Origin of the sequence: Variovorax fucosicus (assembly GCF_030316825.1) — a bacterium.
In the GTDB taxonomy this organism is placed as follows: domain Bacteria; phylum Pseudomonadota; class Gammaproteobacteria; order Burkholderiales; family Burkholderiaceae_C; genus Variovorax; species Variovorax fucosicus.
The window spans coordinates 55161-109312 of sequence record NZ_JASZYU010000005.1 but is presented as its reverse complement, the minus strand read 5'-3'; the positions used below and the strand labels follow the sequence as shown (position 1 = coordinate 109312).

General features: G+C 67.9%; 58 protein-coding genes (1 of these 58 only partly in view). 31 read left to right on the top strand and 27 right to left on the bottom strand.

All coding sequences use genetic code 11. The features are described from left to right. Positions 1-256: the 3' portion of an ATP-binding cassette domain-containing protein gene (locus QTI05_RS25585; protein WP_286621244.1), read on the top strand. The gene continues 1646 nt to the left of window position 1, outside the view; only the last 256 of its 1902 coding nucleotides appear in the window; the start codon falls outside the window, past its left edge; its stop codon occupies positions 254-256. 70 nt (positions 257-326) lie between these two features. Then, the gene (locus QTI05_RS25580; protein WP_444812966.1) at positions 327-2030 is read left to right on the top strand and encodes a phospholipase D family protein; all 1704 of its coding nucleotides are present in this window, start codon (positions 327-329) and stop codon (positions 2028-2030) included. A 46-nt stretch (positions 2031-2076) separates the two neighbouring features. Here the strand turns inward: QTI05_RS25580 and QTI05_RS25575 are convergent, their stop codons facing one another. Genes QTI05_RS25575 through QTI05_RS25565 form a run of 3 tightly spaced genes read right to left on the bottom strand, consistent with a single transcriptional unit; the run spans position 2077 to position 4830 of the window. Next, positions 2077-3045 carry a Bug family tripartite tricarboxylate transporter substrate binding protein gene (locus QTI05_RS25575; protein ID WP_286621242.1) on the bottom strand — a complete coding sequence of 323 codons (969 nt, stop codon included), beginning with the start codon at positions 3043-3045 and terminating at the stop codon, positions 2077-2079. 43 nt (positions 3046-3088) lie between these two features. Then, a complete protein-coding gene (locus QTI05_RS25570) occupies positions 3089-3451 on the bottom strand; it encodes an AtuA-related protein (RefSeq protein WP_286621240.1) in 363 nt (120 codons plus the stop codon). Further along, positions 3448-4830, bottom strand: coding sequence for an acyclic terpene utilization AtuA family protein (locus QTI05_RS25565; protein ID WP_286621238.1), 1383 nt, complete (start codon positions 4828-4830; stop codon positions 3448-3450). The genes QTI05_RS25570 and QTI05_RS25565 overlap by 4 nt, the downstream gene beginning before the upstream one ends. 103 nt (positions 4831-4933) lie before the next feature. Between QTI05_RS25565 and QTI05_RS25560 the strand changes: the two genes are divergently transcribed. Beyond that, positions 4934-5848 (top strand): LysR family transcriptional regulator, encoded by a 915-nt coding sequence (locus QTI05_RS25560; RefSeq protein WP_286621236.1) that lies wholly within the window; start codon positions 4934-4936, stop codon positions 5846-5848. 89 nt (positions 5849-5937) lie between these two features. Here the strand turns inward: QTI05_RS25560 and QTI05_RS25555 are convergent, their stop codons facing one another. Next, positions 5938-7338 carry an aminotransferase-like domain-containing protein gene (locus QTI05_RS25555; RefSeq protein ID WP_286539628.1) on the bottom strand — a complete coding sequence of 467 codons (1401 nt, stop codon included), beginning with the start codon at positions 7336-7338 and terminating at the stop codon, positions 5938-5940. A gap of 98 nt (positions 7339-7436) precedes the next feature. Between QTI05_RS25555 and QTI05_RS25550 the strand changes: the two genes are divergently transcribed. Genes QTI05_RS25550 through QTI05_RS25510 form a run of 9 tightly spaced genes read left to right on the top strand, consistent with a single transcriptional unit; the run spans position 7437 to position 14431 of the window. Further along, positions 7437-8036 carry a LysE family translocator gene (locus QTI05_RS25550; RefSeq protein WP_286539630.1) on the top strand — a complete coding sequence of 200 codons (600 nt, stop codon included), beginning with the start codon at positions 7437-7439 and terminating at the stop codon, positions 8034-8036. Next, complete coding sequence (locus tag QTI05_RS25545) at positions 8033-8989, top strand: DMT family transporter (RefSeq protein WP_286621234.1); 957 nt, start codon at positions 8033-8035, stop codon at positions 8987-8989. Before QTI05_RS25550 ends, QTI05_RS25545 begins: the two co-directional genes overlap by 4 nt. After that, a complete protein-coding gene (locus QTI05_RS25540; protein WP_286539633.1) occupies positions 8986-9594 on the top strand; it encodes a LysE family translocator in 609 nt (202 codons plus the stop codon). The genes QTI05_RS25545 and QTI05_RS25540 overlap by 4 nt, the downstream gene beginning before the upstream one ends. A 22-nt stretch (positions 9595-9616) precedes the next feature. Beyond that, positions 9617-10828: an aminotransferase-like domain-containing protein gene (locus QTI05_RS25535; protein WP_286621232.1), complete on the top strand. Its 1212-nt coding sequence runs from the start codon at positions 9617-9619 to the stop codon at positions 10826-10828. A 24-nt stretch (positions 10829-10852) separates the two neighbouring features. Continuing rightward, a complete protein-coding gene (locus QTI05_RS25530; RefSeq protein ID WP_286621230.1) occupies positions 10853-11479 on the top strand; it encodes a DJ-1/PfpI family protein in 627 nt (208 codons plus the stop codon). Positions 11480-11533: 54 nt separating this feature from the next. Next, positions 11534-12175: a glutathione S-transferase gene (locus QTI05_RS25525; protein WP_286539636.1), complete on the top strand. Its 642-nt coding sequence runs from the start codon at positions 11534-11536 to the stop codon at positions 12173-12175. 8 nt (positions 12176-12183) lie between these two features. Then, entirely contained in the window at positions 12184-13089 is a 906-nt protein-coding gene (locus QTI05_RS25520; RefSeq protein ID WP_286621228.1) for a PhzF family phenazine biosynthesis protein, read from the top strand. Positions 13090-13091: 2 nt separating this feature from the next. Further along, positions 13092-13796 (top strand): VOC family protein, encoded by a 705-nt coding sequence (locus QTI05_RS25515; RefSeq protein WP_286539639.1) that lies wholly within the window; start codon positions 13092-13094, stop codon positions 13794-13796. Positions 13797-13798: 2 nt separating this feature from the next. Continuing rightward, the gene (locus QTI05_RS25510; protein ID WP_286539640.1) at positions 13799-14431 is read left to right on the top strand and encodes a LysE family translocator; all 633 of its coding nucleotides are present in this window, start codon (positions 13799-13801) and stop codon (positions 14429-14431) included. Between the two features lie 3 nt (positions 14432-14434). Here the strand turns inward: QTI05_RS25510 and QTI05_RS25505 are convergent, their stop codons facing one another. Then, entirely contained in the window at positions 14435-15076 is a 642-nt protein-coding gene (locus QTI05_RS25505) for a dioxygenase family protein (RefSeq protein ID WP_444812965.1), read from the bottom strand. Positions 15077-15163: 87 nt separating this feature from the next. Between QTI05_RS25505 and QTI05_RS25500 the strand changes: the two genes are divergently transcribed. Beyond that, the gene (locus QTI05_RS25500; RefSeq protein WP_286539641.1) at positions 15164-15838 is read left to right on the top strand and encodes a histidine phosphatase family protein; all 675 of its coding nucleotides are present in this window, start codon (positions 15164-15166) and stop codon (positions 15836-15838) included. 36 nt (positions 15839-15874) lie between these two features. Here the strand turns inward: QTI05_RS25500 and QTI05_RS25495 are convergent, their stop codons facing one another. From QTI05_RS25495 to QTI05_RS25470, 6 genes are all read right to left on the bottom strand, one after another. Then, the gene (locus tag QTI05_RS25495) at positions 15875-16129 is read right to left on the bottom strand and encodes a DUF4124 domain-containing protein (RefSeq protein WP_286539642.1); all 255 of its coding nucleotides are present in this window, start codon (positions 16127-16129) and stop codon (positions 15875-15877) included. An 11-nt stretch (positions 16130-16140) separates the two neighbouring features. Continuing rightward, a complete protein-coding gene (locus tag QTI05_RS25490; protein ID WP_353505971.1) occupies positions 16141-17202 on the bottom strand; it encodes an ABC transporter substrate-binding protein in 1062 nt (353 codons plus the stop codon). Positions 17203-17424: 222 nt separating this feature from the next. Then, positions 17425-17760, bottom strand: coding sequence for a hypothetical protein (locus tag QTI05_RS25485; protein ID WP_286539644.1), 336 nt, complete (start codon positions 17758-17760; stop codon positions 17425-17427). A 19-nt stretch (positions 17761-17779) separates the two neighbouring features. Continuing rightward, positions 17780-18028, bottom strand: coding sequence for a GlsB/YeaQ/YmgE family stress response membrane protein (locus QTI05_RS25480; RefSeq protein ID WP_286539646.1), 249 nt, complete (start codon positions 18026-18028; stop codon positions 17780-17782). A gap of 49 nt (positions 18029-18077) precedes the next feature. Beyond that, positions 18078-19745, bottom strand: a complete 1668-nt coding sequence (locus QTI05_RS25475; protein ID WP_286539647.1) for an ATP-binding protein — start codon at positions 19743-19745, stop codon at positions 18078-18080. Continuing rightward, complete coding sequence (locus QTI05_RS25470) at positions 19745-21262, bottom strand: ATPase domain-containing protein (protein ID WP_286621227.1); 1518 nt, start codon at positions 21260-21262, stop codon at positions 19745-19747. Before QTI05_RS25470 ends, QTI05_RS25475 begins: the two co-directional genes overlap by 1 nt. 128 nt (positions 21263-21390) lie before the next feature. Between QTI05_RS25470 and QTI05_RS25465 the strand changes: the two genes are divergently transcribed. Further along, a complete protein-coding gene (locus QTI05_RS25465) occupies positions 21391-22020 on the top strand; it encodes a YbhB/YbcL family Raf kinase inhibitor-like protein (protein ID WP_286539651.1) in 630 nt (209 codons plus the stop codon). A 2-nt stretch (positions 22021-22022) separates the two neighbouring features. On the opposite strand, the gene QTI05_RS25460 is transcribed toward QTI05_RS25465, so the two are convergent. Next, entirely contained in the window at positions 22023-22703 is a 681-nt protein-coding gene (locus QTI05_RS25460) for a ProQ/FINO family protein (protein ID WP_286539652.1), read from the bottom strand. Positions 22704-22726: 23 nt separating this feature from the next. Continuing rightward, the gene (locus QTI05_RS25455; RefSeq protein WP_286539653.1) at positions 22727-23548 is read right to left on the bottom strand and encodes a creatininase family protein; all 822 of its coding nucleotides are present in this window, start codon (positions 23546-23548) and stop codon (positions 22727-22729) included. A gap of 68 nt (positions 23549-23616) precedes the next feature. On the opposite strand from QTI05_RS25455, the gene QTI05_RS25450 reads away from it, so the two are divergent. Beyond that, positions 23617-24009 carry a VOC family protein gene (locus QTI05_RS25450; protein WP_286621225.1) on the top strand — a complete coding sequence of 131 codons (393 nt, stop codon included), beginning with the start codon at positions 23617-23619 and terminating at the stop codon, positions 24007-24009. Positions 24010-24030: 21 nt separating this feature from the next. Here QTI05_RS25450 and QTI05_RS25445 read toward each other — a convergent pair whose 3' ends face one another. Then, a complete protein-coding gene (locus QTI05_RS25445) occupies positions 24031-24522 on the bottom strand; it encodes an SET domain-containing protein (RefSeq protein WP_286621223.1) in 492 nt (163 codons plus the stop codon). After that, on the bottom strand, positions 24519-25430 hold the full coding sequence (locus tag QTI05_RS25440; protein WP_286539658.1) for a LysR family transcriptional regulator: 912 nt from the start codon (positions 25428-25430) through the stop codon (positions 24519-24521). The genes QTI05_RS25445 and QTI05_RS25440 overlap by 4 nt, the downstream gene beginning before the upstream one ends. Positions 25431-25518: 88 nt before the next feature. Here QTI05_RS25440 and QTI05_RS25435 point away from each other — a divergent pair, with 88 nt between their 5' ends. Next, complete coding sequence (locus QTI05_RS25435) at positions 25519-26529, top strand: zinc-binding alcohol dehydrogenase family protein (RefSeq protein ID WP_286621221.1); 1011 nt, start codon at positions 25519-25521, stop codon at positions 26527-26529. A 26-nt stretch (positions 26530-26555) separates the two neighbouring features. On the opposite strand, the gene QTI05_RS25430 is transcribed toward QTI05_RS25435, so the two are convergent. Next, positions 26556-27896, bottom strand: coding sequence for a PQQ-dependent sugar dehydrogenase (locus tag QTI05_RS25430; protein WP_286621219.1), 1341 nt, complete (start codon positions 27894-27896; stop codon positions 26556-26558). Between the two features lie 114 nt (positions 27897-28010). On the opposite strand from QTI05_RS25430, the gene QTI05_RS25425 reads away from it, so the two are divergent. From QTI05_RS25425 to QTI05_RS25400, 6 genes are all read left to right on the top strand, one after another. Beyond that, a complete protein-coding gene (locus QTI05_RS25425) occupies positions 28011-28763 on the top strand; it encodes an alanyl-tRNA editing protein (protein ID WP_286539664.1) in 753 nt (250 codons plus the stop codon). 112 nt (positions 28764-28875) lie between these two features. Beyond that, positions 28876-31011, top strand: coding sequence for a protein-disulfide reductase DsbD family protein (locus QTI05_RS25420; protein ID WP_286622381.1), 2136 nt, complete (start codon positions 28876-28878; stop codon positions 31009-31011). 109 nt (positions 31012-31120) lie between these two features. Then, on the top strand, positions 31121-31816 hold the full coding sequence (locus QTI05_RS25415) for a redoxin domain-containing protein (RefSeq protein ID WP_286539666.1): 696 nt from the start codon (positions 31121-31123) through the stop codon (positions 31814-31816). Positions 31817-31933: 117 nt separating this feature from the next. Then, on the top strand, positions 31934-33244 hold the full coding sequence (locus tag QTI05_RS25410) for an MFS transporter (protein WP_286539668.1): 1311 nt from the start codon (positions 31934-31936) through the stop codon (positions 33242-33244). A gap of 59 nt (positions 33245-33303) precedes the next feature. After that, positions 33304-34410, top strand: coding sequence for a uroporphyrinogen decarboxylase (gene hemE, locus QTI05_RS25405; RefSeq protein ID WP_286621217.1), 1107 nt, complete (start codon positions 33304-33306; stop codon positions 34408-34410). Between the two features lie 473 nt (positions 34411-34883). Beyond that, positions 34884-36965 (top strand): primosomal protein N', encoded by a 2082-nt coding sequence (locus QTI05_RS25400; RefSeq protein WP_286621216.1) that lies wholly within the window; start codon positions 34884-34886, stop codon positions 36963-36965. A gap of 32 nt (positions 36966-36997) precedes the next feature. On the opposite strand, the gene QTI05_RS25395 is transcribed toward QTI05_RS25400, so the two are convergent. Next, on the bottom strand, positions 36998-37402 hold the full coding sequence (locus QTI05_RS25395) for a hypothetical protein (RefSeq protein ID WP_286657982.1): 405 nt from the start codon (positions 37400-37402) through the stop codon (positions 36998-37000). 6 nt (positions 37403-37408) lie between these two features. On the opposite strand from QTI05_RS25395, the gene QTI05_RS25390 reads away from it, so the two are divergent. Further along, the gene (locus QTI05_RS25390; protein ID WP_286621214.1) at positions 37409-38113 is read left to right on the top strand and encodes a hypothetical protein; all 705 of its coding nucleotides are present in this window, start codon (positions 37409-37411) and stop codon (positions 38111-38113) included. Here the strand turns inward: QTI05_RS25390 and QTI05_RS25385 are convergent. From QTI05_RS25385 to QTI05_RS25375, 3 genes are read right to left on the bottom strand one after another with little or no spacing between them, the layout of a single operon-like run. Continuing rightward, positions 38110-39072: an AEC family transporter gene (locus QTI05_RS25385; RefSeq protein WP_286622380.1), complete on the bottom strand. Its 963-nt coding sequence runs from the start codon at positions 39070-39072 to the stop codon at positions 38110-38112. The two genes, QTI05_RS25390 and QTI05_RS25385, sit on opposite strands and share 4 nt — an antisense overlap. A 45-nt stretch (positions 39073-39117) precedes the next feature. Next, entirely contained in the window at positions 39118-40488 is a 1371-nt protein-coding gene (locus QTI05_RS25380; protein ID WP_286621212.1) for a DUF5666 domain-containing protein, read from the bottom strand. Further along, positions 40485-41321: a DUF6502 family protein gene (locus QTI05_RS25375; RefSeq protein ID WP_286539676.1), complete on the bottom strand. Its 837-nt coding sequence runs from the start codon at positions 41319-41321 to the stop codon at positions 40485-40487. Before QTI05_RS25375 ends, QTI05_RS25380 begins: the two co-directional genes overlap by 4 nt. Before the next feature lie 202 nt (positions 41322-41523). Here QTI05_RS25375 and QTI05_RS25370 point away from each other — a divergent pair, with 202 nt between their 5' ends. The 6 genes from QTI05_RS25370 (at position 41524) to QTI05_RS25345 (ending at position 46118) form a co-directional block, all read left to right on the top strand. Continuing rightward, positions 41524-41769: a hypothetical protein gene (locus tag QTI05_RS25370; protein ID WP_286621210.1), complete on the top strand. Its 246-nt coding sequence runs from the start codon at positions 41524-41526 to the stop codon at positions 41767-41769. A 2-nt stretch (positions 41770-41771) separates the two neighbouring features. After that, complete coding sequence (locus QTI05_RS25365; protein WP_286621207.1) at positions 41772-42059, top strand: hypothetical protein; 288 nt, start codon at positions 41772-41774, stop codon at positions 42057-42059. Next, a complete protein-coding gene (locus QTI05_RS25360) occupies positions 42056-42292 on the top strand; it encodes a hypothetical protein (RefSeq protein ID WP_286621206.1) in 237 nt (78 codons plus the stop codon). The genes QTI05_RS25365 and QTI05_RS25360 overlap by 4 nt, the downstream gene beginning before the upstream one ends. Positions 42293-42397: 105 nt before the next feature. Then, on the top strand, positions 42398-44509 hold the full coding sequence (locus QTI05_RS25355) for an ATP-dependent helicase (RefSeq protein WP_286621204.1): 2112 nt from the start codon (positions 42398-42400) through the stop codon (positions 44507-44509). After that, complete coding sequence (locus tag QTI05_RS25350) at positions 44506-44973, top strand: hypothetical protein (RefSeq protein ID WP_286621202.1); 468 nt, start codon at positions 44506-44508, stop codon at positions 44971-44973. Before QTI05_RS25355 ends, QTI05_RS25350 begins: the two co-directional genes overlap by 4 nt. After that, positions 44970-46118 (top strand): phospholipase A, encoded by a 1149-nt coding sequence (locus QTI05_RS25345; protein ID WP_286621200.1) that lies wholly within the window; start codon positions 44970-44972, stop codon positions 46116-46118. Before QTI05_RS25350 ends, QTI05_RS25345 begins: the two co-directional genes overlap by 4 nt. Here QTI05_RS25345 and QTI05_RS25340 read toward each other — a convergent pair. Beyond that, positions 46115-46501, bottom strand: coding sequence for a Fur family transcriptional regulator (locus QTI05_RS25340; protein WP_286621198.1), 387 nt, complete (start codon positions 46499-46501; stop codon positions 46115-46117). The two genes, QTI05_RS25345 and QTI05_RS25340, sit on opposite strands and share 4 nt — an antisense overlap. 93 nt (positions 46502-46594) lie before the next feature. On the opposite strand from QTI05_RS25340, the gene QTI05_RS25335 reads away from it, so the two are divergent. Continuing rightward, entirely contained in the window at positions 46595-47542 is a 948-nt protein-coding gene (locus tag QTI05_RS25335; RefSeq protein ID WP_286621196.1) for a GAF domain-containing protein, read from the top strand. On the opposite strand, the gene QTI05_RS25330 is transcribed toward QTI05_RS25335, so the two are convergent. Next, complete coding sequence (locus tag QTI05_RS25330) at positions 47539-48378, bottom strand: pirin family protein (RefSeq protein ID WP_286621193.1); 840 nt, start codon at positions 48376-48378, stop codon at positions 47539-47541. The genes QTI05_RS25335 and QTI05_RS25330 overlap by 4 nt on opposite strands. A gap of 16 nt (positions 48379-48394) precedes the next feature. Beyond that, positions 48395-48772, bottom strand: coding sequence for a DoxX family protein (locus QTI05_RS25325; RefSeq protein ID WP_286621191.1), 378 nt, complete (start codon positions 48770-48772; stop codon positions 48395-48397). Between the two features lie 129 nt (positions 48773-48901). Between QTI05_RS25325 and QTI05_RS25320 the strand changes: the two genes are divergently transcribed. Further along, positions 48902-49831 (top strand): LysR family transcriptional regulator, encoded by a 930-nt coding sequence (locus tag QTI05_RS25320; RefSeq protein WP_286621189.1) that lies wholly within the window; start codon positions 48902-48904, stop codon positions 49829-49831. 267 nt (positions 49832-50098) lie between these two features. Here QTI05_RS25320 and QTI05_RS25315 read toward each other — a convergent pair whose 3' ends face one another. The 4 genes from QTI05_RS25315 to QTI05_RS25300 all read right to left on the bottom strand — a co-directional run bounded on the left by QTI05_RS25315 (position 50099) and on the right by QTI05_RS25300 (position 54075). Next, positions 50099-51085, bottom strand: a complete 987-nt coding sequence (locus tag QTI05_RS25315; RefSeq protein WP_286621188.1) for an Abi family protein — start codon at positions 51083-51085, stop codon at positions 50099-50101. Between the two features lie 123 nt (positions 51086-51208). Further along, entirely contained in the window at positions 51209-52681 is a 1473-nt protein-coding gene (locus tag QTI05_RS25310; protein ID WP_286621187.1) for a type I restriction-modification system subunit M, read from the bottom strand. Beyond that, the gene (locus tag QTI05_RS25305) at positions 52674-53261 is read right to left on the bottom strand and encodes a restriction endonuclease subunit S (RefSeq protein WP_286621185.1); all 588 of its coding nucleotides are present in this window, start codon (positions 53259-53261) and stop codon (positions 52674-52676) included. Before QTI05_RS25305 ends, QTI05_RS25310 begins: the two co-directional genes overlap by 8 nt. A gap of 91 nt (positions 53262-53352) precedes the next feature. Further along, positions 53353-54075, bottom strand: a complete 723-nt coding sequence (locus tag QTI05_RS25300) for a hypothetical protein (protein ID WP_286621184.1) — start codon at positions 54073-54075, stop codon at positions 53353-53355. Positions 54076-54152 lie beyond the last annotated feature (77 nt).

The following is a 54152-nucleotide window of genomic DNA, read 5'->3' as shown; positions in this document are numbered from 1 at the left end:
CGCAGCAGCAGTCAACGCCCCGCGCAAGAAGCTCAGCTACAAGGAACAGCGCGAGCTCGAAGCACTCCCGGCCCAGATCGCCGAGCTCGAAGACGAGCAGAAGCGCATCACCGAGTTGCTGGAGCACGATGGCGGCGCCATCTATTCCAACGAGGCTTCGCGCGCCGTCGAGCTTGGCGAGCGCCACGCGCAGATCGACGATGAACTGATGGCCGCGCTAGAGCGCTGGGAAACGTTGGGGGCGCCGGCCCGCTGAGCCCGGCGCCCCCGTCCGACGCGGCCCAACGCCACGCTCGGTTATATAGAAGAGGCTGTTTCGACTCCGAATGCCTCTGATGCTCCCTTTACCGCGCTGGATTCCCGCCCTGCTGGCCGCCACGCTGATGATGGCGGCTGGCTGCGCACAGTTGCCCACCAATGTCGAACGCCCGGTGTCGAGCGCGCTTGCGTCCGCCGCCGGCACACCCTTCGCCGCCCTGGTGCAACAGCGCCACGACGCCGACAAGGCCCGCTTCGACTCCGGCTTCGTGTTGCTCGACGGCCCGCAGGCGGCATATGGCAGCCGACTGGCGCTGGTGGAGGGCGCGCAGAAGACGCTCGACCTCCAGTACTACGCGATCCACGCCGATGCCAGCACGCGCCGTCTGATGATGGCAGTGCGTGAAGCGGCGGCGCGCGGGGTGCGTGTGCGCATCCTGATCGACGACTTGCACAGCACCGGCCGCGACGCGCTGGTGCTGCGACTCGCCTACGACAAGAACATCGAGGTGCGCCTTTTCAACCCGTTGGCCGGTGCGCGCGGCTCGTCGCTGGCCCGGCTGTTCAATTCGATCGACGACGCGTCTCGCATCCAGCAGCGCATGCACAACAAGCTGTTTCTGGCCGACAACGTCCTTGGTGTGACCGGTGGCCGCAACCTGGGCGATGCCTACTTCGGCATCGGCAAAAGCGGCAACTTCGTCGACATCGACGTGCTCGCGGCCGGTCCGGTCGTGCAGGATCTGTCGCGCAGCTTCGACAGCTACTGGAACAACGAGCGCGCCTACCCCGTGCAATCTCTGGTCACCCGCGAGGAGCTCGACGCGATCCGCGACAAGGCACGTGCCGAACGGGATCGCCAGCCCAGCGCAGAAACGTCGGCACCTGCGCCGACCAACGAAAGCCAGCGCGCGCGGGTCTGGGACGAGAAACCGCTCGATCTGCAGACCACCGCGCTGGTCTGGGCACCGGCTGTCATGCTGGTCGACAAGCCCGGCAAGATCGCCGCCCCTGCCGACGAGGCTGCCGGCGCGCCTGGCCTGGTGTTCACGCAGCCAGCCGATGCGCCGCGCGCCAACGGCAACAACCGGCGGCAGACCGCCTTCGCGGACGCGGCCGATACCGCTGCCGGCGGCGAAACGCTGGTCGAAGGCCTGCTGCAACTGATCGGCCAGGCGCAGCGCGACCTGCTCATCATCTCGCCCTATTTCGTGCCCGGCCCGGACATGAAGCAGGCCTTCGCCAGCGCGCGGGCGCGCGGCGTTCGCGTGCGGGTGCTGACCAACTCGCTGGCGTCGAACGACGCACCGATCGCGCACGTCGGCTACGCGCGGCACCGCGAGGCGCTGCTCCAGCTCGGCGTCGAGCTCTATGAGATGCGCAGCGAACAGGCCGGAATCAGCAGCGCCTTCGGCTCGTCCGGGGCGGCCGTCACCGGCGAATCGCGCGCAATGCTGCATTCCAAGGTGCTGGTGATGGATGGCCGGCTGCTGGTGGTCGGCTCGATGAACCTCGATCTGCGTTCGCAACTGCAAAACACCGAGGTCGCGCTGCTGATCGGCAGCACGGCGCTTTCGCGCACCGCCACCGGCGTGATCGAAACCACGCTCCGCGAAGGCGCATGGCATGTGGAGCTGGTGGACGGCCGGCTGATCTGGCGGGCGCCGCAGGGCAGCGACCTGAAAGACACCACGATCGAGCCCGACGCGAGCATCGGCCTCAAGCTCATGCTCAAGCTGCTCGGCCCGCTGGCGCCGGACAGCATGCTCTGAGCCGCCGGGGTCCGCCGCGTCAGGGCCATGTGGGATTGTGTTGTTCTTATTCGGCTTCGATGCCAGCCGCCTTCACGATGCGGCCCCACTTCTGCGATTCGCCGATCTGGAACTTCGCGAGCTCTTCCGGCGATGTCGTGAACACCTCGGTGCCGGTCGGCTCGTAGAACGCGGCCTTCGCAGCCTCGCTTTTCGCGGCGCGGGTCAGAAGCTCGTTGAGGCGCTTGACCACTGCGGCTGGCGTCTTCGCGGGTGCGTAGGCGGCAAACCAGTAGCCCATCTCATAGCCCTTCACGCCGGCCTCGGCAATGGTCGGCACCTCGGGTGCGAGCGGCGAGCGGCTCGCGCCCGAGACCCCGAGCGCGCGCAGCTTGCCGCCCTTGATTTGCGGCAGCCCGGTGGCCGCGTCGGTGATCATCATGTTGATCTGCCCGCCGAGCAGGTCGGTCACGGCCAGCGTGTTGCTCTTGTATGGCACGTGCAGCAGCTTGATGTCGGCCATCTGCTGCAACAGTTCGCCGGCGATGCGGCTCGACGAACTGCCGCTGCCGAAGGTGTACTTGCCCGGCTCCTTCTTCGCGAGCGCGACGAATTCGGCCACCGTCTTTGCGGGGAACGCCGGGTTCACCACCATGATCTGGCCGCCCTTGCCGAGGGCTCCGATCGGCGAGAAATCCTTGACCGGGTCGTACGGCAGCTTCTTGAACAGGTGCTCGTTGGCTGCGTGCGTGGTGTTGGTCGTGATCAGCACCGTGTAGCCGTCGGGCGCGGCCTTGGCGACTTGCTGCGAGGCGATGAAGCCGCTGGCGCCGGCCTTGTTGTCGATCACCACCGGCTGCCTGGTTTCGGCCGTGACACCGTTGCCGATGGCGCGCGCGATCTGGTCAGTGGCGGTGCCAGCCGCGAACGGCACGACGAAGGTAATGGCTTTCTCGGGGAAGGCCTGGGCTTGCGCCAGCGCCGGCGCCAATGCAAGGGTAGCGGCGGCGAGCGCGATGGAATGGAAGCGGTTCATGGTTCTTGTCTCCGGATGGTTTGTCACTAAAAAAGAAGCGAGATCAGCCTTCGGGCGGGCCGGCCAGCAGGTGTTGCAACGCGGGCGGCACCTGGATCGGCAACTCGAGCAGCAGGAACGAAAGCGACTTGCCGTGGGTGTCGAGGTTGAGCGCGTCGTTGACGCCGCCGTCGAGCACCGCATCGAGCACGAAGTTCATCGCCTGCAGCTTCGGCAGCACGAAACGCTGCACACGGCTCGGCGCACGATGACGGAACTGCGCCGCCACGGCCTCGGGCGTGACCTGCTCCACCAGCAGCGGCCACAGCGCCGGGTGCCAGGCGATCACGCTGATGTTGGAGCGGTCGCCCTTGTCGCCGGTGCGGCCGTGCGCCGCGCGGTAGAGGGGAACGGGGATCGTCGTCATGCGGCCATCATTTCGAAGCGCACGGGCACCGCGTCGCGCGGCAACAGGCACGAGATCGTGTTGAGCCGGGGCGTGAGCGTGCTGCGCACGCCGCCACCGCCGGCCGGGCCACAGGTGTAGAGCGCCATCACCTCGCGCCCCAGCCGCTCGGCCTCGGCGCGGTCGTCGTGCGTGGCTGCGACGCGCAGGCGCACGTCGCGCGCGCCGCCGTCGGGCGTGGCTGCGAGCGCGCGGCCGGCATCGTCTGCCAGGATGCTGATTGCGCCGATCAGGTCGACCCGCAGCGCGAGGCCGGCGAGCCGGCTTCGCAGCACATCGGCCGCGAGCCGCGCGCGCGCCTCGGCGCGCGGGCCGGCGTACGAGATCTCGCCCTCGGCCAGCCAGCCGCCCTCGTGGCAGACGTTGACCTTGTAGTGGGTCGGCCGCGCATGGCCGCGCACGCCCGTGAGTGCGACGCGATCCGCGCCCGCGGCCTGCACCTCGGCCTCGCCGATGTCGGCGATGACATCGGGTGTCAGGTAGGCCACCGGGTCGTGCACCTCGTAAAGCAATTGCTCCTTCACGGTCGCCTCGGTCACGAACCCGCCGGTGCCGTCGGACTTGCCGACTGTGCAGCGGCCATCGGCTTCGATCTCGGCAATCGGAAAGCCCACGTCGGCCAGGCCCGGCACATCCTTGAAGCCGGGATCGGCGAAGTACCCGCCGCAGACCTGCGCGCCGCATTCGAGCAAGTGGCCGGCCATGGTTGCGCGGCCGAGCTTTTCCCAGTCGTCTGCGCGCCAGCCGAAGTGCGACATCGCCGGCCCGACGGTGAGCGACGGGTCGGCCACGCGGCCGCACACCACGATCTGCGCGCCCGCATCGAGCGCGGCAGCGATCGGCTCGGCGCCGATGTAGGCGTTGGCGCTGACGATGCGCAGCCCGTCCAGTTGCGCGCCGAGCTCGGCACGCAGCAGGTCGCGCTGGGCTGGCGCCGACAGGTCGTCGCCCTCCACCACCGCAATGCGCGGCGCCGGCGCGCCGAGTTCGCGGGCGAGGCGCGCGATGTGCCGCGCCGCGGCGCGCGGATTCGCCGCGCCGAAGTTGCTCACGATGCGAATGCCGTGCGCCAGGCAGCGCGCCAGCACCGGCCGCAGCATCGCATCGAGCAGCGGCTCGTAGCCGGCTTCGGGGTCGGCGCGGCGCCGCAGTTGGGCCAGCGCCAATGTGCGCTCGGCCAGCGTTTCGAAGATCAGGAAGGCGCGCTGCCCGGCCGGGCCCGTGGCGAGCCGGGCGATCAGCGTGTCGACCACCGGGCCGGCGGCATCGGTGCGGTCGCCGGAGAAACCGGCCGCGCAGCCGATCAGCAGCGGCGGGGGAAGCGAGGGCTTGGCTGTCATTCTGGTTTGTCTCTTGTCGGTCTCTTTGTGGCGCCGAATGTAGGCGTATGCCTGCCATCCGTAAAATCGAAAGTTCAGATCGATTCATCCAAATTCCAGATCAATGTCCGCGCCTGATCTTTCCGCCCGCCAACTGCGAGCCTTCGCGGCACTGGCCGATCAGCGCAACTTCACGCGCGCGGCACAGTCGTGCCACCTGTCGCAGCCCGCATTCAGTGCGCTGATACGCACGCTCGAAGACGCACTGGGCGCGCGCCTGTTCGACCGCGACACGCGCAGCGTGCATCTCACGCCCGAGGGCCGGTTGTTCGAGGCCTCGGCAGCGCGCCTGCTCGACGACATGCAGCGCGCGATCGGCGACCTGGCCGACCACGTGGAGCGGCGCAAGGGCCGCGTGAGCATCGCCGCACTGCCCTCGCTCGCGGCCGGCTGGTTGCCCGCGATCCTGGCCGAGTTCATGCAGGCCTGGCCCGGCATCACGGTCGAACTGCACGACGCACTGTCGGACGCCTGCATCGCGCAGTTGCGCAGCCACCAGGCCGACTTCGCGCTCGCGGCCACCGGGGCTGGCGCTGCCGCAGCCAGCGACCTGCGAGGCCGCAAGCTCTGCAGCGACCGCTTCCACCTGGTTTGCCGCGCCGACCATCCCCTCGCCAAGGTGCCCAAGCTCACCGCCCGGCAACTCGCGCCCTGGCCCTTCATCCAGATGGCGCGCAACAGCAGCGTGCGCCAGTCGCTCGACGCGGCGCTGCATCCGCTGCGCCTGAACGCCGTGTTCGAGGTGGAGCATCTCGCAACCGTGATGGGCCTGGTCGAGGCCGGCATCGGCATCAGCGTGGTGCCGGCGCTGACGCTGTTCCACTTCCGACGCGAGACGCTGGTGACGCGGCCCCTGCCGGTGCCGGGACTGACGCGCACGATCTATCTGGTGCAGCGGCGCGAAGGCAGTTTGTCGGTGGCGGCGCAGACCCTGCACGACCTGATCGTGGAGCGGATGGGGTCGCTGCGGGTTGCTTGACTAATTGGTGCGGGGGTGCGTCGGCCGGCGCAGCAGGGTCGGCCAGCCCGTACCGCACACCGGGCGCCCCCCCACGAGGCACGTCGAAACTAACCCCGCACCCGCCCAAACACCTTCCAGAACTCCGCATCCTGCGCCGTCGCAAAGTTGATCCGCATCAACGTCGACGGCCGCCGACGCGCATGGAACAGCGAGCCCGGTGCCAGCAGGTAGCCCTCGTCCAGCATGCGCTGCGTCAGCGCATCGGTGTCGACGCCCGTATCGACCCAGCCGAACAGCCCCGCCGGCTCCGACACGAAAGTGCAGCCATGCGACAGCGCCAGCTTCACGGTGCGGGCGCGGGCGCCGTCCAGCCGGATGCGGATGCGGTCGGCGTGGCGGCGCAGTTGCCCCTGGTCGATGCACCAGGCCAGCGCGCGCTCGAACAGCGCGGGCGTGGTCAGCGTGGCGAGCAGCTTGGTTTCCAGCAACCGGCCGAACACCGCCGGGGGCGCGGCCAGGAAACCGATGCGCCAGTTAGGCGCGAGGATCTTGGCAAAGCCGCTCACATAGATGGTTCGCTGCAGTCCGTCGAGCGCGCACAGGCGCGTGGCGTGCTCGGGCGCCAGATGGCTGTAGGTGTCGTCCTCGACGATGTGAAAGTCGTGCTGGTTGGCCAGCTGCAACACGCGGTGCGCGCTGCCGGGCGTGAGGCAATAGCCGGTCGGGTTGTGGAACACGCTCACGCTCACGAACAACTTCGGCGCGTGCGCCTCGCAGTACTGCGCCATCACATCCAGATCCGGCCCGTCGGCGCGGCGCGGTACCGGCAGCACCCGCATGCCAAGCGACTCGAGCCGCGCGAACTCGATCGCCCAGCCCGGCTCCTCGACCATCACCGGATCCCCCGCGCGCAGCAGCGTCCGGCTCACGATGTCGAGCGCGTGCGTGGCGCCGATGGTGGTGATGATCTGCTCCGGCCCGGCCGGCACATTGATGCTGACCAGCTTTTGCGACAGGCTGCGGCGCAGCGCCGCATCGCCGGCCGGCTCGCCGTACTGCAGCGACAGCTCCTGCAACGCACGCGTGCCCGTCAGCCGGCGCAGCGAGGTCGGCAGGAAGGTCGACTCCATCCAGTCCGGCGGAAACACGCCCATGCCGGGCTGTGGCTTGTCGCTCTGGCGGTGGAACATGCCGCGGATCAGCGAGCTGGCATCGACGGGCAGCGGCATCGCCACCGATTTGACGGCGCCTTGCGCCCGCCCTTCCTGCACCGCCGCCGCGGAATCACGCACGTAAAACCCGCGTTGCCGCCGCGCCTCGACCAGGCCCTGCGCAAGCAACTGGTCGTACGCAGCCACCACCGTGTGCGGGCTCACGCCCTGCTGGCGCGCGCATTCGCGCACCGAGGGCAGACGGGTACCCGGCGGCAAAAGGCGGTTGCGGATGCGCTCGGCAAAGCGGGCCGCCAGTTGCTCGGTCAGCGATTGGGTCGAGGTTCGTGTCAGCATGGGCGTCTTCTGTGTCCCTGGTCGAGCCGATACAGACTAGCCCATTGTTCGACCATCTGTATTGGTACTGTAATGGTCATCAGTTTAGAGTCTGTGCCATGAACTGGCAAGAATTCACCGCGTTGCTGGTGCTGGCCACCGCGATGAGTTTCTCGCCGGGGCCCAACACCACGCTGTCGACCGCACTCGCGGCCAACGGCGGCCTGCCGCGCGCGATGCGCTTCATCCTTGCGGTGCCGGTGGGCTGGAGCCTGCTGCTCGCGTTCTGCGCAGCCGGTGTCGGTGCGCTGGTGATGGCGGAGCCCGCGCTGCGCGTGGTCATCAAGGCGCTCGGGGTGGCCTATCTGCTGTGGCTGGCCTTCAAACTGAGCGGCAGCGGCACGCTCGGCAGTGCCGAAGGCAGGCGGCTCGACGTCGGTTTCGGCCAGGGCGTGATGCTGCAGTTCCTCAACATCAAGGCCTGGCTGCTGGCGCTCACGCTGGTGGCCGGCTGGATCGCGGGGCAACCCGATCCCTGGCAGCGCTTCGCGATCGTCGCGCCGGTGATGCTGGTCTATGCCTTCACCAGCAACTTCGTCTACGCGCTGGCCGGGTCGCTGCTGCGCAACTGGCTGGTGCATGGCCGCCGGCTGCTCTGGTTCAACCGCGCGATGGCCGCCGTGCTGGTGCTGACCGCCTGGTGGATGGTGACGGTATGAGCATCAAGATCAAGGACGAAACCCTCGGTATGTGGCTTGGCGTGCTGGGCGTGGCTTTCTTCGCCGTCACGCTGCCGATGACGCGCCTGGCCACCGGCACAGCCGAGGCGCCGCAACTCTCGCCCTGGTTCGTCACGCTCGGCCGCGCCGCGCTGGCCGGCGTGCTGTCGGTGATCTTCCTGGTTGCCACGCGTTCGCCGCGCCCCGCGCCGCACCACTGGAAACCGCTCGGCCTGGCCCTGTTGGGCAACGCGGTCGGCTACCCGCTGCTGCTGGGCTATGCGCTGCGCGTGGTCACGGCCAGCCATGCCGCCGTCATCACCGCCCTGCTGCCGTTGGTGTCGGCCATGGTCGCAGCCTGGGTGCTGCACCAGCGCGCGCGGCTCGGCTTCTGGATCTGCGCTGTGGTCGGCAGCCTGCTGGTGGTGGTGTTCTCGGTGTTGCGCGCGCAGCAGCACGGCCACGGCTTCGGGCTGGAATGGGCGGATCTGCTGCTGGTCGGCGCGGTCATCGCCGCGTCGTTCGGCTACATCTACGGCTCGCAGGTCACGCCGGCGCTGGGCGCCGAGCGCGTGATCTGCTGGGTCTGCGCGATGGCGCTGCCGGTCACGCTGCCGGCAACCTTCGCGCTGTGGCCGCAGCAACCGGTGGCGGCCTCGGCCTGGGCCGGCTTCGTCTACGTCGGCGTGTTCTCGATGTGGATCGGCTTCTTTGCCTGGTACCGCGGCCTGGCGCTCGGTGGCGCGCTGCGGGTGAGCCAGACGCAGCTGCTGCAGCCGTTCCTGTCGATCCTGGCGTCGATCCCGTTGCTCGGCGAGCCCCTCGATGTGGTCACGCTCGGCTTTGCGGCGGCGGTGGTGGCGACGGTGGTGGCCGGCAAGCGGCTGTCGCAGCCGTCCGCGGGGCGGCAGCCCGCGCCCTTCAAGCCGGCACCGGAGGCGCCCGCACCATGAGCGCCGAAACCTGGCTGGCGTTCTGCCTCTTCGCCTTTGTCAGCTCGATCACGCCCGGGCCCAACAACACCATGATGCTGGCGTCCGGCGTGAACTTCGGCCTGGCCCGATCGCTGCCGCACATGACGGGCATCACGGTGGGCTTCTGCCTGATGATCGTGCTGATGGGCATGGGGCTCGGCACGGTGTTCGAGCGCTACCCGGTGCTCTACACCGTGATGCGCTACGCGGGCGGCGCCTACATGCTGTATCTGGCCTGGAAGATTTTTCGCAGCAAGCCGGTCGCCGATGCGGCCGCGGGCGAGGCCCCGCGGGCGCGCCCCATGGGCTTTGCCGCCGCGGCCGCCTTCCAATGGGTCAACCCGAAGGCCTGGGTGATGGCGCTCGGCGCCATCACCACTTACCTGCCGGCCCACCATTCGCTGTGGCAGCTGATGGCGCTGGTCGGCGTGATGGGCATCATCAACATGCCCAGCACCGGCTCATGGGCGCTGTTCGGCAGCAGCATGCGCCGGCACCTGCAGCGGCCCGCCTTCCTGCGTGTCTTCAACACCCTCGCCGCGCTGGCGCTGGTGGCCTCGCTATATCCTTTGCTGACTCACTGACCCACCGAACGGAGAACAACACATGACCCCCCTGAACTGGAAGCTGGCCGCCCGCGCCGAGAAGATGAACCCGTCGGTGCTGCGCGAGATTCTCAAGGTCACCGAGCGCCCCGGCATCATCAGCCTGGCCGGCGGCCTGCCCTCGCCCAAGACCTTCCCGATCCAGGCCTTTGCCGATGCCTGCGCCGAGGTCCTGCACAACGACGGCCAGGCCGCGCTCCAGTACGCCGCCAGCGAAGGCTACGGCCCGCTGCGCCAGGCGGTGGCCGACATGCTGCCGTGGAACGTCGACCCGGCGCAGGTGCTGATCACCACCGGCTCACAACAGGGGCTGGACCTGGTGGCCAAGGTGCTGCTCGATCCGGGCAGCACGGTGCTGGTCGAAACGCCGACCTACCTCGGTGCGCTGCAGGCCTTCGGCCCGATGGAGCCGGTGCCGGTGAGCGTGGCGAGCGACGATGAAGGCGTGATCGTCGACGACCTGTTCGCCAAGGCCGCGGATGCGCGCTTCGTCTACCTGCTGCCCAACTTCCAGAACCCGACCGGCCGCACCATGACCGAAGCGCGTCGCGCGGCGGTGTCGCAGGCGGCCGCGAAAGCGGGCCTGCCGATCGTCGAAGACAACCCCTACGGCGAACTCTGGTTCGACGAAGCGCCACCGCTGCCGTTGACCGCACGCAACCCGGAAGGCTGCATCTACCTGGGCTCGTTCTCGAAGGTGCTGGCGCCGGGCTTGCGGCTCGGGTTTCTGGTGGCACCGAAGGCCGTCTACCCCAAGCTGCTGCAGGCCAAGCAGGCGGTCGACCTGCACACACCGATCTTCACGCAGCGCATGGTGTCGTCGGTGATGAAGGACAACTTTCTCGATCGCCACGTGCCGACGATCCGTGCGCTCTACAAGCGCCAGCGCGATGCGATGGTGGCTGCGTTGCAGCGCGAGATGAAGGGGCTGGACGTGAAGTTCAACGTGCCCGCGGGTGGCATGTTCCTGTGGCTGCGCATGCCAGAGGGCATCGACACGGTGGCGCTGCTGCCCAAGGCGGTCGAGCGCAACGTGGCCTTCGTGCCGGGCGCGCCGTTCTACGCGGGCCAGGGCGATCCGCGCACCATGCGCCTGTCGTTCGTGACCGCGAACGTCGACGAGATCGACATCGCCATTGCCGCACTGGCGCAGACGCTGCGCGAAGAACTGGCGCTGCTTGGCGAACGCAAACTCGCGCCCGAACCGGTCTGAGTCACGACGCAGGGGCACGTCACGATGCATATCGCCATCCTTACCTTCGACGGCTTCAACGAACTCGACTCGCTGATCGCGCTGGGCGTGCTGAACCGCGTCAAGAAGGCCGGCTGGCGCGTCACGCTCGCGGCACCAACCGCGGCCGTCACCTCCATGAACGGCATCACCGTGCATGCCACGGCGACACTGGCCGAGGCGGTTGCGGCCGACGCAGTGATCGTCGGCAGCGGCATTCGCACGCGCGAGATCGCGGCCGACGCGGCGATCATGGACGCGCTGCGCAAGATGAACCCCGCACGCCAGCTGATCGGCGCCCAGTGCTCCGGCACACTGCTGCTCGCCAAGCTGGGGCTGCTGGGCAAGGTGCCGGCATGCACAGATCTCACGACCAAGCCCTGGGTACAAGAGGCCGGGGTCGAAGTGCTCAACCAGCCCTTCTTCGCGAAGGGCAACGTCGCGACCGCCGGCGGCTGCCTGGCTGCACCCTACCTGGCCGCATGGATCATCGCGCGCAGCGAGGGCATCGACGCAGCCGCCAGCGCACTGCACTACGTTGCGCCCGTGGGCGAAAAGGAGGCGTACGTGGCCCGCGCACTGTCCCACCTCACGCCACACTTGCAGCCCGCAGAACCGGCAACCGCGCCATGATCGGAGGCTCGGCCTCGCGACCCGCCACCCGCTGACCCCGAAAAAGGAAACGACATGCTCAACATCTGGGGCCGCATCAGCTCGATCAACGTGCGCAAGGTGGTCTGGTGCGCGCAGGAGCTTGCGCTCGACTTCCAGCGTACCGAGGCCGGCGGCCAGTACGGCGTGGTGCAGACGCCCGAATACATTGCGCTGAATCCGAACGCGTTGGTGCCGGTGATCGACGACGGCGAAGGCGCCGAGCGCGTGGTGCTGTGGGAATCGAACGTGATCGTGCGCTACCTGTGCGCAAAGCACTCCTCGGGCCGGCTCTACCCCGACCTGCTGGCCGAACGCTTCGATGCCGAGCGCTGGATGGACTGGCAGCAGACCACCTTGAACCCCGCCAGCGCCGGCGCCTTCCGGCAATGGATCCGCGTGCCGCCAGCCGAACGCGATCTCGCGGTGATTGCGCGCTCGGTGACCGCAACCGAACCGCTGTTCGCGATGCTCGACGCGCACCTGGCCACGCGCCGCTTCATGCTGGGCGACAACTTCACGATGGCCGACATTCCGCTCGGCTGCGAGGCGCACCGCTGGTTCGGCCTGCCAGCCGCCGAGTACACGCACCCGGCCTGGCCCAACGTGGAGCGCTGGTTCGCCGAACTGAAGGCGCGCTCCGGCGCACGCGGTGTGCTGGATCTCCCCCTCGAATGACATCCCGGATGAAAACCCGCCCCTTCCAGCAGATCGATGTGTTCACCGCGGTGCCCTACCGCGGCAACCCTGTGGCCGTGGTGCTCGACGGCAGCGGCCTCGACGATGCGCAGCTGCAGCGCTTTGCGCAATGGACGAACCTGTCGGAAACCACCTTCCTGCTGCCGCCGACCGTGCCGAGCGCGGACTACCGCGTGCGCATCTTCACGCCCGGCGGCGAGCTGCCGTTCGCAGGCCATCCGACGCTCGGCAGTTGCCATGCGTGGCTGAAGGCCGGCGGCAAGCCCAAGGCAGCCGACCGGATCGTGCAGGAGTGCAAGGCCGGCCTGATCCCGATCCGGCGCGAGGGCGAGCGCCTGGCCTTTGCCGCGCCGCCGCTCCAGCGCAGCTCACCGAGCCCGAGCGTGCTGGCCAGGGTGGCCGCCGCGCTGGGCCTGAAGGCGCAGCAGATCGTGGCCGCGCAGTTGCTGGACAACGGGCCGGTCTGGCTCGGGCTGCTGCTGGACGACGTGGACGCGGTGCTGGCGCTCAAGCCCGATCACCGCACGCTCAAGGAACTCGGGCAAAAAGTGGGCGTAGCGGCAGTCGCCCGGGCGCCCACGGCGACCCATCTGATCGCGCGCTCGAACCGCGAGGCCAGGGCCTTCGCGGGTAGTGCGCCCGCCGCCATCGGCCTCGAAGTGCGCGCCTTCGCGGCGCCGGTCGGCGTCGAGGAAGACCCGGTCACGGGCAGCCTCAATGCCAGCCTGGCGCAATGGCTCATTGCCGACGGCCATCTGCCCGAGCGCTACCTCGCCGGGCAGGGACAGTGCATGGGACGCGATGGGCGCCTCAGCGTGGAACGCGACGCGGCCGGCCAGGTCTGGATCGGCGGGGATGCGGTGGCGTGCATCGAAGGCCACGTGGCACTGTAGCCATGATTGCATCACTCACCGCCGAAATCGACCACCTGGTCATCGCCGCGCGCACGCTCGACGAGGGCGTGCAGTGGTGCGAAGCCACGCTCGGCGTGACGCCCGGCCCCGGCGGCGCGCACCCACTCATGGGCACGCACAACCGGCTGCTCAACATCGCGGCACCGGCTTTCCCGCGCGCGTACCTCGAGATCATCGCGATCGATCCGGCCAAGCAACCGACGCGCGCGGCCGGGCTGCACCGCTGGTTCGACCTCGACGATGCGGCCCTGCAGGCCGGGCTCGCGCAGCACGGGCCGCAACTCGTGCATTTTGTGGCGCGCGTGCCCGATGCGAAGGCCTCGCTGCACGCGCTGGCGAATCCGCAGGCGCACATCGACCGCGGCCATCTACTCGAAGCCTCGCGCGCCACGGCGGCGGGGCTGCTCGAATGGCAGATCAGCGTGCGCGACGACGGCCAGCGCCTGTTCTACGGCGCGCTGCCCACCCTGATCCAGTGGGGCCCGGTGCACCCGGTCGACACCATGCCGGCATCGGGACTCGAACTGGTCGCGTTGGCAGCGGTGCATCCGCGCCTGGACACGCTGCGCGCCGCGCTCGATGTGATCGGCTTCACCGCGATCGACCTGCGCCAGGGCCCACCGAATCTCCTGGCCACGCTGCGCACGCCGCGCGGCCTCGTCACGCTCGAATCGAAGGGACTCTGACCATGCTCGCAGCTTCCGAACTCGCCTGGTTCGCGCTCGCCGCCCTTCTGCTCGCGCTGACGCCGGGGCCGAACATGATCTATTGCGTCTCGCGCACGCTGGTGCAGGGCCGGCGCGCCGGACTGGTCTCGCTGGGCGGTGTGCTGCTCGCGTTTCTGGTGCACCTGGTCGCAGCGGCGCTCGGGCTCACCGCACTGCTGCTGGCTGTGCCGCTGGCTTTCGATGCAATCCGCTACGCCGGCGCGGCCTATCTGATGTGGCTCGCCTGGCAGGCCGTCAAGCCCGGCGGAACGGCGCCGTTCGAGCCCCGCGCGCTGCCGGCCGACCCGCCGGCCAGGCTGTTTCGGATGGGCTTTCTGACGAACCTGCTGAACCCGAAGGTCGCGATGTTCTATCTCTCGTTCTTTCCGCAGTTCATTCACCCGGAGCGCGGCTCGGTGCTGTGGCAGAGCGCACAGCTCGGCGCGGCGCAGATCGCGAGCAGCGCGCTGGTCAACACGCTGATGATCGTCGGCGCCGCCAGCATCACCGCGGTGCTGTCGCAAAGCACCGGCTGGCTGCGCGCGCAGCGCTACGTCATGGGCAGCGTGCTGGCCGCGCTGGCAGTGCGCGTTGCACTCACGGAGAAGAAATGAAGTTCAGGCCGCGACCACGATCGGGAAGCGCGCCTGCAGGCCGTCGCTGCCACGCTCGAACGGCACCGTGACGGCCGCGCGGCTCGCGTCGTCGAGCCGGCGCCAGATGCCATCGCGCGCGTTGCCGGGGTCGCCCTCCACATAGAGCTGCGTGGTCAGCAGCTCGCGCGTGCCGAGCTTCACTTTCACATGGATATGCGGCGTGCGGCCGGTGTAGGGCACGGGCCGGATCGTGCGGAAGCGGTAGCGCCCGTCGGCACCGACCGTGACGCGGCCGAACCCCTGAAACGCCGCATCGGCCCGGTTGCCGTCGCCGGGATGATGGTAGTGGCCATGCTCGTCGCACTGCCAGATCTCGACCTGCGCGCCGGCCACCGGCCGGCCTTCGGTGTCGCTCACCGTGCCGTCGACCCAAGCCGGCTGGCCGCCGCGGTATGGCGCGCGGCTGCCGTTGTGCAGCAGGTCCGGGTCGGTATCGGCCGGCAGCTCGATCGGATAGAACGGCCCCTCGGTCTGCGCCGGCGTCAAAAGGCGCCGCGGCGCCGCGGGCTGCTGCGCCCGCGCACCGAGCCAGAGCGCAGGCATGACGACCAGCGCGGCGCCGAGGGCGCGGCGCCGCAGAGGATGGGGTGTGTGGGCGGGCATCGCATTGGGACTCGGCGCCACAGCCCCAAGTTCCGCCCGTCGCAGCCGGGACAAGCGGCGCCGCTGCGCTTTGCCAGAATCGTCCTCATGGGAAACCTCTACCTCGTGCGCCACGGACAAGCTTCTTTCGGCGCGGCGGACTACGACAACCTGAGCGAGCTCGGCCAACGGCAAAGCGAGCGGCTCGGCGCGTACTGGCGCGAGCGCGGCATGACCTTTGACGCGGTGATCACCGGCACCCTCAAGCGGCACCGGCAAACCTGGGAGGGCATCGCCAAGGGCCTGGGACTCACCCGCGATGACGTGCTGCCGTGGCCAGGCCTGAACGAATACGACAGCGAAGCCATCGTGGCGACGATCCATCCCGAGAAGCTGCCCAAAGCCGACACGCCCGAGCTCTACCGCAAGCATTTCCGGCTGCTGCGCGACGGCCTCGCCGCCTGGATGCAGGGCAAGACCGAGCCGGCAGGCATGCCGAGCTATGTCGATTTTCTGGCCGGCGTGACCACCGCGCTCGACCATGTGCGCGCGCGGCACCATGGCGCCCGGGTGCTGGTGGTGTCGAGCGGCGGGCCAATCTCGACCGCGGTCGGCCAGGTGCTGGGCACCAGCGCCGAAACCACGATCGAACTCAACCTGCGCATTCGCAACACATCGGTCACCGAGTTCGCGTTCACGCCCAAGCGCCACATGCTCGTGACCTACAACACGCTGCCGCACCTCGACGGCCCGGCCTACGAAAAGTGGGTCACGTACTCATGAAGAGGCAACGATCGGCGCATGAGCGCCGATGAGCGCCTATTTGCTCGCCGGCGCAGCGGCCTTGGCGACCTGCGCGGTGCCGGCCGACGCCGGCGGGCGGTAGGGCTCGACCGTCCAGCCGCGCGCCGAGGCATCGCTGCCGAACACTTTCTGCGCGCGTTCGCCGTTGCACACGGTGTCGGAAAAAGACACCTTGCCGTTGGCGTCGACGCAGCGGTGCACCTGGGCCAGTGCGGGGGTGCCGGCCAGCGCCAGCAGCAAGGCCAGCGCAGGTGCGCAATACAACTTCATGGCGTTCATCCTCAACGCAGAACCCGGCCCTCGGCCGTGATGTAAACCAGATCCACCGAGCGGTTCGCATCGCGCAGCGGCGGCCGCAGGTTGATGCGAAAGCCGCCCACGTCGTAGTCGACCATGCCGGTCATGGCCTTGAGCAGCGCGGCCCGCGTGGGGGCCGGGCCGGCGCGGCGCACCGCCTCGCCGAGCGACTTGGCGGCGATGAAGCCCTCCAGACCTTCGTACGAGGCGATCTGGTCGGAATCGGCCAGTGCCGCGAGGTATTCCTTGACGATCGCCGTGCGGCTGGTTTCGCGCGGCGAGGGCACCACCTGCGAAATGATCACGCCGCGAATGTCCTTGCCGAGCGAGGTGTAGAGCGGGTCGATGCCCACCACCGAAAACGTCATCAGCGCGCTGGCATAGCCGGTCTTGCGCATTTCACGCACGAAGGCCGAGGTGGTCTGCGACAGCGAGGCCTGCAGGATCGCCTGCGGCTGCGCCTTGGCGATGGCCGCGACCGCTTCCGCGACCTGCGTGCTGCCCGGCTGCACCTTCGCCACCGCCACCGGGGCGGGCAGCTTCAGCTCGGTCGCGGCGTCCTGGATCGCCTGCAGCGCCGCGCGGCCCATGGCGTCGTCGTCCACCACCACCGCAATGCGGGTCTGGCCCAGCGTGCTGCATTGCCGCAGCATCGCGAACGCCTCGTCAGCCATGCTCGGCCGCACGTGGAAGACGTTGCCGTGTGCCTTGTTGCGCAGCACATCGGCCGCGGCGAACGGCGCGAAGAACGGCGCGCCCTGCTGCTGCGCGACCGCCGCGCCGGCCTCGGTGCTGGCCGTGCCGACAAAGCCGAACAGCACGTCGGCGCCGTCGGCCAGCAATTTCGTGGCATTCGCCTTGGCCTTGTCGGCCTGGTAGCCATCGTCGAGCTGGCGCAGCTCGAGCACCGTGCCGCCCGCACGGCCGACCTGTTCGTTGTGGGCCCCCACGAACAGCTTGGCGCCGGCAGCGAATGCCATGCCGATCTCGTTGGCCGCACCGGTCATCGGGATCGACTGGCCCACCACCAGCTTGGTGGTGGCCACATTCGTGCCCGGGTGCTTCGCGGATTGAGCCCGCAACGGACCTGCAAGGCCCAACAACGCCATGGCTCCCGCCGCCTGGCCGAATCTTCTGCGCGACGCGTGCATCAACATTGTTTGACCCTTGCAACAATTAATTACAAAGGCAAATCATAGGGGTTCGCCCTGATGCAGTGACGGCTTCTACCCCCTTCGCAGGGCTCTGGACTGTGCAGTTCTGCACGGTCAGGCCTGCCAGACGCCGTAGCCCAGCGCGCGCAGGCGAATACCCAGCTCGACTTCCATCGCTCTGGCGTCGTCGTACCCCATCGGGTTGTAGCGCTCGTAAAGCGCGGGCAGCAACCGCAGGCCGAAGTCACGCACGAACGTGTTCGCCTGGATGCCGGCCTTGTGCTTGTCGAACCGGACGTCGGGGTCAAGCCCCGTCATGCCGACATAGACGAACGGCTTGCCGAGCTGGTACTCGGGATTGGCGCGGCGAAAGCGCGGGCTGTTCCAGACCGGGTCGTCGAGTGCGACCACGTAGACGTGGTAGTGGGCCCTGCGCGGCTTGCGGGGCATCGCGCTGCCGGCGATGCGCTCAGGTCTTGCGCTTGACCAGGCCCCAGATGATCAGCAGCACGATCGCGCCGAGCACCGAGACGATGAAGCCCGCGGTCTCGCCGACCGTATACCAGCCCATGGCCTGGCCGAGGTAGGTGGCACCGAACGAACCTGCGATGCCGATCAGCGTGGTCACGATGAAGCCGGCCGAGTCGTCGCCCGGCTTGACGGCGCGTGCGATCAGACCCACGACGAAACCGATCAGGATGGTCCAGATGATGCTCATGATTTCCCTTGGCAGGTTGATTGAGGACGCGGTGCGTCCGGGGGCAGATTCATGATAGCGGAGCCGCCGTCGGCAGCGCCTTGGCCACGGCGCTGCCAAGCGTGGAAATATCGAAGGGCTTGATCAGGATCGACTGGGTGCCCAGCACCCGCCCGACCGCGGCCATGTCGGCGTAGCCTGTGGCCAGCACCACCGGGATGTCGCGCACCATCTCGCGTGCGCGGGCAATCACCTCTGCACCGTTGAGCCCCGGCATTGCGTAGTCGACCACCAGCAGATCCTGCGGGGCCGCTGCGAGCTGGGCAAGCCCGCTGGCACCATCGGACGACTCGGTTACGGCATAGCCCAGCAGTTGCAGGCTTTCGACGATCACGCGCCGAACCTCACTGTCGTCCTCGATCACCAGCACACGGTAGCGCGACACCGCATCGTCGGCACTGGCGACGGGCGCTGCGGTCTGATCGGGCACTGCCCGGTCGCTGGAGGCGGGGAAGTGCATCTCCACGGTGGTGCCCCGTCCCACCTCGCTGCGCAACGTGGCCGAGCCGCCGGACTGCCGCGCAAACCCGTAGACCTGGCTCAGGCCCAGCCCGGTGCCGCTGCCGACCGGCTTGGTGGTGAAGAAGGGGTCGAACACCTTGGTCAGCAGGTGCGGCGCGATGCCGACGCCCGTGTCGGTGACGGCCACCACGACCTGCTCTCCGGCCGATCCGGCCGGCACCAGCCGGATCGACACGGCCAGCATGCCGCCGGCGGGCATCGCATCGCGCGCATTGACCGCCAGATTCAGCACCGCCATCTCGAGCTGGCTCGCGTCGAGCACAGCCCAGGCCGGCCGATCGCTGGCCTCGACCTGCACCGTGATGCCCGGCCCGACCGACACCGCCACCAGCTCCTGCATGCCGAGCATCAGCGCGTTGACATCGGTGAGCCGCGGCAGCAGCGACTGGTTGCGCGCGAACGAAAGCAGCTGGCCGGTGAGCTTGGCGCCCTTGCCGACCGCGGCCTTGGCCCGCCCGCTGATCGACAGCACCTTCTGGTCCTTGGCCACGCGCGCGACCAGGTCGAGGTTCATGTTGACCACGTGCAGCAGGTTGTTGAAATCGTGCGCGATGCCGCCGGTGAGCCGGCCGATCGCCTCCATCTTCTGGCCCTGCAGCAACGCGGCCTGGGCCCGCTCGCGCTCGGCGATCTCGGCCATCAGCCGGTCGTTGGCGCCGGCCAGTTCGCGCGTGCGCGCCGTGATGCGCTCCTCGAGTTCGCGGTTCAGCCGCTCCACGTCGGCGCGCGCCTCGTCGAGCTGGGTCAGATGCATGCGGGTGGCGTACTGCCGGCTGCGCGCGCGCACCGCTGCATCGATCGCGCGCGCCAGCGTTTCGGAATGCACCGGCCGCTCGAGCAGGATCACGTTGCCGAGCGACTGCAGCGCCGCCAGGGCATGGTGCGTGCGGTGTGCCACCTCGCGCGCCGCCAGTACGATGAACGGGAAATCCGACCAGCTCGGCTGCGTCACGAGCCATTCGCGCAACGGCTCGTCCGGCACCAGGGCGATCGATTCTTCGGTGATGACCGCGGCCGACGCACCCTGGCCGAGCAGGTTCAGGATGTCGGCGGCCGACCCGCACACCACGGCACCCAGCTTCATGCCCTCGACCACACTGCGGATCACGGCCGCATCGCGGCCGCGCGGCGCATGGATGAGGACGCGGCGCTCCATCAGCGGGACGCCGTTGCCCGGTCGCCCAGCATCGGTATGGCGCCACGGTAGGACGGCACACCGGACAGCACACCCTCGAAGTCGGTCAGCGGCGGCCCGACCTCCACGCCGCCCTGGCCGAGGCGGAACTCGCGGATGCTGAGCTCGTGGTGGTTGGTGCGGCTCTTGACCACCGACATCGCCTTGCGCAGCATGCCTTGCGACTCGAAGAACCGGTACAGCACGATCGCATCCGACAGATAGCTCAGGTCGACATCGCTGCGGCCTTCCCCCACCAGGCCGTGCTGGCCGAGCACCAGCAGGGTCACGACCCCGCGCTGGTTCAGGTAGCTCAGCAGTTCGTGCATCTGCAGCAGCAGGAACTTGGCGCCCGGCATCGACTGCATGTAGGCGTTCAGGCTGTCGATCACCACCATGGCGGCGCTGTCCGTCTCGACCGCATGGCGCACCATGTTCGAGAAACGGCCCGGCGAGACTTCGGCCGGGTCGAGCGGCATCAGCCGCAGCCGGCCTTCCTCGATGGCCGGCCTGACATCCATGCCGAGCGCCTTGCAGCGGTGCAGCAACGTGCCCAGGCCCTCGTCGAACAGGTAGTACTGGACGCGTTCTCCGCGCTTCAGCGCCGCCACCACCGCCGACATCGCGGTAGTGGTCTTGCCGACCCCTGACGGGCCGATCAGCAAGGTGTTGCTGCCGCGCGAGAGCCCGCCGCCCAGGATCCGGTCGAATGCCGGGGTGCCGGTGCCGACCGGGGTGGACGCCACGTCGCCGCGGTGCTCGGCTGCGATCAGGCGCGGGTAGACGTGGATGCCGCCGGTGTCGAGCGTCAGGTCGTGTGCGCCGCCGCGGTAGGGCACGCCACGCATCTTGACCACGCGCAGGTGCCGGCGCACCGGGCCGTAGTCGCCCACCACCTGTTCGAGCGCGATGACGCCGTGCGCGATGCTGTGCAGTTGCAGGTCGCCGCCTTCCGAACTCATGTCGTCCAGCATGAGCACCGTGCAGTTGCGCGAGGCGAAGAAGTGCTTGAGCGCGAGGATCTGGCGCCGATACCGCAGCGGATCCTGCGCCAGCATGCGCATCTCGGACAGGCTGTCGAACACCAGCCGCGTCGGCTTCAGCCGCTCGACGGCCGCCATCACGGCGCGGGTGGTTTCGCCGAGCTCGACCTCGGAGGTGTAGAGGATCGACTGTTCAGCATCGGGGCTCAAGCCTTCCTCGCTCACCAGCTCGAACACCTCGATGCCGTCGAGCGTCCAGCCGTGCGAGGCGGCCACGATGGCCAACTCCTGCGCCGTTTCCGACAGCGTGATGTAGAGCCCCTTGTCGCCTTCCGCGCGGCCGGCCAGCAGGAACTGGAGGCCGAGCGTGGTCTTGCCGGCGCCTGGCGTGCCTTCGACCAGGTAGACATGGCGGGTCGGCAGCCCGCCGCCCAGCACGTTGTCGAGTCCGGCGACGCCGGTGGTCGCGCGCGCTTGCGCGGGGACGATGGGGAGTGCGGCAGGCGGATTCAACATGAAGAAAAACTTAACGCAAGCCGGCGGCCGGCAGTGACGGCATCCGCAACCGACTTGCGTAGACGTGCGTCCTACAGACCTGCCTGCGGACTGGCGCTATACCGGAGGCTCCACTCCCGGTGCGTTCCATGCTCGAAAAGCTTCCCGATGCCATCGGCCATGCGCTGCACGACCTGCGCGCGGGCCTCGACAAGATCGTCTTCAACACCCTGGGCCTGCGGGCCGGCATGGCCACGATCGAGGTCAGCAGCCTGGCCTTCGCCGACCATGCGCCGATGCCCGGGCGCTACACCGCCGACGGCGAGGGCGTGTCGCCGCCGCTCGCCTGGCGCCTGCTGCCGCCGGAAGCCAGCACGGTGGTGCTGCTGGTGGAAGATGCCGACTCACCCACGCCCAACCCGCTGGTGCATGCGATCGTGGTCGACCTGCCGACACGCGACGGCACCCTGGCCGAAGCTGCGATGCCCAGTGCGGAGCAGGACGGCGCAGGGCTGCACATGGGGCGAAACTCGTACCTGCAAGGCGCCTGGCTGCCACCGGATCCGCCGCCGGGCCATGGCGTGCACCGCTATGCGTTCCAGGTGTTCGCGCTGCGCGACGGCCCGGGATTCAGCGAAACGCCGGGCCGCGACGAACTGATCGACCGGCTGCGCGAACGCGCGATCGCGAGCGGCTTGCTGATCGGCACCTTCGAGCGCCCCGATGGCACCATTCCGGACCGGGAGGCCGAAACCGTTCCGGCGCAGCTGGTGGGCTGAGCTCAGACCGACAGCGTGCGGCCGACTTCGCGCGGGTCGAGCCCGTACATGTCGGCAAACTCGGCGACCGACTTGCCGCTGGCGGCAAAGGCGCGTTGCAGCGCCTCGCGCTTGGCAACCTGCGCCGCCAGTTCGGCAAACGCCTCGTCGACCAGTTCGTTGGTGGCCGCGTCCTGTCCGCGCACCAGCGCCAGATAGTCCTCGCGCGCCAGGCCCGAGCGCTCGAAGGCGGCGAGCAATTGCTTGCGCACCTGCGGGCGCAGATCGTCGGCAGTGCGCGCCTGGCGGCGCTTGAACACCTCGAGGATGGCGTGGTGCACATGCTCGGGTGCCACGTCTTCCACCGGCTGACCGTCGAGGCCGTGCCGCTTGTCGCCGGCCGCCACGCGCTCCAGGTACTTGGTCGATCGCGTGTGCAGGCCCAGGGCGACCTTGAGTTCGTCGCGCTGGAACACCTCGGGGTGTTTTTCCAGCAGCGCCTGGAACACGCCGCGCTGCAGCGGCAGGAAGCGCGCGCCGAACAGATCGGGGTACAGGCCGAACAGCAGTTCGAGCGTGGGATGCGGCTTGCGGGCACGCTTCGCGCCCTGGGCTTGCGCCTGGGGCGGCGGGCCGTCGGGGCGCGGCTTGCGTTTTTGGGGGGCGCGCGAAGCGGCGGGGGCGGGGGCGGTATCGGTCGTCATTCGGCTCCGATTGTCGCCGCTCGTCAGGACGCCAGCGTGGAGAGCGGCAATGAGGCGACTTCACCAAGCAGCAACGCCAGTTGCGCCGCCGCCGCCTCGACCACCTGGCGGCCCTTGTCGGCCGTCGCCGCCGCCGCATTGCCGGCCGCACCGTGCGCGTTGTAGTCCTGCATGGCCCAGCCGAGCTTGGCGCTCTTGCCGTTGCCGAGGATCGCGTAGTCGGCCGCGCGCTGCCGGGCGCTCGATGTGAAATCCTGCGCTGCATCGGTGCGCACCAGCGGCGCGTGCAGCGCCAGCATCATCGAGGTCTCGACTTCCCCCGCATGCACGCCGAAGCGGTGCTCTTCGGCACTGAACTGCGCGTTGGCCTGGCCCAGCGGCAGGTTGAACCAACTCACGCTGTAGACGATCAGGTCGTGTGCCTCGCGCAGTTCGCGCGCAACGATGTCCATCGCACCGACGTGCCCGCCATGCGCGTTGAACAGCACCAGCTTCTTCACGCCGGCACGCGCGACGCCGGCGCCGATGTCCTTCCACAACCGGATCAGCGTTTCCGACGAGAGCGTGAGCGTGCCGGCGAAGCGCGCGTGCTCGGGGCTCAGGCCGATCGCCTGGGTGGGCAAAAACAGCACCGGCAGATCGGCGGCCAGCTGCGGCAGCGCCGCCGAGACGATGCCGTCGACCAGCCGGGTATCGACGCCGAGCGGCAGATGCGGGCCGTGCTGCTCGGTGGCGCCGAGCGGCAGCACCGCAACCGTGCGGGCCGGGTCGAGCGCGGCAAAATCGCGCGTCGTGAGGTCGGCCCAGAAGCGGCTGGGCAGAGGCGTGCGATCGGAGGGATTCATGCCCGCGATCTTAGAGCCGTGCAGTCCCGCGGACCGACCCCCTGCAATGCCCGACCGAGGAGCCGACCGTGTTTTCACATGTCTTCGTCAGCGTCAGCGATTTCGAGCGCGCACTGGTTTTTCACAGCGCCGTGATGGCCAGCCTCGGTGTCGAGCTTCGCTTCTGCGAACGCGACAAGCCCTGGGCCGGCTGGCACAGCGCTGATCGATCGCGGCCCTTCTTCGTGATCTGCAAGCCCTGGAACGGCCAGCCGCACGCCCCGGGCAACGGGCAGATGGTGGCTTTCGCGGCGCCGAGCCGTGCGGCCGTGCATGCCGCACACCAGGCAGCACTCGACCATGGCGGCAGTTGCGAAGGCGCGCCGGGCCCGAGGCCGCAGTACCACGCGCACTACTACGGCGCCTACTTTCGCGACCCCGACGGCAACAAGTTCTGCGTGGCCTGCCACGCGCCGGCGTGAGGCCGCGAAGCGGCGCCGCGGTCAGCCGGCCGCTTCGTCGACATCCGCATCGGCCGCGGCCAACATCGTTCCCCGGCAGGCATCGGTGCCGCAGTAGCACAGGTAGTCCGCGGGCGAGGAGCCATCGTCTGCCGTGAGGCTGTAGTCGATGAACAACTCGTCGCCGGCATCGACCTCCACCAGCGTCTGGAACCGGAGCACCATGCGACCGGCCTCGTCGTAGTCTTCGACGGCCTCGCAGTTGGGGTCGCACGAATGGTTGAGGTGGCGCGTGGCGTTGCCGCCCTTGGCGCCGTCGATGGTTTCGTCGTTCGACAGCTTGAACAGGTAGGTCAGGCTGTCATCCCAGGTCTTGGCGGCAATCTGCGCCGGGGTGTAGCGCCGCCCCTCGTAGAGCCCCAGGAAGGCGCCGGCCGGCAGCGGCCGGGTCGCGTAGGCACCGAGGCCGTGCACGCCGCTCGCGGAAACGCGCAGGTTGGGCGTGGTCGAAGGGGCGGATCGCGGCTTGCTCATGAAGGTGCAGACAGTGTGGGTTCGAATTTACGGGCCAGGAAGTCCACCAGCGCCCGTACACGCGCCGGCACGAAGCGACCACTGGGCAACAGCGCATGCAAGGGATAAGGCTCGGTGTCCCAGTCAGGCAAGAGCCGTACCAGATGGCCGGCTGCTTCGTCCTGCTGCACGTCGAGTTCGGATTTGAAGGTGATGCCGACGCCGGCCAGCGCCCACTGGCGTGCGAGCGAGGCGTCGTCGGCGCTGCGATCGCCATCGACGCGCACTTGCGTCCATTGTCCGTCGCGCAGAAAACGCCAGAGTCGCTGGCGTCGGCCGCCGCGGTGAAAGGTCAGGCAGTTGTGCTGCAACAGGTCGTGCGGCGCCTGCGGTGCCGGATGGCGGCGCAGGTAGTCGGGCGACGCGCACAGCACCGGTCGCGCCTCGGCCAGGCGCCGTGCCACCAGACGCGAATCGGCCAGCAGGCCGTAGCGCAGCGCGACATCGACCTCGTCGCGCGTCACGTCGAGCGGACGGTCGCCGATCGACAGCGCGAGCTGGACGCCGGGGTGGAGCAAAAGGAATTCGTCGAACCAGGGCATCAGCACCCGGCGTGTGAGATCCGATGGCGCGGCCACGCGCACCGTGCCGACGAGCGCACCGCCGTCGGCGGCCACCAGCGATTCGCCTTCCGCCAGCAGCTCGAAGGCGCGGCCCGCGTAGTCGAGCAGGGTCTGGCCTTGCGGCGTCAGGCGCATAGCGCGCGTCGAGCGCTCGAACAGTCGCGCACCGAGCTGCGCTTCGAGCCGCTTCAACGTCGCACTGGCAGCAGCCGGCGTGATTCCGAGCGCGCGGGCGGCGGCCGTCAGCGTGCCGCCGCGCGCGGTGTGCACCAGCACCTGCAGATCCGCGATATTTTCAATTGCCATTTGAAAGTGATGCTTTTCTAAGCCGTCTTATCAACTCTTGCTTGGCATCCTACAGTCCAGGCATCTGTTTCAGAAAGGACTACTTCCCATGAGAGCCATCGGCTACTACCAAGCGCTTCCGATCGACAACGCGGACTCGCTGCAAGACCTGACCCTGCCCGATCCGACGCCCGGCCCGCGCGACCTGCTGGTGCGCGTGAAGGCCATCTCGGTCAACCCGGTCGACACCAAGGTGCGCAAGAACGCGGCGCCCGAGGCCGGCCGGGCCAAGGTGCTGGGCTGGGACGCAGTCGGCACCGTCGAAGCGATCGGTGCCGGCGTCATCGGCTTCAAGGTCGGCGACCGCGTCTACTACGCCGGTTCGATCACCCGGCCCGGCGCCAACAGCGAGTTGCATGCGGTGGACGAGCGCATCGTCGCGCTGGCGCCAAGAACGCTGGACGATGCCCAGGCGGCCGCGCTGCCGCTCACCACCATCACCGCCTACGAACTGCTGTTCGAGCGCCTCGGCGTGCCGAAGGACGGCGGCGCGGGGCAGACACTGCTGGTGGTCGGCGGCGCCGGCGGCGTCGGCTCGATCCTCATTCAGCTGGCACGCCAGCTCACGCAGCTCAAGGTGGTGGCGACTGCGTCGCGCGCCGCGACACGCCAGTGGTGCCTCGACCTCGGCGCGCACGCGGTGATCGACCACTCGAAGCCGCTGGCTGCAGAGCTCAAGGCGGCGGGCCTGGGCGAGGTCGACATGGTCGCGAGCCTCACGCAGACGCAGTTGCACTACGCGCAGATCATCGAATCGCTCAAGCCACAAGGCGCGATCGCGGTGATCGACGACATGCCCACGCTGGACGTGATGCCACTCAAGACCAAGTGCCTCTCGCTGCACTGGGAAATGATGTTCGCGCGGTCGCGCTTCGAAACGCCGGACATGGCCGAACAAGGCAAGCTGCTGGCCGAGGTGGCGGCATTGGTCGACACGGGCAAGGTACGCACCACGGCCAATGCGAGCTTCGGCGCCATCAATGCGGCCAATCTGAAGAAGGCGCATGCGCTGATCGAAAGCGGCACAGCGCAGGGCAAGGTGGTGCTGCAGGGCTTCTAGCAAGCCCGGTGTCTCAGCGGCAGCGTCTACTGCTTGTTGCTGCTGCGGGACACGCGCCAGACGGTGTTGCCCACGTCGTCGGCCACCAGCAACGCTCCGCCCTTGTCGAGCGCCACGCCGACCGGTCGGCCCATGGCTTTCTCATCCGCGCTCAGGAAACCGGTCAGAAAGTCCTTCGGTGGGCCGCTCGGCCGGCCGCCGATGAAGGGCACGAACACCACCTTGTAGCCCGATAGCGGCTTGCGGTTCCAGGAGCCGTGCTCGCCGACGAAAACGCCGCTCGCAAATTCCGCCGGCATGCCGCGGGTGTCCGAGAACGCCAGCCCCAGCGGCGCCACATGGGTGCCGAGCGCATAGTCGGGCGCGACGGCCTGCGCGACCAGTTCGGGCCGCTGCGGCTGCACGCGAATGTCGACGTTGCCGCCCCAGTAGCTCCAAGGCCAGCCGTAGGAAGCGCCCTCCTTCACGGAAGTCAGGTAGTCGGGCACCAGATCGCTGCCGATCTCGTCGCGCTCGTTCACCACCGTCCACAGCGCCTTCGTTTCCGGCTCCCAGCCCAGCCCGTTAGGGTTGCGCAGACCGCCGGCAAACAGGCGCTTGGCGCCGGTTGCGCGGTCGACCTCCCAGATCGCGGCGCGGCCTTCCTCGGCCGGGAAGCCGTTCTCGCCGATGTTGCTGTTGGAGCCGACCGTCACATAGAGCTTGCTGCCGTCGGCATTGGCGATGACGTTCTTGGTCCAGTGGTGGTTGATGCCGGCCGGCAGGTCGGTCACCTTGACCGGCGGGCCGCCGGCAGAGGTCTGGCCCTCGGTGTACGGCACCTTCACGAGCGCATCGGCATTGGCGATGAACAGCTCGTTGCCGACCAGCGCCATGCCGAACGGAGACGTGAGGCTCTGCGCGAACACGGTGCGCACCTCGGCGACGCCGTCCCCATCGGCATCGCGCAGCAGCGTGATGCGGTTGGCGCTCGGCACGCCGGCGCCAGCGCGCTTCATGATGAAGCCCTGCACCATGCCCTTGATGCGGTCGAAGATGCCGCCGCCGCCATCCCGCGCGCCCTCGGGCTTGGGCGGCTTGTTGCTCTCGGCCACCAGCACGTCGCCGTTCGGCAGCACGTAGACCCAGCGTGGATGGTCGAGGTTGCGCGCCAGCGCCGTGACCTTGAAGCCGGGCAGCGCGGCCGGGCCCTGCGTGTCCGTCCAGCCCATGGCCGGCGCGATGTTGACGGTGGGGAACAGCGTCTTGTTAGGCGGCGGCAACTCGGGCTTGGGGCCGGTGCCGGCCTCGAACGGGAGCCTGGCGGTTTCGCCGCAGCCGGCCAGCAGCACGGCGGCCAGCAGCAGAACGGAAGGATTTCGAACCATGCAATGTCTCCTTGAAGCCCCGACTCTGCCCTCGTCTGCGCCCCGCCACTGTCGGCTGCGGGCGCATTCCGGCGTGGTCGAGCCCCAAAACCGCGGCGCCGGTACCATCGGGCCATGACCGACGACCTGTTCCGCGCCGACGCCTACCTGCGCCAATGCGAAGCCCGCATCGTGCGCATCGACGACGCGGGCATCGTGCTCGACCGCACGGTGTTCTATCCGCTCGGCGGCGGCCAGGCCGGCGACAGCGGGGTGCTTGTGCTGGCAGACGGCCGCGAGCTCGCCATTGCCGACTCGCGCAAGGCGAAGGACGCCGAGGGCAAGCCGACCGAAGAGATCCTGCACCTGCCCCTGACCGATGCTGCGGCACAGGCCGAAATGCTCGCGGCGCTGAAGCCCGGCGATGCCGTGACGGCCCGCATCGACTGGGAACGCCGCCACAAGCTCATGCGATTCCATACCGCGACGCACCTGCTCTGCCACCTGGTGCCGCAGCCGGTGAACGGCTGCTCGATCACGCCCGAGTACGCGCGGCTCGACTTCCACATGACCGACCCGCTCGACAAGGAGGCGCTGACCGCCGGCCTGGCGCAGCTGGTCGGTGCCGCCCATCCGCTGGTGGTGGGCGCCATCACCGACGCCGAGCTCGACGCCAACCCGGCGCTGGTCAAGAGCATGAGCGTGCAACCGCCGCGCGGCACCGGCACCGTGCGCACGATCCGGATCGGGCGCGATGAACAGATCGACTTCCAGCCCTGCGGTGGCACGCACGTTGCAAACACGTCGGAGATCGGCGCGGTGGTGGTGACCAAGATCGAGAAGAAGAGCGCCAACAGCCGACGCGTCGTGCTTGGCTGGGCCGCCTGATGGCCGCCACATGCGCCCGGAACTTCCTGACGAGCCCGGCGCTCCGACCTTCGGCATGATCCCGCTCCGCGCCCCTCTCGCTACGCTTTTGATAGCGGCCTGCACCCTCTGCATGCCGGCTGCCGCGCAATTGGCGCCGAAGACCAGCGCAGTGGTGACGACGCCGCATGTGCGCGCCGAGCTCATCGCCCATGCGCCCGATGGCGTGTCGCCCGGTGCGCCGGTCCAGGTCGGGTTGCAGATCACGCACCAGCCCGAGTGGCACACCTACTGGAAAAATGCGGGCGATTCGGGCCTGCCGACCGAGCTGGCGTTCACGCTGCCGGCCGGCATCACGGCCGGCGACATCGCCTGGCCGGTGCCGACCAAGATCCCGGTCGGTACGCTGGCCAACTACGGCTACGAAGGCACGGTGCTGCTGCCGGTGCCGCTGACGGTGGCGTCCAATTTCCAGCCACCGGCGACGCTGGCGGGCACGCCGGGCGCCGAGATCAGGCTCAAGGCCTCCTGGCTGGTCTGTCGCAAGGAATGCATTCCCGAGGACGGTGAGTTCGCCCTGACGCTGCCGCTGCAGGGCTCCACCGCCCTGCACAAGGCCGAGTTCGACGCGGCGCGGGCGGCCGAACCGGTGGCGCTGCGCCAGCCGGGCGCGATCGAGGTGGACGGTCAGACACTCAAGGTGCGGCTCGAAGGCTTGCCGGCCGCAGCACGCGGCAAGACGCTCGACTTCTTCCCCGAAACCGGCGAGGTGATCCGCACCGCCGCGGTGTCGGGCAAGGACTGGACGCAGGCCTGGGACGGCGACACCTGGACAGCCGCAATGCCCCTCGCCGAGCAGCGCAGCGCCAGCCCGGACGCGATGCCGGTGGTGGTGGCGCTGGCCGCGGCCGATCGGGCGGCCGGGCAGCCGGTGGCATGGCGCGCCGAGGCGCCGGTCAGCGGCACCTGGCCGGCCGCCGTGGCGCGGACCGAAGTCTCGCCGGCGCTGCAGGCGGCGCTGGCGGGCAATGCCGCAGCGGCCGGCTCAGCCGCCCCTGCCACCCCCGCCGCCGGCAGCTTCTGGATGGCGCTGATCGGCGCGCTGGTCGGCGGTCTGCTGCTGAACCTGATGCCCTGCGTGTTCCCGGTGCTGGCGATCAAGGTGCTCGGCTTCGCGCGCCAGGCCGGTGACCGCAGCGCACACCGCACCGCCGGGATTGCCTACACCGCCGGCGTGATGGTGTCGGTGCTGGCGCTGGGTGGCGCCATGCTCGCCTTGCGCGCAGCCGGCTCGCAACTGGGCTGGGGCTTCCAGCTGCAGTCGCCCGCCGTGGTGGCGGCGCTCGCCGCACTGTTCACGTTGATCGGCCTGAACCTGGCCGGCGTGTTCGAGTTCGGCGTGATGGCGCCGTCCCGCGTCTGCACCGCCGAGGCCCGGCATCCGGTGGCCAACGACTTTCTCTCCGGCGTGCTGGCGGTGGTGATTGCCTCGCCCTGCAGCGCGCCGTTCATGGGCGCATCGCTCGGCCTCGCGATCGCGCTGCCGGCGGCCGAGGCGCTGCTGCTGTTTGCCGCGCTCGGCCTCGGGCTGGCCCTGCCTTACCTGCTGGCCGCATTCGTCCCGGCGGTGGCACTGCTGCTGCCCAGGCCCGGCCCGTGGATGCAGACGCTGCGGCGCCTGCTTGCATTCCCGATGTTCGCGACCGTGGCATGGCTGGTCTGGGTGCTCGGCCAGCAGAGCGGCGTCGACGGCGCCGGTGCCTTGCTCGCGCTGCTGGTGTGCCTGGCGGCCGTGGTCTGGGCCTTCACGCTGCGCGGCCGCACGCGCGTGGTGGTCGCGAGCCTTTTGATCGCGGTCAGCGCGCTGTTGACGGGCGCCATCGGGCGGAATGTGCTGCAGCCCGTGGAGCCGGCCGCGCTGGCCTCGTCGGCACGCTGGCAGAAGTGGTCGACCGAACGCGTGAGCGAGCTCAACAGCGGCGGCCAACCGGTTTTCATCGACTTCACGGCCGCCTGGTGCGTGACCTGCCAGTACAACAAGAAGAGCACGCTGGCCGACACCCAACTGCTGGCCGAATTCGACACCCGGAAGGTCGCGATGCTGCGCGCCGACTGGACGCGGCGCGACCCGGCCATCACTGCCGCGCTGGCGGCGCTGGGCCGCAACGGCGTGCCGGTTTATGTGCTGCAGGCACCCGGCAAACCGCCGGTGGTCCTGACCGAAATCCTCGGCAAGGACGAAGTGCGCGCGGCCCTGGCCAATTTGTAGAAATCAAGGCCCCGGCCAATACCCCGGGCTGCGACGTGTTGTCACACGCACCTTAGAAAAGCGTTCTAAGCTGCGGTCGTCGTTCAACTTTCATTGGAGATTCGCCGACATGCCATCTTTGCCATCGTCCGCCTCCTCGCGTTCCGTCAATGCCGCGCGCCAGGCGCGCGCCGCGCTGAACCGCGCCTCGCGTCGCGCCGTGATGGCCGCCGCCGTTGCGCTCGGTGCCAGCTTCCTGATGGGCACCGCAGCCCATGCCGCGCCGACCCTCGGCCAGCAGGCGCCCGATTTCGTCGCCGTCGACACCAGCGGCAAGCAGCATCGCCTTTCGGATTTCGCCGGCAAGTTCGTGGTGCTCGAATGGACGAACCCCGGTTGCCCGTTCGTGCGCAAGCACTACGGCAGCGGCAACATGCCGGCCACGCAGAAGGCTGCAACGGCCAAGGGCGCCGTATGGCTCGCGGTCAACTCGACCGAACGCGCCGCCAGCGACTACCTGAAACCGACCGCGCTCGACGGCTGGATGAAGGAGCAAGGCGCCGCCCCGACTGCCGTGCTGATGGACGAAGACGGCGTGATCGGCCAGGCCTACGGCGCGCGCACGACACCGCACATGTTCATCATCGACCCCAGAGGGGTGCTGGTCTATGCAGGCGGCATCGACAGCATCGCCTCGGCGCGGCCCGACGACATTCCGCGCGCGACCAACTACGTGAACCAGGCGCTTGGCGAGGCCTATGGCGGCAAGCCGATTTCGGCGGCAGCGACGAAGGCATACGGCTGCTCGGTGAAGTACAAGACTTAACAGTTTCGCCTTCGGAGAGCGCGCCGGCCGACGCGCCCCTCCAGGAAAAGTCAGCTTCCGGTCGGCCACCGCGCCCTACCCTTGCCGGCAAACACGCCAACAAGGGGACAAGCCATCATGGCCCAAGCGCTGCCAGCCACCTCCATCGCCTCGCAATCGAAAGTCGCCACCGTCCTGCGCGTGACCGGTGGCAATTTCATGGAGATGTTCGACTTCTTCCTGTTCGGCTTCTACGCCACGCAGATCTCCAAGGCATTCTTTCCGTCAGGCAACGAGTTCGCCTCGCTGATGCTGACCTTCATGACCTTCGGCGCAGGCTTCCTGATGCGTCCGCTCGGTGCGATCTTTCTCGGCGCGTACGTCGACCGCGTCGGCCGCCGCAAAGGCCTGATCGTCACGCTCGCGCTGATGGCGCTCGGCACCCTGCTCATCGCCTGCGTGCCCTCCTACGCGACCATCGGGCTCGCCGCGCCGTTCCTCGTGCTGATCGGGCGGCTGCTGCAAGGCTTTTCGGCCGGCGTGGAGCTCGGGGGCGTGTCGGTCTACCTGTCGGAAATGGCCACGCCAGGCCACAAGGGCTTCTACGTTGCCTGGCAATCGGCCAGCCAGCAGGTGGCGATCGTCGTGGCGGCTGCGCTGGGCTACTGGCTCAACGTGACCTTCAGCAGCGCCGAGGTCGCCGACTTCTACTGGCGCATTCCGTTCTTCGTCGGCTGCCTGATCGTGCCGGTGCTGTTCATCATCCGCCGTTCGCTGCAGGAAACCGAAGAGTTCATGGCGCGCAAGCACCGGCCCGACGCGCGCGAAATCTTCCGCTCGATGATCGCCAACTGGGGCCTGGTGGTGGCCGGGATGATGCTGGTGTCGATGACCACGGTTTCGTTCTACCTGATCACCGTCTACACGCCCACCTTCGGCAAGAGCGTGCTGCACCTGAGCACCACCGATGCGCTGGTCGTCACGCTCTGCGTCGCCATTTCCAACTTCATCTGGCTGCCGATCATGGGCGCGCTGTCGGACCGCGTGGGCCGCAAGCCGCTGCTGATTCTCTTCACCGTGCTGACCATCTTCACCGCCTATCCGTCGCTCAAGTGGCTGGTCGGCGCGCCGAGCTTCGGCCGCATGCTCGAAGTGGAGTTGTGGCTGTCGTTCCTCTACGCCAGCTACAACGGCGCGATGGTGGTGGCGCTCACCGAGGTGATGCCGGTGAGCGTGCGCACCGCGGGCTTTTCGCTCGCCTACAGCCTGGCCACCGCGTTGTTCGGCGGCTTCACGCCGGCGATCGCCACCGGCCTGATCGAGATGACCGGCGACAAGGGTGCGCCGGGCCTGTGGATGACGACCGCGGCAGTTTGCGGCTTGGTCGCCACGCTGATGCTGTACCGCCGCCGTCGCAGCAGCGAGCCACCGATCGGCGTGCCGGCCTGAAGCGTGCCGGCCTGAAGAGGAAAAGCGAGCACGGCAAGGGCCGCTGCGACAATCGCAGCATGCCTTTCGCCCCCCTTCAAAACGACACCTTCCTGCGCGCTTGCTGGCGTCAGGCAACTGACCACACGCCCGTCTGGCTGATGCGCCAGGCCGGGCGCTATCTCCCGGAATACCTGGCGACGCGCGCGAAAGCGGGCAGCTTCATGGGACTGGCCACCAACGTCGACTACGCGACCGAGGTCACGCTGCAGCCGCTCGAGCGTTTTCCGCTCGACGCGGCGATCCTGTTTTCGGACATCCTCACGGTGCCCGATGCGATGGGGCTGGGCCTGTCGTTCGAGGCCGGCGAAGGCCCGCGCTTTGCGCGGCCGTTGCGCGACGAAGCGGCGATCTCGGCGCTGCAAGCACCCGATCTGGACAAGCTCAGGTACGTGTTCGATGCCGTGGCGTCGATCCGCCGCGCGCTCGTTGGTCGTGTGCCGCTGATCGGTTTTTCGGGCAGCCCCTGGACGCTGGCCTGCTACATGGTGGAAGGCGCTGGCTCCAGCGACTACCGACTGGTCAAGACGCTGATGTACAGCCGGCCCGACCTGATGCACCACCTGCTGGCGGTGAATGCCGACGCCGTTGCCGCCTACCTCAACGCCCAGATCGACGCTGGCGCGCAGGCCGTGATGATTTTCGACAGCTGGGGCGGCGTGCTGGCCGATGGCGCATTCCAGGCCTTCAGCCTGGCCTACACCGCGCGCGTGCTGGCGCAACTGAAACGCAACGGCGCCGATGGCGAGCCGGTGCCGCGCATCGTGTTCACCAAGGGCGGCGGGCTGTGGCTCGAGGCGATGCGTGCGCTCGACTGCGAGGTACTGGGACTCGACTGGACGGTGAACCTCGCCCAGGCGCGCACGCTGGTCGGCGAAGCCGGCGCGGGCGCCAAGGCACTGCAGGGCAACATCGACCCCAACGTGCTGTTCGCGCCGCCCGCACAAATCGAGGCCGAGGTGGCCAAGGTGCTGCAAGGCTTCGGCACGCCGCACACCGACCGCGGCACGACGGGGCCGACGCATATTTTCAATCTGGGCCACGGCATCAGCCAGTTCACGCCACCGGATCACGTGGCCGCTCTGGTGTCGGCCGTGCATGGTCAATCGCGCGCGCTACGGCGGTGAAAGCCTGTGCAGGCGAGTGTTAGAGGTTGTAAGCACAAAAATGAGCACTTTTTCACTTTGTCAAGCCAAAAACGTCCAGCGCGTCAGACTTATGCACAAAACCCTTGTTGCGGTGCGCAAAAACATCCGAGCGGCGTTGCACAGCGCTCCTAAAGCGATAGCACTCGTAAGTGGTTGATTTGTATGGATATTGAGTTTTGCTTTTTTTGCGGGCATTCCAGCGGAAGCCTTGATTTCCGTGGCTTCGGAGGGTGTCGGACAGGGATATCAACAAAGTTATCCACACATTCGTTGGACACCCTGCAAAGCGCAAGCAAATCAACAACTTAAGCCGTCTTGCTCCAACTCGCTTTAAGAATCATCCGCACTGGACGCCGGCCGTGACGGCCTCGGTACGCGGTGCTGACACAGGGGTTTGTCCCCCTGTTGCGCCGTCCTCCGCGCAGCTTGCCGAGGATGGCTGGCGGCTCGACGTGGCCGTTCAGACGCCGGCGCACAGCGCGCTCGGCGATTTACTGAGCTATGCAAGCAACGTGCCGCTGCCTGCCGGAACCTTGGTGCGGGTGCCGCTGGGGCGGCGGGAAGTCCTCGGCGTGGTGTGGCGCAGCGCCGAACGTGCGGCGGAAAACGGCAGCCTCGAACTCAAACCCATTGCCGGCGCACTCGACGCGCTGCCGCCGCTCGGCGCGGGTTGGCGCGACCTGGTGGCCTTTGCCGCGCGCTACTACCAGCGCTCGCTCGGGGAGGTTGCGCTGGCGGCACTGCCGCCGCAGCTGCGCAATCTGACCAGCCTGCAGCTGGCGCGCCGGCTCAAGCGCCAGCCGAGCGCCGGATCGGCACAGGTCGATGCCGCGGATGCTACAAAATTAATAGCACTCAGCACGGAGCAAATGGGCGCTCTGGCCCGGTTTGATGCGGAACCCGGCCCGTTCCTGCTGTTCGGCAGCACCGGCAGCGGCAAGACCGAGGTGTACCTGCGGGCGGTGGCCTCCCTGCTCGAACGCGATGCCGACGCGCAGGCGCTGGTGATGGTGCCCGAGATCAACCTCACGCCGCAGCTCGAAGCCCGCGTGCGCGAGCGCTTCGGCGCTGGCGCGGTGGTGTCATTGCACAGCGGCATGACCAACCCGCAGCGGCTCGCCAGCTGGCTGGCGGCGCACAGCGGGCAGGCGCGCATCGTGCTCGGCACGCGCATGGCGGTGTTCGCATCGATGCCGGCGCTGAAGCTGATCGTGGTCGACGAGGAGCACGACCCGAGCTACAAGCAGCAGGAAGGCGCGCGCTATTCGGCGCGCGACCTCGCGGTCTGGCGCGGCCAGCGCGAGGACGCCAAGGTGATCCTCGGCTCGGCCACGCCATCGCTCGAAAGCTGGCACCGGAGCCGGCCGGCCGACGGCGACGACACCGGCGGGCGCTATGCCCGGCTCACGATGCCTTCGCGCATCGGCGAAGGCGCGCTGCCCACGATCCGCGGCGTCGACATGAACCTGCAGCCGCCGAAGACCGTGCTCTCCGGCGCCCTGCTCGATGCGATCGGCCAGCGCATTGGGCGCGGCGAGCAGAGCATGGTGTTTCTCAACCGTCGCGGCTATGCGCCGGTGCTGGCCTGCAGCGACTGCGGCTGGAAGAGCGAATGCCCGCATTGCAGCGCCTACCGCGTGTTCCACAAGATCGACCGCACGCTGCGCTGCCACCACTGCGGCTTTACCGAGCGCGTGCCGCGTGCCTGCCCGGCCTGCGGCAACCCCGACATCGCGCCGGTCGGCCGCGGCACCGAGCGGCTCGAGGAACATCTGGCCGAACTGTTCGCACCGGTGCAGCGGCCCGACGGCAGCCCGGTGCGCATCGCACGCATCGACGCCGACAGCACGCGCAAACAGGGCGCGCTGGAGCAGCAGCTCGCGCAAGTCCACAGTGGCGAGGTTGATGTGCTGGTCGGCACGCAGATGATCGCCAAGGGCCACGACTTCCGCCGCATCACGCTGGTGGCGGCCGTGAACCCCGATGGCGCGCTGTTCTCGAGCGACTTCCGTGCGCCAGAGCGGCTGTTCAGCCTGCTGATGCAGTCGGCAGGCCGTGCCGGGCGCGATGCCGGCTACCTGGCCGCGCAAGGCAGCACGGCCGAAATGTGGATTCAGACGCATCACGGCCAGCATCCGCTGTTCCAGGCGCTGAAGCACCACGACTACCCGGCTTTCGCGCAACAGCAGCTCGACGAGCGCCGCGCGGCCGGCATGCCGCCATTCGCGTTCCAGGCACTGGTGCGGGCCGATGCACGAAGCCAGCAGGCGGCACAGGACTTTCTCAATGCCGCGAGCACCGCCGCCGACGCACTGGTCAACGCGGAGCACGTGACGCGCTACCCCGCAGTGCCGCTGGCGATCCAGCGCGTGGCCAATGTGGAACGGGCGCAGATGCTGGTCGAGAGCGGATCGCGCACCGCCCTCCAGCGCTTTCTGGCGGAATGGCAGCCGCTGCTGCACGAGCTGCGCCGCACGCCCGAGGGCAAGGGCGTGATCCGCTGGCTGATCGACGTCGATCCGCAGCAGATCTGATCGGAGCCGGGCGATCTGCCCGCCCCAGGTTTTCAGTGAATCGCCGTTGGCGCCTTGGCCATCTGAATATATTGCAGCTCACCACGGCGGCGTCTGCCCGAGCGCAACATCAAGGGCAGCGCGGCTGGGGCGGCCAGCCCCAATGCCACCAGCGCATCCAGAACGCCGGCCTGCCACAGCCAGCCGACCCCGGCCAACCAGGCCAGGCACAGCATCAAGCGAACAAGCGTTGACATTGGTTTCCTCACAGTTGTGAACCATTCTGGCAGCACCGATGAGAACTTCGGTATTCGCCAAATGGCCGATAGGAGAACTATTGCCCCATGAACGCAATTTGTTTGTAGGAAATTTTCTGAAACATCTGTTGACGCGCGCTCGTTGTGCGGCAAGCCTGTCAGGATCGACGCATTGAACGGTGTTCGAACTCGCAGGAACATGGCTTGATGAAAACCGCATATTGCATTGGCTTGGCGTTCTGGCTTGCTGCAACCGGCGCCGCCGCGCACGCTGCAGAGCTGGAGCTGGAAGGCAACAAGCTGATGGTCGTCGGCATGCTGGACGGCAGCGCGCTGGCCACCTTCGTCGAGCAGGTCAATAGCGGCCGGGTTCGCACCGTGGTGTTCGAGAACTCGCAGGGCGGCACCGCCGAGGTGGCCGAAGCCTACGCCCGGGTGATCCGCGACAAGGGCCTGCTGACCGAGGCCCGTGGCCAATGCCAGGCCGCCTGCGCCTATGCCTTTCTCGCCGGCAAGGAGCATCGCTTCGGACGTGGCCTGCAGCTCAATGCGCTGGTCATTCCGCTGGCGAAGCGGCCCACGCCCGGCGAGCTGCAGGCCGGCCGCTGGCGCGGCGATGAACCGCAGCACGCATCGGTCGAAGTCGTGAGCGTCTCGACGACCACCGCCACCGCCACCGCCACCGCCACGGCCACGGCCGTCGGCCCGGAGAGCACGACGCCTGCGCCATCCAGGGAGCCCTGGCCGCCCGGGCAGGGCGTGGTGTTCACCTCGACGCCGACGCTGTTCGGCCGGGTCTACAACACCTACTGGTGCGACGGCAGCCAGGGTACCGACTTCTCGCGCTGCGACCGCCTGTCGAATGCCGACCCGTACCAGCTCGGCGTGCTCACACCCAGCGGCGCACACTAGCGCATCCAGCCGACCGCCAGCGGGAAGCTAAAGAACGCGGCCACCGTGGTCCAGAGAATGATGCGTGCGATGCGACCGTTGTCGGCGCCGAAGCGTTCGGCCAGCATCGACACGTTGCTCGCGCTCGGCAACGCAGCCACCAGCACCAGCACCACCAGCGCCGTGGGGCTGAGCGGCAGCCCCAAGGCGATCGCGAGCCAGCCCAGTGCGAGCACCAGCAGGGGATGCACCACCAGCTTGACGGCAACCACCGGCAGCACATCGCGCAGCGTACCGGCGCGCCGCTTGCCGCTGGCCATCAGGGCGGATCGGGCCAGCACCGCACCGATGGTGAACAGGGCCGCCGGCGAAGCCGCATCGGCCAGCATCGCCACGGTGCGGTCGATCGGTCCCGGCAGCCGGAACTGCAATGCCGACGCCAGCGCGCCGAGCAGGATCGCCCAGGGCATCGGGTTCACGAACACGCCGCGCAGCGCTTGCCGCATCGCCTTGCTCGCGCCGTGCTCGTCCGCACCGTCGAGCCGCGACAACGCGATGCAGAGCGACGAGGTGATCACCATGTCGAAGGTGATCGTGATGATCACCGGCCCGGCGGCCTGCGCTCCAACAATGGTTGCGAGCAGCGGCACGCCCATGAAGCCGGTGTTCGGAAAGGCCGCCACCAGCGCACCGAAGCTGGCATCGTTCCAGCCGATGCGCTCGTTGCGGGTCAACATCACCACCGCCCCGACAAGCAGCAGCGCCGCCAGGCCCCAGATCAGCGCCACGCTGCCATCGAGTAGTTGCCCGATCGGTGTGCCGGCCCCGAAGCGATAGAGCATGCACGGCAGCGCGAAATACAGCACGAAGATGTTGAGGCCCGGAATCGCGTCCAGTGGCAACACCCGACGCCGCGCGGCTGCGTAGCCGGCAGCGATCAGTGCGAAGAAGGGGAAGGTGACAAGAAAGACGTGCAGCACACCGTGCATTGTCACGGCGCGGTGCGCGTCACCCCGCGGCCGCGATCAGCGAAAAACGACTTGCTCCGCGATCAGCCTCCCGTCGGCGATCTGCGAGCCCGACACCGTCACGGCCACACCATTGCCCAGGTTCGCAGCCGTGCCGTTGCTGAACACGACGGTCACGCCGCTCGCGCCGCTCGCGTCCACCGGTTGTCCCCGCACCCGGAAGCTCGCGGGCGAGACGAAATTGCCCACCGTGCCGATGAGCGTGAATGCAGCAGGGCCGCCGGTGCCCGGAACGTGCCGCAGCTTGAGCTTCGAGGCCTTGAGCACCCCGTTGGCCATGGTCCCCGCGACTTCCACTCTGACGCCATTGCCGAGCGAGCCGGCGGGGCCGCCGGTGATCTGCGCCGAAGAAGCATCGACGGTTGTTCCGAACACGCGGAAGGAACCCGAACCAGCGTAGCTACTGACTATGCCGCCCAGTTGGACCGCCACGCCCGTAGTGGCGGGAACGGGGTACCACGGCTGCACCAGGCTGGCCACCAGCGGGCCCGGCAAGGCCGCAACGCTGGCGCGCACGCGGACGATCGCGCCATTGGCCAGTGGCGCCGCGTCGAAGGCATTGCCCAGCACGGCCAGCCCGTAGTTCACGGTCAGGCCACCCAGCGTGAAGGTGCGAAGCGTGGTGTCGAGGTTCTGGACGGTGCCGGTCACGATGGGTGCGGCCGACGCGCGCTGCTCCACGCGTGTCGCGCGCAGCACGCCCGGCTCGGCCGGCAGTCCCCACACCTGCAGCGTGGCGCCCGGTGGAATCGCCGCAAGACCGGGCGCGTCGGCCCAGACCGTGCCCGCGTCGGTGGTCACCGTGGTGCCCCACACCACGAAACGGCCCGCCGCAGTGTCGGCAGAAAGCATCGGGCCGCGCAGGTCGGCCGCCGAGGCGACCTGCGTTGCGACGCCGGTGGTGAAGTCCAGGCCGACCGGCCCAGTCACCCGGGCCGTCATTCCGATCTGCAGGGCCGGCGCGTCTTCGATGCTCAGGCTGGCGCTGTCGGTGTTGTAGCGCAACCCGTTGACGATGATGCTGCCCAGCCCGTCAACAGCGCCGATTCCGACCGCGTCCGCCGTGCTCACGCCGGTGCCACCGGAGCCGACGCCCGAGTCGTCGCCACCGCCGGTAGCGGCGGTTGTCGTGGAACCCGCGCCGCCCGTGGACGCTGAGCCGTCGCCTGCATTGCCGCCACCGCCACCGCCGCCACTGCCGCCGTTCACGCCGAAGCCCGAAGCCTCGCCGGCCGTACCGAACGCCGCTGATCCACCGGCGCCACCGACTCCGCCTCCGGCCCCACCCCCACCGTCACCGCCACCACAAGCCAACAGCAGCGCGGCCGAGAGGGCGACCAGGCTGCCGCGCAAAATCTTGAGCGTCATATGCCGCCTTTCAGCGTAGTAGGTGCAGAGGGCTCGCGCGAAGCCGGGGCGCTGTCCTCGAAATAGCTGTAGACGCCCACCCGCATGCGGGCCGAACCGTTGCCGTCGGCTTCATCGACTGCCGCAGCCAGTTCGTGCGTCAGCTCATGGTGCAGCGCGTCCCAGCGTTGGCGAACCAATTGCTGAATCCGCTCGCAGGCCTGCGCACTGAGCCCCTTGGCAAACACCGCGCGCTCCAGCATGCGCGGCTCATCGCCAAGGATGTTCGCGACGCCCGCGAGCACATGGTCCCGGGCGTTGTCACCGAGGAAGGCCAGCATGGCCTGCAGATCGCCCACGGGCACGAAACCCGTTGCCTTCAACTCGGCACGGCCGTCCTGCTCGGTGGCCATCTGCAGCCGCACCAGTTCGTCGAGGATGGCCCGGTGATGCACATTGCCGCGGCTGGCCTGCCGCGCCACTGCCTCGAATGACAGGGTGCTGCCCTCAGCAGCGACCGGCAGCAACCGGTGCTTCGGGTTGTCGGCGAGCATCTGCAGCCACAAAGTGAGCGTTTTCGCTGCGGCGGATGTTTCGGTGTGCGACAGCGTGTCGCTCGACTCGCGCACCCGGGCCGTCACGGCCTTGCGGCTCAGCCCGGTGGTGACAGAGAGCTGGCTGATGTTGGGCTCGATGCCTGCGTTGCGCCACGAACGCCGCGCTTCGTCGAGCAGCAGGTCGCGCAGCGCGCTCTCCAGGTGCGAATGTTGCACGCCCATGGCCAGAGCGAGCCTCACCACCGGCCGCATGATGCGGGCGCAGGCGGCAAGTGCCCAGCCGAGGCGGTTTTCCATGGGGTGTGCGCAAGGCTCCTTGTTCGGTGTTGAAGCCGGCGCTCGCGGCCGGCCCCGCGTCGCAAGTATCGCCGGGCCATCCGCCCGCAGCCAGCAACAGCGGCCTGCAGGGCAAGAGGTCAAGCACCTGTCTTACAAGCACGCCATCGGAAATATACGAGAACTTAAGCATCAATGGGAATCTTTCACATTTGGAGAAAACATGACCCGAATGCTTGTTCCAGGGGCGGCCGTGGCAGCGTTGCTGTGCGTGTCAGCCAAGCTGGCGGCGGCGGCTCGTCTGATCGGCCTTGCACCGGCGGCGTGGTGGGCTCGCCAGCACGAGCCCGGCCTTGCCGGAACCGAAATCCTGTATGCGGTTCAACGCAGCAAAACCATCATCGAGGAGCTTCAGCCGTTGCCGGGAAGCGGCTACAAGTTCCTCGATTTCATCGTATCGGGTAGCTGACCGTGCCTGAGCCGAATCCCTCACCCGACCGTCAGCTTGGTCGCCTGTGCGACCTCTACATGCGCAGCAACCGCGCGCTGGTGCATGTCCGGCAGGCGTATATCGAGGCACTCGGAGACCACATGTGCGGCGGGCCAGCCGGGCCGTCGGACGCCGACCTCGAAATGCTGGAACTCCTGAGCGCCGCCGAAGCCAGGGCCAAGGAAGCGTACCTCCGATGCGCAATGGCGGCCGCCGCAGCGCTGGTCGAGCGCGCGGGTCGAGCCCCCGACGCGGGAGGATCGCGATGATCCGCGCTTCTGGAATCCATTCGGGTGCGATGCCGGCTTACGGCCAGTTGGGCGACCTGCTCTACCTGCTGTGGCGAAGCAATGCCTCCGAGCTGTACGTCTGCAACTTCTGCCAAACCATGACGCGTGGCCCGGCCCTGCGCTGCGCCGCGTGCGGCACCGAACGCGCGATCGCCCGGGCGCTGTCGACCCACGGCGATTCCACTCCCCCGCGATCCGGCAAGGATGGGTGAACCGGGCAGGCCGCGCAACTGCGTGGCACAGGATGTAACGGGGCTGCGGCAGGTGAGGCCAGTATCATTGCGCGCCTTCCGTCTGGTCACGTCTCCCCCGCCCGCATGTCTTCCGGTCTCAATCTCGCCCAGCAGGAAGCCGTCAACTACCTGCATGGCCCCTGCCTCGTGCTCGCGGGTGCCGGCTCGGGCAAGACGCGCGTGATCACGCACAAGATCGGCCGCCTGATCGAGTCCGGCATGGCGCCGAAACGCATTGCCGCCATCACCTTCACCAACAAGGCCGCCGCCGAGATGCGCGAGCGCGCCAAGGGACTGATCGGGCGCGAGGCGAAGCACGTGGTGGTCTGCACTTTCCACGCCCTGGGCGTGCGCATGATGCGCGAAGACGGTGCGGTGCTGGGGCTCAAGCCGCAGTTCAGCATCCTCGACAGCGACGACGCGACGAAGATCCTGAAGGACGCCGGTGGCACCACCGATGCGGCAACCGCACGCATCTGGCAGTGGACGATCAGCAAGTGGAAGAACATGGGCCTGAACGCCGCGCAGGCCGAGGCGCTCGCTGCCGACGACAACGAACGCGTGATCGCGAAGATCATGGGCCGCTACGAGGAGCGCCTGGCCGCCTACCAGAGCGTGGACTTCGACGACCTGATCGGCATGCCGCTCAAGCTGCTGCAGCAGCATGACGAGGTTCGCGCCAAGTGGCAGGCCGCGCTCGGCCATGTGCTGGTCGACGAATACCAGGACACCAACGCGACGCAGTACGAGGTGCTGAAGGCGCTGGTCGGCACGCGCGGCCACTTCACCGCGGTGGGCGACGACGACCAGTCGATCTACGGCTGGCGCGGCGCGACGCTCGACAACCTCAAGAAGCTGCCGATCGACTACCCGACGCTCAAGGTCATCAAGCTGGAGCAGAACTATCGCAGCACCAGTGCGATCCTGCGCGCGGCCAACAACGTGATCGGCCCGAACCCCAAGCTGTTCCCGAAGACGCTGTTCAGCGAACTGGGCGAAGGCGAACCGGTGCGCGTGGTCGATGCCGACAGCGAGGCGCACGAGGCCGAACGCACCGTGGCGCGCATCCAGAGCCTGCGCGCGGGCGAGACGATCACGCAAAGCTCGCAAGGCACGCAGAGCCAGGAGTGGCGCAACTTCGCCGTGCTCTACCGCGCCAACCACCAGGCGCGCGTGTTCGAGCAGGCGCTGCGCAAGGCGCAGATTCCGTACAAGGTGTCGGGCGGCCAGAGCTTCTTCGACCGCGCCGAGATCAAGGACCTGTGCGGCTGGTTTCGCCTGTGGGTCAACACCGACGACGACCCGGCCTTCCTGCGCGCGGTGACCACGCCCAAGCGCGGCATCGGCCACCAGACGCTGCAGAGCCTCGGCGTGTTCGCCACGCAATACAAGCTGAGCCTGTTCGAGGCGCTGTTCAGTCCGTCGCTGCCGAGCGTGATGGCCAAGCGCTCGCTCGAAGGTCTGCACGAATTCGGCCGCTACATCAACGAGCTCGAATACAAGGCGCGCCAGACCTTCGGCGCCGAGGACTCGCGCGCGTTCATGGCCGAGTGGCTGAAAGAGATCGACTACGAGAAGCACCTCTACGACGGCGAGGACAGCGAGCAGGTCGCGGCCGCACGCTGGACCAACGTGATGGAGTTCTGCGACTGGATGTCGCAACGCGCCGGCGGCACCATCGACGACACCTCGGGCGCGACGGTGGTGAGCGAGCGCAAGAGCCTGCTCGAAGTGGCGCAGACCATCTCGCTGCTGTCGACCATCAGCGAGCGCGAGCAGGATCAGAACGTGGTCACGCTCTCCACGCTGCACGCGGCCAAGGGCCTCGAGTGGCCGCACGTGATGCTGGTCGGCGTGACCGAGGGGCTGCTGCCGTTCAAGCTCGACGACGACAACGGCCGGCAGGAAAAGATCAGCGACGACACGCTGGCGCGGCTGCAGGAGGAGCGCCGCCTCATGTACGTGGGCATCACGCGCGCGCAACGCAGCCTGGCCGTGAGCTGGACCAAAAAGCGCAAGAAGGGCCGCGACATGATCGCCGGCATACCGAGCCGCTTCATCGCCGAGATGGCGCTCGACAAGACCACCGCGAAAGAAGACCCGCGTGAAAAACTCAAGGCCCTTCGCGCCGAGTTCGCCAAGCGCGCGGCCGACACTGCGACCGCTGCTGCTGCAGCGGCGGCTGGCGCCCCATGAGGCCGTGGCGCATCGCGGCCGTCGTGCTGGCGGCGTGCATTCAATGGACGGGCGCAGCGGCGCAGGTCGAGTGCCCGTCCGACGCGCAGGCACTCCCGCTCGTGGCATTGTTCGGCAGCTGGGAAGCGCGTTTCGACGGCATCCCCGGTGTGGCCATGGTCCAGCTGGCGCGGCACCCTGACTATGAGGGCGTGCGCGGTCGCATCACGCGCGGCGGCGCGACGGCCGAACTGGCCGGCGATATCGACGACGAGGGACTGCTGACCATCGACGAGTCGCAAGACGGGCGGGCCATCAGCGCAACCTGGTCGGGCGCAATGCAGCCCGGCTCCTGCGGAAGGGTGTTCGAAGGCACCTGGCGCCAGGCCGCCGACGAGCGCACGGCGCACTTCGTGCTGCGCAAGATGGCATCAGGCAACGGCAGCAGCGACGACAACACCAACGGATCCAAGGTCAAACCATGAACAAGCCCCTTTTTGCCTTGCTGGCGACCCTTGGCGCCGGCGCGGCTCACGCCCAGGCGACCGAACGTCCGCCGAGTCCGCTGGCCGACTCGCAACTCACCTGGCAGCAATGCCAGCGCCTGGGCAACAACAAGGACGCCCGCCTTGCCTGCTTCGACCGCTGGGCCCAGCAACAGACGCTGCCCTCGGCTTCGGTGCCGGCAGCGCCGCCGGTTCTGGCGGCCACGCAGCCGGCACCACCGGTCGACGCGAGCGTGCCGGCCACGCGAGTGGTATCGGTCGGCACCGACGAAGGCTGCCGCGACCTCCAGTACTCGACGCTCTCGCGCTTCTGGGAACTGGAGAACGGCAGCGACTGCGGCACTTTCACCTTCCGCGGCTACCGGCCGCTCAACGTGGCGTTCTCGACAGCCACCGACAAGCCGCAGGTGCCGACCTCGCCGGCAGCCGGCCACACCGGCACCGCGACGGCGTACCAGGCCAACGAGATGCGCATCGGCCTGTCGGTGCGAACCAAGATCGCGCAGGGGCTGCTGACGCAGGACGACCCGTCGAAGAAAGACTCGCTCTGGTTCGGCTACTCGCAGCAATCGACCTGGCAGCTCTTCAACGGCGCGATCTCGCGGCCGTTCCGCACCACCGACCATGAGCCCGAGCTGATGTATGTCTACCCGACCAACATCACGCTGCCGGGCGGCTGGCGCTGGCGCTATGCCGGCCTCGGGCTGGTGCACCAGTCGAACGGCCAGAGCCTGCCCTACTCGCGCAGCTGGAACCGCTACTACCTGATGGCCGGCATGGAGCTGGACGACAGCTTCCAGGTGAGCGCAAAGATCTGGAAACGCATCAAGGAAAGCGCAGACAGCGACGACAACCCCGACATCGCCAACTTCATCGGCCGCGCCGAACTGACCGGCCGCTGGAACATCAACCGCGACAACACGCTCTCCGCCACGCTGCGCAACAACCTGCGCAGCGACGGGCGCGGCTCGATCCGGCTCGAATGGCTGAAAGCGATCGGCGACTCGGCCAAGAGCAACCTGCGCTTCCACACGCAACTGTTCCATGGCTACGGCGACACGCTGGCCGACTACAACCGCAAGCGCACGGTGCTGAGCGTCGGCCTGAGCCTGGTCGACTTCTAACCGTTGTCGGGGGCCGCGCAATCGGCGCAGGTGCCGTACAGCGTGAGCTCATGCCGCTCGACCGTGAAGCCGGCCGGCGCAAGCTGCTTGAAATCGCCCGGGCAATGGTGCACGTCGAACACGCGCTGGCAGGCCCGGCACTGAAAGTGGTGGTGGTGCGCGTGCCGGGTCGACTCGTAGCGCGGCGCCTCGCCGGGCAGCGCCACCGCCTCGATCTCGCCGGCCTCGGCCAGCAGCTTGAGGTTGCGGTAGATCGTCGCCATGCCCAGCGCCGCGACCTCGCGCTGCGCGACTTCAAGAATTTCGGCCGGCAGCAACGGGCGCGCGGCGGCGTCGATCACGCCGCGGATCGCGGCACGCTGGCGGGTGGAGCGCTGTTCCATCGGGGCAGTCTAGCCGCGGATCGAACGCATCGCCGGCATGGGGCCGGCCATGGCGTGCAACTTGCTGTGGACTGTGTTTATGGAAGCGGCCTCATGACTTCAACATTCATCAAGGCCGCGGAAGTCTGGTTGCCGAGCGACGACGGCTCCCTGCTCGAGTTCGGAAGCGGCGCATTCGGTTCCGCCAGGCGATTCGCGGCCATCAGCCGGGAGATGTGCTTCGGCCGCGGCGAAGGCCTGCCCGGCCGCGCCTGGCATGAAGGCCGGCCCATCCTGCTGCGCGAGTTCGAGGGCTCGAACTTCCGTCGCATCTCTGCCGCGCGCGACGCCGGCCTGACCTGCGCCGTCGCGCTGCCGCTTTTCGTGCACGACAGCCTCACTTCGGTGCTCGTGATCTTCTGCGGCCACGAGGCCAGCGCCGCCAGCTGTCTCGAGCTCTGGCATCGCGACGCGCGCATCACCAGCGACATGAGGCTCGTCGACGGTGCCTTCGGCCCGAACGCCGAGGCCTTCGAATCGGCCTCGCACGAGACCTACCTGCCGCGCGGCGTGGGCCTGCCCGGGCTGGCCTGGCAGCGCGGCGAAGCCGTGTTCCTGGAAGATCTGCCGGCCACCCCCGCACGCTTCCTGCGTGCGCAGGAAGCGGCCGACGCCGGCCTTCTGCGGGGCCTGGCAATCCCGGCCGGTTCGCGGCTCGAGGACAGCCATGCCGTCACCTTCCTTGCGGGTGCGACGTTGCCGTTGGCGCGGCGCATCGAGCGCTGGGTGCCCGCGGCGCAGGGCGAGGTGCTGCGGCGCGTCTACGCCTTCAGTGAACTGCACGGCGGCGCATCGCTCATCGAAGCCACCCTGCCCTTGTCAGCACCGACGGGATCGATCGCCAAGGCCTGGCTTGGCGGGGCGCCGGTGATCAATGACTGGCCGGCCTCCGAACCCGGCGCTCCCGCCGCAGCCGCGGCGGCGATCGGCTCCTCGGCGCTGTTGGCGATACCCGTGGTGTGGGAGGGCGAAGTGGTCGAGGTGCTGGCGCTGTACCTCTAGGTCAGCCGCCCCTCTTGCCGCAGGCGCGTGCCGATGCGCTGGATCTCGGCCTCGCCCTGCGCGAGCGCCGCCTTGCTCGTGTGCACCGAGTAGTAGCCCATTACCAATTCGTGCGGATGCTTCACCGCCGAGCCGAGCACGAAACTGGTTTCGCCGTGGGCCACGAAGTCGATGGCCTCGCCGGACTCCTCGAACATCGCAAGCTCGCCAGCACCGACCGGTTCACCCGCATCGAGTCGGCCCGCATTGACCGCAACCCAGGCCACGGTGTGGCCGGCGGGCGGCGTGTAGCGCCAGCGCTCGCCATCCTTCAGAACCACCGCGAGGTAGTTCATCGACGCGGGCGCCGGAATGGCGCTTTGCGCCGCGCCATAGCGCCCGAGCAGCACGCGCGCCGGGCCTTCCCGCGGCACTTGCGAAGGCGCAAGGTAGAGGCTTTGCGCAGGTGCGTTCTCTTCCGAAGCGGGCAACGCCACCCAGAGCTGGAAACCCAGCACCCGCGCATCGCTGACCGGCGCACCGGTGTGCCACACGCCGCTGCCGGCACGCATCCACTCCACGCCGCCGACGGGCAGCACGCCCTTCTGGCCGGTCGTGTCTTCATAGCCCACGTCGCCTTCGATCATGAACGTCAGCGTCGCGATGCCGGAGTGCGGGTGCATGCCGAAGCCCCTGTGCTCGGTCGGGGGCCTGAGGTCGAAGAGATCGAGAAACACGAACGGCTTCAGGAATTCGCCCAGGTCGCCCGGGCTCACGAGGCGCGTGATCGGGCCGTGCGTGCTGCCGCCCGTGCGGTAGACGATGGCGCGGGCCTCTGCGGCAAGGTCGGTTGTCATGCGGCTTCCCTCGCAGTCAACCGGCCGCACGGAGCGACACAGGCCGTAGCCGCCAAGCCACGAAGGCTGCGAGCGCACCGAGCACCACGGCCGGCGCGGGATTGCCACCGATCAGGAGCAGATGCGTCGCCACCGCGCAAACCATGATCGCGCCGAGCAGCAGCCCGCCGAAGAAGCCGGCAGCAGGCAAGAGCATCAGCACCGCGCCCGCGATTTCGACCGCACCTGTCACATAACGGAACCACTGGCCGAAACCGATGGCATCGAACACCTGAACCATCTGCGGCACGCCGGCGAGCTTGGAGACACCCGCAGCACCGAAGGCCAGCGCCAGAAGAATGCGAACGCCCCAGACGATGCGACGCTGCGTGGGGGAAATAGGAGAAGAAGCCATTGAAGGGATGTTCCTGCGTGTGCGTGGAGGCTAGAGGCGGCCGATGCACAGAAGATTAGGGCTGCATCCATTAATCGACTAGACCGCATAATCGGATTGCACTCGTCCATCAATAAGAGGAATCGCACCATGTTGGACCTGAACGACATCGCAGTATTTGTGCAGGTGGTGCGCCACGGCAGCTTTGCCGAGGCAGCGCGGCGGCTGGGCCTGCCGCCCAACACGGTAAGCCGGCGCATTCAGCAACTCGAAGCACGACTCGGCACGCGGCTGATGCAGCGCTCCACCCGCAAGCTCACGCTCACCAGCGCCGGCCACGCCTTTCACGAGCGTTGCGCGGTCGCGGTCGACGGACTGGTCGAGGCCGGGCGGGAGTTGATGACCGGCAGCCACCAACCCAGTGGCATGGTTCGTGTAGCCGCACCGGCCGACTTCTTCGACTTCTTCCCAATGGAGTGGGTGGCCGACTTTCTTGCCGCCCATCCGCTGGTGCGCCTCGACTTCGTGCTCAGTGATGCCAAGGCCGATCTGATTGCCGACCAGATCGATGTCGCGTTTCGCGGCGGCACGTTGCGCGACTCGGGCTATGTGGGTCGCCAACTCCTCGGCGCCAGAAGCGACGGCATGGTGGCAAGCCCCGCCTACGTCGCCGCGCGCGGCGCGCCTGCCACGCTGCAAGACTTGGTGAACCACGACTGCGTAACCTCCGCCCACCCTGCAGGCCGCGCCACCTGGCGCCTTGCCGGCCCCGATGGCACGGAAGAGGAAGTGCAGGTTGCCGGCCGCTTCAGCGGCAACACCGCGCAGGCGTTGCGCAAAGCCGCATTGGCCGGACTCGGCATTGCGCTGTTGCCGCCCGCGATGGCAACCCTTGATATAAAAGCCGGCCTGCTCGTGCGGCTCCTGCCGCAATATCAGCGCACGGGTCGCGGGCTGAGTGTGCTGTACCCGAGCCGGCGGCACCTGCCACTGGCGGTATCGGCCTTCATCGGGATGGTGCTGGAGAAGTTGAACGCGCAGGCGTCATTGCCGCCGGTGCTGCGTTCTGCACAGGGTTGAGGCGGGCGCCAGCAGACGTTAAAAAGCCCCTGATTCCGTCAAGAATCAGGGGCTTGGAAGACTGGTGGCCTGGGGCGGGTTCCAAAAAACCCCGCTAGGCCGCGTCAAATCTAACTTCTCACCGAATCCTGCATTCGCGGGTACACCTTGGGTACCACGAACTGCACGGATAACTGCAGTATACAGCCTCTTCGTAGCCCATCTTACGTCAGCATAACCCAACGATCCAAAGCACATGGACCCTGGCCGCGGGCAGGTCAACCAAGCTCATGGCGTGGTGCAGGTCAGGTGCCCGATCAGACGGTGCCCATCCTTAATGAGCACCGGCTGCTTGCGGCGCGCCGCGTACCTGAGCGCCTTTCGCAAGGATCTCAGGTTAGGTACTGTCGCGAGGTCGATTTCGGCCGGCGGCAGTGCGCGCCGGAAGTCGCTCAGCGTGTCGATCTGCAGCAGGTTCAGGCAGCGCAGATGCATGTCGCTGACCTTGTGCTTGGCCGCCACGGCCGGGGACAACCAGCCCAGCAGTTCAGTGACACGGTCGTACAGCATACGCAGTCGGTTCAGCGCATCGGCAGGCGTCGTGGGCGCAGGCGCCTGGATCGCCACCGGCGAGCCATGGCGGGAACGACTCTCAACCATCAGTGGTCCAAGCTTCCAGATGGGCTCGTGGTGAGCGATGCGATTTCGCAGCTCGTTGCACAGGTCGAGCCTGGCAAAGAGGGCGTCTCGGTGTTTCAGCTTGGCCCAGTAGCTTGCCTGTCGCTGCCGATGGCCGGGAAGAACGTCCAGGAGGATGGGTCCCCACGCCACGGGTTGTTGGTGAATATCGACCGTGAGATCGAGAAGGCGCGGCCAGAACCCGAATGTCAGGCCGGACACCACGTCATCGGGTGAGGGAGTAGGCACGCGCGGCAGCAACTGCTGACCCTGCTTGTAGTGCGTGACGTCCATGATCTTGGACTTCGACAGGCTGCTCAGGGCAACGTGCGCGTACCAGTCCTTGGAACCCTGGCCACCTACGGCGCCATAGCGCTGGCTCATGGCATGGTGAAATTGGTTCCGAAGCACCACCTCCACCAGCGAGATTGTGCGAAAAAGTACGGCGCTCAGGTCGTCGTTCCACTGGTAGAGTCCCAGTGCCTCACCGTCATCGGTGGCGCCGAAGAAGCTCCGGTAGTTGCTCAGTCGGGCGTGCGAAAGCGCCTGGATGTGCGCCAGATTCCCCGCCGGGTTGCCTTTGATCAATTTCAGCATGCGTGTTATACTTTCCCTGTAAGCGCTTGGGCAACATGGTTCAGTAGCTCCCTCTTCGGACGGACGCTGGGCTCCAAGACGCAAAAGAGGATGCGGCCGCGTAAGCGGCCGTTTTCCTTTGTGCTACGCATGACCGGCCTCCTCCAGCAACCCTGACAGCTTGGCTTCCAGCCGCGCCAGCTCAGACTTGAGCTGAATCCGCTCGGCTCGCAGGGCGTCCAGGTCAACCGGTTCCTCGTCTGCCACGGCCGCCACATACCGAGCCACGCTAAGATTGAAGTCGTTCGCCGCGATCTCGGCTGGGGCGACGAGGCGTGCGTACGGTGCAACGTCTTGCCGCCGGCGGTAGATGTCCTCGATCGTGCTCAGGTCGGACTCGCGCAGCACGTTCTGCGTCTTCCCATGCTGGTACGTGTGGCTGGCGTCGATGAACATCACGCCGTCATCGGCCTTCCGCTTGCGCAGCACAAGAATCGCCACCGGGATGGCCGTATGAGCGAACATCTTGGTTGGCAAGGCGATCACCGCATCGATCAGGTTTTCGCGGACGAGGTGCTCTCGGATCTCCCGTTCCGCCCCAGTACGAAAGAGCACACCCAAGGTCACGACCGCCGCCATGCGGCCCGTCCCAGGCGCGAGCGTCTCGACCATGTGGCTGAGGAACGCATAGTCGCCGGCCATCCGCGGGGGGACGCCGCGCCGGTAGCGCTGATAGACGTCTCTCTCCGCCAACTCGTGCCCCCAGTCGCGCAGCGAGAACGGGGGACTGGAGACGACGACATCGAAGCGCCTCAGCCCGCCAGCGGTATCGAGCAACTTGGGGTCGCGCAGGGTGTCTCCCCATTCAAGCTGATGATGGGTCTCACCATGGAGAACCATGTTCATCTTGGCCAGCGCCCAGGTCGAGCCGTTTTTCTCCTGGCCAAAGAGGGCACACCCATCCTCCCCCGACCTCGCCCTGGCGAACTGACTGCACGCGATCAGCAGCGAACCTGTTCCACAACAGGGGTCGCCGATGGCCTCGCCGCTCGTGGGTTCCATCAAGCGCGCCAGCAACTGGGACACCTCGGGCGGGGTGTAGAACTCGCCGCCCCACCTTCCCCCGAGTTCTGCGGTATGCCTGATCAGCGAGTCACATGCAAAGGCAGCACCTTCCTTCGCCAAGCTGTCGCCCTCGCCGAAGTTCAAAGCGCTGGCGTCGATCGCATCCAGCAGACGGCCAAGCACACGCTCCTTCTGCTCTACGTTTCCGAGCACGGTCGAATTGAAGCTGATGCCCTGGAAAACGCCGCGCAGGCCAGGGTTGGCCCGTTCGATTGCAGCAAGGGCCGCATCGATGCGTTCGCCCAAGCCAGCGCTGTCGCGCGCAGCGACGAGGCGGCCGAAGCGGGACTCGTCGGGCGCGCAATACGGGGCGTCGCCAGGGACTGCGGCGGCCTGGCCGCCGTGCGGCGACGCAACGTCAGAGAGAAACCTCACCAGCAGCATTGCCAGCACAAGGTCGCGGTACTCCATCGGCCCGCACATCCCCCGGAACGCGTCGCAGGCCTGGAGAACTGCAGACCGAATGGCTTCTTGTCGCGCGGGATCAAGCATCTTCGGCCCCACCCTGCAGCGCTTGGCGCGTCATATAGGCGGTCTCGGTCCGGTCGATCTCATTCAGGCGATGTCGAATGGCCACGATCTCCTGTGCCGTCTGGTCGAGTTCGGCAATCTGGCGCTGCTTCGCCATGGGAGGAATTTCGATTTCCAGCGAAAGAAGCGTAGCTTTGGTCAGCGCCTTGATCGTGGTGCCTGTCAACAGCAGAGAAATGCGCTTCTGCGTCGACGGGTTATTCAGCACCCAGACCAAGTAGCGCGCGTCCAGCTGGGTGTCCGGCCGGATCACGCTGAGCTGGCCCATGGGGAACACAAGATCCTCGGCGCCTTCGAAGAGCCAGGCCTTGTAATAGTCACCCCTTGACGGGATCACGACGTCGCCGGGTTGAAGGCAGTGCGAAAGGTGCCGCTCCTGCACATGCAGGCGGGGCAGTTCGTGCCAGCGCAGGGGTTTGCCAGCCACCAAGTCTCGGATGGCCAATGCCCGCACATTGCCGTCAGGACCCTCCTTGGGGGCCTGATCGCGAAAAACGACGGCGGTGTGGACTTTGGCGAGGGCGCCGAGCGGGCGGTTCATTCGATGCGGATGGTTCTACTGTTTTACGCAGTGTAACAGGCTTGCGCCAAAATGCAAGCAGTAGAACCATCCGCGATAAACTCGGCTGTCTTCACCCGGCCGCAGGGCCGCTTTCGAGGCTCTGACGGTAGGCCAGTTCATCCTCGTGGTCCTGGTCACGCCAACTGTCGTCCACGCCGCCGTAGCCACCCGCCTCGCCGAACACCAGCCCTGCCCGGCCCGCCTTGCGATAAGTCAGCCAGCCGCGGCAGTTCAGCGTGTCGCCGTTGAACATGCGATCGCCCTCTGGGTCGTATTCACCCGTCAGGTCACCTGCGGCTTCGATGGTCCACTCGTCCCGTGCTGCCCACAGGTCCGAAGTCGCGGGGCACGCGTCTTCCATTTCGGGCTCGTACGGGAACGACGCGTTGCTTTCGGCCATCGCGCCGGCCACGTCGTCCGAATCGGAGATTACCTGCGCCAAGGCCTCGCGGGCATGCGAGTCGTAGAAGTCGGCAACGCTCTCGTACACGCCGGCCTGGCCATCGCCGGCTTTCAACGCGGCGGTACACGCCTGAACGACCACAGGACCGTTCTGCAGGCCCAATTCGACCGCGCGTCCTGTTCCCAGCGGGACGTTGAGGACGTAGATCTCGGCGTCATCGAGGTGGTACTCGCGCGTGGTATCCGCCTCGTCCGCCGTCAGCGCGGCATGGGTGCGGTAGCCCAGCAATGCTGCAATGACTTCGGTGAGATGGGAGCGCTTGACCGTCAGGCCTTGCGCCACGAGTGCTTGGGAGGCCGTGTAGACGGCCGAGCGAGCGTAGTTGCTCATGGGAATACTCCACTGCTGTTCGAGCGCTGGACGTTTTGTCGCTGTCGAACAGCCGGTATCCCGGAGGGTTCAGAAGC

What these genes read in the sequence shown, in the direction of transcription:
- QTI05_RS25580 (WP_444812966.1), top strand. Translation starts at nt 327, where the DNA reads ATGCCTCTGATGCTCCCTTTACCGCGCTGGATTCCCGCCCTGCTGGCC.
- QTI05_RS25575 (WP_286621242.1), bottom strand. Translation starts at nt 3,045, where the DNA reads ATGAACCGCTTCCATTCCATCGCGCTCGCCGCCGCTACCCTTGCATTG.
- QTI05_RS25570 (WP_286621240.1), bottom strand. Translation starts at nt 3,451, where the DNA reads ATGACGACGATCCCCGTTCCCCTCTACCGCGCGGCGCACGGCCGCACC.
- QTI05_RS25565 (WP_286621238.1), bottom strand. Translation starts at nt 4,830, where the DNA reads ATGACAGCCAAGCCCTCGCTTCCCCCGCCGCTGCTGATCGGCTGCGCG.
- QTI05_RS25560 (WP_286621236.1), top strand. Translation starts at nt 4,934, where the DNA reads ATGTCCGCGCCTGATCTTTCCGCCCGCCAACTGCGAGCCTTCGCGGCA.
- QTI05_RS25555 (WP_286539628.1), bottom strand. Translation starts at nt 7,338, where the DNA reads ATGCTGACACGAACCTCGACCCAATCGCTGACCGAGCAACTGGCGGCC.
- QTI05_RS25550 (WP_286539630.1), top strand. Translation starts at nt 7,437, where the DNA reads ATGAACTGGCAAGAATTCACCGCGTTGCTGGTGCTGGCCACCGCGATG.
- QTI05_RS25545 (WP_286621234.1), top strand. Translation starts at nt 8,033, where the DNA reads ATGAGCATCAAGATCAAGGACGAAACCCTCGGTATGTGGCTTGGCGTG.
- QTI05_RS25540 (WP_286539633.1), top strand. Translation starts at nt 8,986, where the DNA reads ATGAGCGCCGAAACCTGGCTGGCGTTCTGCCTCTTCGCCTTTGTCAGC.
- QTI05_RS25535 (WP_286621232.1), top strand. Translation starts at nt 9,617, where the DNA reads ATGACCCCCCTGAACTGGAAGCTGGCCGCCCGCGCCGAGAAGATGAAC.
- QTI05_RS25530 (WP_286621230.1), top strand. Translation starts at nt 10,853, where the DNA reads ATGCATATCGCCATCCTTACCTTCGACGGCTTCAACGAACTCGACTCG.
- QTI05_RS25525 (WP_286539636.1), top strand. Translation starts at nt 11,534, where the DNA reads ATGCTCAACATCTGGGGCCGCATCAGCTCGATCAACGTGCGCAAGGTG.
- QTI05_RS25520 (WP_286621228.1), top strand. Translation starts at nt 12,184, where the DNA reads ATGAAAACCCGCCCCTTCCAGCAGATCGATGTGTTCACCGCGGTGCCC.
- QTI05_RS25515 (WP_286539639.1), top strand. Translation starts at nt 13,092, where the DNA reads ATGATTGCATCACTCACCGCCGAAATCGACCACCTGGTCATCGCCGCG.
- QTI05_RS25510 (WP_286539640.1), top strand. Translation starts at nt 13,799, where the DNA reads ATGCTCGCAGCTTCCGAACTCGCCTGGTTCGCGCTCGCCGCCCTTCTG.
- QTI05_RS25505 (WP_444812965.1), bottom strand. Translation starts at nt 15,076, where the DNA reads ATGCCCGCCCACACACCCCATCCTCTGCGGCGCCGCGCCCTCGGCGCC.
- QTI05_RS25500 (WP_286539641.1), top strand. Translation starts at nt 15,164, where the DNA reads ATGGGAAACCTCTACCTCGTGCGCCACGGACAAGCTTCTTTCGGCGCG.
- QTI05_RS25495 (WP_286539642.1), bottom strand. Translation starts at nt 16,129, where the DNA reads ATGAAGTTGTATTGCGCACCTGCGCTGGCCTTGCTGCTGGCGCTGGCC.
- QTI05_RS25485 (WP_286539644.1), bottom strand. Translation starts at nt 17,760, where the DNA reads ATGCCCCGCAAGCCGCGCAGGGCCCACTACCACGTCTACGTGGTCGCA.
- QTI05_RS25480 (WP_286539646.1), bottom strand. Translation starts at nt 18,028, where the DNA reads ATGAGCATCATCTGGACCATCCTGATCGGTTTCGTCGTGGGTCTGATC.
- QTI05_RS25475 (WP_286539647.1), bottom strand. Translation starts at nt 19,745, where the DNA reads ATGGAGCGCCGCGTCCTCATCCATGCGCCGCGCGGCCGCGATGCGGCC.
- QTI05_RS25470 (WP_286621227.1), bottom strand. Translation starts at nt 21,262, where the DNA reads ATGTTGAATCCGCCTGCCGCACTCCCCATCGTCCCCGCGCAAGCGCGC.
- QTI05_RS25465 (WP_286539651.1), top strand. Translation starts at nt 21,391, where the DNA reads ATGCTCGAAAAGCTTCCCGATGCCATCGGCCATGCGCTGCACGACCTG.
- QTI05_RS25460 (WP_286539652.1), bottom strand. Translation starts at nt 22,703, where the DNA reads ATGACGACCGATACCGCCCCCGCCCCCGCCGCTTCGCGCGCCCCCCAA.
- QTI05_RS25455 (WP_286539653.1), bottom strand. Translation starts at nt 23,548, where the DNA reads ATGAATCCCTCCGATCGCACGCCTCTGCCCAGCCGCTTCTGGGCCGAC.
- QTI05_RS25445 (WP_286621223.1), bottom strand. Translation starts at nt 24,522, where the DNA reads ATGAGCAAGCCGCGATCCGCCCCTTCGACCACGCCCAACCTGCGCGTT.
- QTI05_RS25440 (WP_286539658.1), bottom strand. Translation starts at nt 25,430, where the DNA reads ATGGCAATTGAAAATATCGCGGATCTGCAGGTGCTGGTGCACACCGCG.
- QTI05_RS25435 (WP_286621221.1), top strand. Translation starts at nt 25,519, where the DNA reads ATGAGAGCCATCGGCTACTACCAAGCGCTTCCGATCGACAACGCGGAC.
- QTI05_RS25430 (WP_286621219.1), bottom strand. Translation starts at nt 27,896, where the DNA reads ATGGTTCGAAATCCTTCCGTTCTGCTGCTGGCCGCCGTGCTGCTGGCC.
- QTI05_RS25425 (WP_286539664.1), top strand. Translation starts at nt 28,011, where the DNA reads ATGACCGACGACCTGTTCCGCGCCGACGCCTACCTGCGCCAATGCGAA.
- QTI05_RS25420 (WP_286622381.1), top strand. Translation starts at nt 28,876, where the DNA reads ATGCCGGCTGCCGCGCAATTGGCGCCGAAGACCAGCGCAGTGGTGACG.
- QTI05_RS25415 (WP_286539666.1), top strand. Translation starts at nt 31,121, where the DNA reads ATGCCATCTTTGCCATCGTCCGCCTCCTCGCGTTCCGTCAATGCCGCG.
- QTI05_RS25410 (WP_286539668.1), top strand. Translation starts at nt 31,934, where the DNA reads ATGGCCCAAGCGCTGCCAGCCACCTCCATCGCCTCGCAATCGAAAGTC.
- hemE (WP_286621217.1), top strand. Translation starts at nt 33,304, where the DNA reads ATGCCTTTCGCCCCCCTTCAAAACGACACCTTCCTGCGCGCTTGCTGG.
- QTI05_RS25395 (WP_286657982.1), bottom strand. Translation starts at nt 37,402, where the DNA reads ATGTTCCTGCGAGTTCGAACACCGTTCAATGCGTCGATCCTGACAGGC.
- QTI05_RS25390 (WP_286621214.1), top strand. Translation starts at nt 37,409, where the DNA reads ATGAAAACCGCATATTGCATTGGCTTGGCGTTCTGGCTTGCTGCAACC.
- QTI05_RS25380 (WP_286621212.1), bottom strand. Translation starts at nt 40,488, where the DNA reads ATGACGCTCAAGATTTTGCGCGGCAGCCTGGTCGCCCTCTCGGCCGCG.
- QTI05_RS25375 (WP_286539676.1), bottom strand. Translation starts at nt 41,321, where the DNA reads ATGGAAAACCGCCTCGGCTGGGCACTTGCCGCCTGCGCCCGCATCATG.
- QTI05_RS25370 (WP_286621210.1), top strand. Translation starts at nt 41,524, where the DNA reads ATGACCCGAATGCTTGTTCCAGGGGCGGCCGTGGCAGCGTTGCTGTGC.
- QTI05_RS25360 (WP_286621206.1), top strand. Translation starts at nt 42,056, where the DNA reads ATGATCCGCGCTTCTGGAATCCATTCGGGTGCGATGCCGGCTTACGGC.
- QTI05_RS25355 (WP_286621204.1), top strand. Translation starts at nt 42,398, where the DNA reads ATGTCTTCCGGTCTCAATCTCGCCCAGCAGGAAGCCGTCAACTACCTG.
- QTI05_RS25350 (WP_286621202.1), top strand. Translation starts at nt 44,506, where the DNA reads ATGAGGCCGTGGCGCATCGCGGCCGTCGTGCTGGCGGCGTGCATTCAA.
- QTI05_RS25345 (WP_286621200.1), top strand. Translation starts at nt 44,970, where the DNA reads ATGAACAAGCCCCTTTTTGCCTTGCTGGCGACCCTTGGCGCCGGCGCG.
- QTI05_RS25340 (WP_286621198.1), bottom strand. Translation starts at nt 46,501, where the DNA reads ATGGAACAGCGCTCCACCCGCCAGCGTGCCGCGATCCGCGGCGTGATC.
- QTI05_RS25335 (WP_286621196.1), top strand. Translation starts at nt 46,595, where the DNA reads ATGACTTCAACATTCATCAAGGCCGCGGAAGTCTGGTTGCCGAGCGAC.
- QTI05_RS25330 (WP_286621193.1), bottom strand. Translation starts at nt 48,378, where the DNA reads ATGACAACCGACCTTGCCGCAGAGGCCCGCGCCATCGTCTACCGCACG.
- QTI05_RS25325 (WP_286621191.1), bottom strand. Translation starts at nt 48,772, where the DNA reads ATGGCTTCTTCTCCTATTTCCCCCACGCAGCGTCGCATCGTCTGGGGC.
- QTI05_RS25320 (WP_286621189.1), top strand. Translation starts at nt 48,902, where the DNA reads ATGTTGGACCTGAACGACATCGCAGTATTTGTGCAGGTGGTGCGCCAC.
- QTI05_RS25315 (WP_286621188.1), bottom strand. Translation starts at nt 51,085, where the DNA reads ATGCTGAAATTGATCAAAGGCAACCCGGCGGGGAATCTGGCGCACATC.
- QTI05_RS25310 (WP_286621187.1), bottom strand. Translation starts at nt 52,681, where the DNA reads ATGCTTGATCCCGCGCGACAAGAAGCCATTCGGTCTGCAGTTCTCCAG.
- QTI05_RS25305 (WP_286621185.1), bottom strand. Translation starts at nt 53,261, where the DNA reads ATGAACCGCCCGCTCGGCGCCCTCGCCAAAGTCCACACCGCCGTCGTT.
- QTI05_RS25300 (WP_286621184.1), bottom strand. Translation starts at nt 54,075, where the DNA reads ATGAGCAACTACGCTCGCTCGGCCGTCTACACGGCCTCCCAAGCACTC.